Raw genomic sequence first — 54942 nt, 5'->3', positions numbered from 1 at the left:
ACGTCTCCTACCTGGCCAATGCCGGCAAGCTGGGGGATCGCCTGATCGTGGCGGTCAACACCGACGAGTCGGTGCGCCGCCTCAAGGGGCCGGGTCGTCCGGTCAATCCGACCGAGCGCCGGATGGCCGTGCTGGCCGCGTTGGGCGCCGTGGACTGGGTAGTGCCCTTCTCCGAGGATACCCCGCAGCGACTGATCGCCGAGGTGCTGCCGGACCTGCTGGTCAAGGGCGGCGACTACAAGCCGGAAGAGATTGCCGGCTACGCCGAAGTGACTGCCAACGGCGGCGAGGTGCGGGTCCTCAACTTCGAGGATGGCTGCTCCACCACCGACATCATCAAGACCATCCGCGAACGCGGATAAGCGAAAACCCGGCCTTGGCCGGGTTTTTTTATGCTCTGCGGCGGGAGCTCGACGGCGATTCGAACTCGCCACTCCCTGCAGGCTACAGATGAAAAAGGCGACTCTGGGGTCGCCTTTTTGCTGCCATCAATCGGCTCAGGATTTGCTCTTGGCCTGGCTGGCGGGCATCAGCCCTTGGTTCACGTCTTCCAGATCCTTTTGTTCCAGCGTGCCGGCGGCCTGCTTGAGGGAGAGGATGCTCAGGATGTAGTTGTAGCGGGCCTCGGAGAGCTTCTGCTTGGCCTGGTACAGCTTGCGGGTGGAGTCCAGCACATCGACTATGGTGCGGGTGCCGACCTCGTAGCCCGCTTCGGTCGCCTTCAGGGCGCTGTCGGCGGAGATGACGGACTGGCCGTAGGCGCGGACCGAGCCGATGCTGGCGTTCACGTTGTTGTAGGAGGAGCGCACCGTGCTCTGCACGTTGCGGAAGCTGCGCTCCAGCTGCTCGCTGGCGGCCACGTAGTTGAACTGGGACTGCTTGACCTGGGAGGTGGTCGCCCCGCCGGTGTAGAGCGGCAGCTTGAAGTTCAGACCTATGTTGGCCTGATTGGCGTTGCTCTCCGGGTTGCGGATCTCGTCCTTGTAGTCGCTGTAGGTGCTGGAGAGGCCGGCGCCCAGATCCAGGGTCGGCTCATGACCGGTCTTGGCCAGATCGATCTGCTCCTTGGCGATATCCTTGCCGATGCGGGCGCTGTGCAGTTGCAGGTTCTTGTCCAGCGCCAGCTCCAGCCACTTGTCGGAGTTGAACGGAGTCTTCTGCGGGCTGAAGCGATCTGTGTTGAGCACGTCCAGTTGACGGTGATCGATACCGGTCAGCTCGCGCAGGCTCTCGTAGCTGTTGTCCAGGGTGTTCTCGGCGTTGATCTCGTCCGCCAGCGCCTGGTCGCGCTCGGCCTCGGCCTCGTGCACGTCGGTGATGGCGGTCAGGCCCACTTCGAAGCGCTGCTGGGTCTGTTCCAGCTGACGTTCCACCGCGGCCTTGTTGGCGCGCACGAATTCCAGGGTATCCATCGCCTTGAGCACGTTGAAATAGGCCTGGGCGGTACGCAGCATCAGGTTCTGGATCTCGAGGTTGTAGGCCACGTCGGACTGGGTGGCGCTCTTCTCGGTCAGGCTCAGGTTGACCCAGTTGCTGCGGCGGTAGATGGATTGATCCAGCGACAGGGAACCGGTGGCGTTGCTGTTGGTCTGGGTGTCACCCTTGTTCTGCAGGTAGTTCAGCCCGGCACCCAGGTTGATCTGCGGCAAGAGGGCGGCGCGGGACTCGTTGATCTTCTCGAAGGCCTGGTCGCGTTTGGCTTTGGATTCCAGCAGCTGGGTATCCTTGATCTGGGCCTGTTGGTAGATATCGAGCAGGTTTTCGGCATGGGCGCCGGCGCTGACGCCCAACAACACCATGGCTGACAAGAGTGTTCTTTTCATAGATCGTTTTAACCTTATGTATTAACCCAAAGCTGTCGCTGGATGAAGGAGGGTATTGTCATTGAGCAAGCTTGATTTCAGCTTAATCACTCTACTATAAGCAAAATTTTATGCTAACTGTCTCTTTTCCAGCGACAGGAACGTCAAGGACGAGGGTGAGTTTTCTCCCCCTCGCGCCTAGCCAAATGCCCTGTGGCTGCTAAAATCCATCCCTCTTCTCCGACGGGATCGAGTGAATGAATGTTCATTCATGTTCCCGGATTTTATGGTCTAACCGAGCCAAGTCAAGCTGGTGGGAGTCTCGTATGTCGCAGCAAGCCTTGCCCCAAACCCGTCACTACTCTGCCGATGACGTAAAAATCATCGATAAATCATCGGGATATAACGGCTTCTTCAAGGTGAACATCTATCGTCTGCAGCACAAGTTGTTTGCGGGAGGCTGGAACGAGCCCATCGTCCGCGAGCTGTTCGAGCGCGGCCATGCCGCCGCCCTGTTGCCTTACGACCCGGTGCGAGACCAGATCGTGCTGGTGGAGCAGTTTCGCATCGGCGCCATTGAGACCAGTGCCACCCCCTGGCTGCTGGAACTAGTGGCCGGCATCATAGATGAAGGGGAGACCGCCGAGGCCGTGGTGCGGCGCGAAGCGGTGGAAGAGGCGGGCATCGAGGTCGGCCGCTGCGAGCACGCCATCAGCTATCTGGTGAGCCCGGGCGGCAGCACCGAACGGATCGAGGTCTACGTGGGCGAAGTAGATGCCAGCCAGGCCGAGGGGATCCACGGTCTGGCGGAAGAGGGGGAAGACATCCGGGTTCACGTGGTGAGCCGCGAGCAGGCCTATGCCTGGCTCAAAGAGGGGCGCATCGACAACGCCGCTTCCGTCATCGCCCTGCAGTGGCTGGCCCTCAACCACGGCGAGCTGCGCGCCCGCTGGCTGGCGGAGCGCTGAGGTGGCGCTCGTTCATACCCAGGCCAAGCGCTATGTGCCTGATTTGATGTCCTTGCAGCGTACCTGCGAGGTGAACTACATGACCCTGATGAAGCTGCTGCCCCCGGGCGGCACTGTGGGGGCGGAACGCCGTTATCAGGTAGGCAACGGCCTGCAGTTCCAGCTCACGGTGAGCGAGGAGAGCCGCTTCACCAGCCAGGTGATCCTGGCCCAGCACAACCCGGAATTGCCGAGTTATTTGCAGGCCCGGATAGAGATTCGTTTGTACCATGATGTGCGGATGGCGGAAGTGTGTGCGGCGCAACAGATTTCAAGGTTGCAACCACGTTATGATTATCCCAATAAAAATATGCACCAGCGGGATGAAAAGGAGCAGGTAAACCTGTTTCTGGCCGATTGGCTAAAATTTTGTCTCAGACATGGTACCAGCCTGATAAACATCCTCTAGTTGAACTCATAAAAAGAAGCGTGATTTTGGAAACAGAGCTACCCCAGGCGCAGGACGGCAGTGTGCGCCTGTTGCAAATTACCGACACCCACCTCTTCGCGAGTGCCGAGGGGCGGCTATTGGCCGTGCGCACTGCCGAGAGCCTGGCTGCCGTGCTGGAACGGGTGCAGGCCAATGACCATCCGTTCGATCTGATCCTCGCCACCGGGGATCTCTCCCAGGATCACAGTCCGGAGTCCTACCAGCGCTTCGCCTCCATGGTGGCGCCGCTGGCGCGCCCCATCTACTGGCTGCCCGGCAACCACGACGATGGCCCTCTGATGACCGAATACCTGCACGCGGCCGGCATCAGCGAGGCCAAGCAGCTGGTAGGCGAGCACTGGCAGGTGATCCTGCTGGATACCCAGGTGCGCGGCAAACCTCACGGGGTGCTGGGGGATCACCAGCTGGCGGCGCTGGATCAGGCGCTGCGCCAGCATCCCGAGCGTCATGCCCTGATCGCCCTGCACCATCAGGCGGTGCCGGTGGGCTGTGCCTGGCTCGATCAGCACAATCTCAAGAATGCCGACGACCTGTTTGCCGTGCTGGCCCGCCACCCGCAGCAGAAGACCATACTGTTCGGCCACGTCCACCAGGAGTTTGACGAGGTGCACCGCGGGGTGCGGCTGATCGCCAGCCCCTCCACCTGCATCCAGTTCAAACCGCTCTCTGATGGCTTCGCGCTGGACGAGTCCGGCCCGGGCTGGCGCTACCTCACCCTCTACCCGGATGGCCGCATCGCCAGCCAGGTGTGGCGCCTGCCGGTGGGGCAGTTCGTGCCCGACCCCGATGCCACCGGCTATTGAGGAGTCGCGATGAAGCCCGTACTCCTCTACCTGCACGGTTTCAACTCCTCGCCCGGTTCTGCCAAGGCGCAGCAAATGGCGGCCTGGGTGGCCGAGCACAGACCCGATATCGAGGTGGTGATCCCGGCCCAGCCCAACACCCCGGCGGCGGCCTGGGCGGCCATCGAGCAGACCATTGCCGATCTGCAGAGCCGTTATGGCAACGCATTCAAACTTGGCGCCGTGGGCAGCTCCCTCGGCGGCTTTATGGCGACCCGGGTCAGCGAGCGATATGGCTGCCACGCCGCCCTGATCAACCCGGCGGTGCGCCCGCACGAGCTGCTCTGCGACTACCTCGGCCCCCAGACCAATCCCTACACGGGGGAGCAGTATCTACTGCTGCCTGAACACATGGATGAGCTGCGGGCGCTGGCGGTAGCGGTGAGGACCCCCGAGCGGCTCTGGGTACTGCAACAGCAGGAAGACGAGGTGCTCGACTACCGCAAGGCGCTGGACGAATACCGTTTTGCCCGCCTCTCGCTGGAGTGCGGTGGCGACCACGCCTTCGTGGCATTCGAGCGCTACCCCGCCCAGATCGTCCGTTTCCTCGGGCTTTAATAATGCAACCACCGTTGGCCGCCTTTCTGGAACAGGTGCTGGCCACGGCGCAGGCGGGCCTCACTTACTCCAAGGATCCCTTCGATATCGGCCGCTTCGAGGCGCTGCGCGCCGCCACGGTGGCGCTCATCGCCAGCCAGAGCGAGCTGGCACCTGAAGCCATCGACGACTGGATCGCCCTCGACAGCGGTTATCCTACCCCCAAGCTCGATGTGCGGGCCTTCATTCAGAACGATGCGGGCCATATCCTGCTGGTGCAGGAGCGCAGCGATGGCTGCTGGACGCTGCCGGGGGGTTGGTGCGACATCGGTGACTCGCCGGCGGGGGCCGTGGTGCGCGAAGTGGTGGAGGAGACCGGCCTGGCGTGTCGGGCCGTGCAGCTGCTGGCGCTGTTCGACAAGCTCAAACACCCCCATCCACCTCAGCTGCCCCACGCTCACAAGGCGTTCTTCCTGTGCGAGGTGACCGGCGGCCAGCTGCTGGACGAAACCGATGAAACCAAAGGGGCGGGGTTCTTTCCCATCGACGACTTGCCCCCGCTCTCTCGCCATCGGGTTGTGGAATCCCAGCTGCGCACCCTGTACGACCATCTTTCACAGGGGCGGCGGGATACCCTGTTTGATTGATTGGCTCGGAACCTGAACCCGTCTGCAAGGAGGCAGCATGATCAAGCGCATCGGCAATACCCCCATTCAAGAGAAACACAAGGCCAGCTGCCATTGCGGCGCCGTGGTGCTGGAGTTGACCCTGCCGGACGGCGTGGTGGATCCACGCCGCTGCGACTGCTCGCTCTGCCGGCGGCGGGGAGCCATCGTCGCCTCGGTGCCGCTCTCCGGCATCCGCATCCTGCAGGGGGAGGAAGTGCTTAGCTGCTACCAGTTCAATACCCGCACCGCCAAACACTACTTCTGCAGCGTCTGCGGCATTTACACCCACCATCAGCGCCGCTCCAATCCGGCCCAGTATGGTTACAACCTCGCCTGCCTTGAAGGGGTCAATCCATTCGAGCTGGGCGAGGTGCCGCTGCTCGACGGCATCAACCATCCGGCGGATCGGCTGGTCTGACCGGCAGGGTCTCATCTGCTTCTGTAGCACCCTGCGGGGCTGTGATAGTCTTGCCAGACCCGCCGCAGGGCGGGTCGTGAGTCTGCATTATCTCGCTTGCCAACAGGGAGCCCGCTTGTGACAACTTCAGCTCTGCCGGATCTGATCCTGGGGGCCTCTCTCTACTTTCCACCCCTGTTCAAGGCGGTCCTGCTCGGTCTGCTGGGCTGGCTGCCGGTGCACCACCTGCTGCGTGACTGGCTCTACGGCGGGGATGTCTGGCATCCCCTGCTGATGGATCTCTCCCTGTTTATCCTCGCCGTCAGCGGCGCCCTATGGATATTGCTACATGGCTAAATCACCCCTCGCGACCCTCAAATACTTCTCCACCCTGCTGGTCTGCGCGCTGGCGCTGGCGGCGGGCTGGTGGCTGTGGAACTACTACATGCAGGGGCCCTGGACCCGAGATGGCAAGGTGCGGGCCGAGCTGGTCAGCATCACCCCCGAGGTGTCGGGCAAGATCGTCAGGATAGCGGTGAAAGACAATCAGCTGGTCAAGGCGGGGGAGGAGATCTTTACCCTGGATCCCGAGCCCTACCGGATCGCGCTGGACAACGCCCAGGCGGCGCTGGCCAAGGCCAAATCGGATCTCGACAAGGCGGAGCACGAGGCGAGCCGGCGCAGCGGCCTGTCGCGCAGCGTCATCTCCGCCGAGGCGGTGGATGAGGCCCGCCTCAACGCCCAGGCGATGAAGGCGGCCTACCAGGTGGCTCAGGCCAATCTGGAGCAGGCCAGATGGTCGCTGGCCAAGACCCGGGTGCATGCCGCGAGCGACGGTTACATCACCAACCTGCAGACCCGGGTCGGCAACTATGCCAGCGCCGGCGTGCCACTGGTGGCGTTGGTGGACATCCACTCCTTCTACGTGCAGGGCTACTTCGAGGAGACCAAGCTCAGACACATAGCGCCGGGCAAACCGGCCGAGGTGGTGCTCTACAGCGGGGAGCAGCGGCTGCGTGGCGAGGTGGAGAGCATAGGGCGCGCCATCCACGATCAGAGCGTGGAGGGGGCCGACAACCTGCTGCTGGACGTCAAGCCTAATGTGCCCTGGGTGCGGCTGGCCCAGCGGGTGCCGGTGCGGATCAAGCTGCTGGAGGTGCCGCCCGGGCTGACGCTGATTGCAGGCACCACCTGCACCATCACCATAGGGGAGTAAGGTGGTCGCCTCGCTCTGGCGCCAGACCCCCTGGGGCAAGGCCAATGGCGGCCAGTGGCGCTACGCCCTGCGCAACAGCCTGGCCATGTGCCTGTCGCTCTGGCTGGCCTTCGTGCTGGAGCTGGACTCCCCCTACTGGGCGATGACCTCAGCCGCCGTGGTGAGTTTTCCCACCGTGGGCGGGGTCATCAGCAAGAGTCTGGGGCGGGTGGTGGGCAGCCTCATCGGTGCCATGGCGGCGGTGGTGATCACCGGCCTTGGCATCAGCGATCCCTGGCTGTTCAGCTTTCTTATCGCGCTCTGGCTGGCGCTGTGCACCTATATCTCCAACCACCATCAGAACAACGTCTCCTACGCCTTTGCGCTGGCGGGCTACACCGCCGCCATCATCGCCTTCTCCTGCGTCAACGTGACCGATCCACAGCACATCTTCGACATCGCCCAGGCCCGGGTGAGCGAGGTGATCGTCGGCATCCTCTGCGGCGGCCTGCTGATGATGATTCTGCCCAGCACCTCGGATGGCGACACCCTGCTGCAGTCGCTGCAAAAAACCCAGGCCCGCCTGCTGGAGCATGCCCAGCTGCTCTGGCTGGGGGAGACGAGCCCGGAGGTGCGCACCGCCCACGAGGGGCTGATCGGCCAGATCCTCACCATGAACGTGCTGCGCATCCAGGCGGTCTGGAGCCACCACCGGCTGCGCCGCCACAACAAGCTGCTCAACTTCCTGCTGCACCGCCAGCTGCGGCTCATCAGCCTCATCTCCAGCCAGCGCCGCATGTTGCACAACTGGCCGACGCAACCGGAGGAGTTGCAGGCGTTGCTGGAACGGTTGCTGGCCGAGCTGGGCCAGCCCGGCTGCGACAAGTACCGCATCGCCCGGCTGCTGGCCCCGCTGGCGCCGACGGTGGCCAGCGACTACCGGCTGCACACCTTCTGGCAGCGGCTGCGCCACTTCTGCTGGAGCTATCTGGAGTGCCAGCGCTGGCTGGATCGGCTGGCCCGTTACGACGATCAGGAGTGGCCGGCGCCGCCGCGCCACTCTTCGCTCACCAGCCACACCGACACGCTGGAGGCGGCCTACAACGGCGGGCGCACCTTCCTCTGCGTGCTGCTGGGCTGCGCCTTCTGGATCCACAGTCAGTGGGATGCGGGCAGTTCGGCGCTGACCCTGCTCTCCATCTGCTGCGTGCTCTACTCGGCCACCCCGGCGCCCGCCAAGGGGGCCAACACCATGCTCAAGGCGATCCTGCTGCTGAGCCTCATCTGCTTCGCGGTCAAGTTTGGCCTGATGATCCGCCTCGACGACTTCTGGCTCTTCTGCGCCCTGCTGCTGCCCGTGCTCATCACCATGCAGCTGTTCAAGCAACAACAGCCCAGGCAGGCGGTGCTGTGGGGCCAGCTCATCGTGCTGCTCGGCTCCTTTCTCGCCATCACCAATCCGCCGAGCTACGACTACCTGCAGTACATCAACGGCAGCCTGGGGCAGGCGCTGGGGGTGATGAGCGCTGGACTGGCGTTCCAGCTGCTGCGACCGAGCTCGGATCGGCGCAAGAGCCGCCGCCTCATCCGCTCCCTGCGCCGCCACTTCATGGATCAGCTGGCGCCGGCCCCGCGCCAGAGCGAGAGCCAGTTCGAATCGCTCATCTATCACTGCATCAGCCAGCTCAGCCAGAGCCAGGATCAGACCGCCCGCCTCTGGGTGCTGCGCTGGGGCGTGGTGCTGCTCAACTGCAGCCACATCGTCTGGCAGCTGCGCCAGTGGCGCGGCGAGGATCAGCCTCTCTATCTGGTGCGCGACAATTGCATCCGCTCTCTGCAGGGGATCCTCACCGAGCAGGGGGTGCAGCATGCTTCTCTGGATCGCACCCTGGCCGAGCTGCAGCGGATCAACGCGGCCCTGGCCAACCACAGGGAGCCGACGGCGCGGGAGCTGGCCGGCATGGTGTGGCGGCTGCACAGCTCCCTCTCCCAGTTGCAGCAGGCGCTGCCGGTGGCGGCCGAGGCGCGCTGAACGGGCCGGCGGGGCGACTTACCCCCTTCGGATCAAGCTTTGCCGCCGCCGGGTTTGTCCAATACCCTCCCAACGAGTAAGATTCTCCCCAAACGTCAATTCGCAAGGCCCTCCATGTCTACTCAATACAATGCGGATGCCATTGAGGTCCTCAATGGCCTTGAACCGGTGCGTCGCCGCCCCGGCATGTATACCGACACCACCCGGCCCAACCACCTCGGCCAGGAGGTCATCGACAACAGCGTCGATGAAGCGCTGGCAGGTCACGCCCGCAATCTGGAGGTGATCCTGCATGAAGACCAGTCCCTCGAAGTGATCGACGACGGCCGCGGTATGCCGGTCGATATCCACCCGGAAGAGGGGGTCAGCGGGGTTGAGCTGATCCTCTGCAAGCTGCACGCGGGCGGCAAGTTCTCCAACAAGAACTACCAGTTCTCCGGCGGTCTGCACGGGGTGGGTATTTCGGTCGTAAACGCCCTCTCCGATCGGGTCGAGGTGACGGTACGTCGCGACGGTCAGGTCTACGACATCGCCTTCGAGCGTGGCGAGAAGGTGCAGGAGCTGACCATCACCGGTACTTGCGGCCGTCGTAACACCGGCACCCGGGTGCGCTTCTGGCCGGAAGCCCACTACTTCGATTCGCCCCGTTTCTCGGTCTCCAAGCTGGAGCACCTGCTCAAGGCCAAGGCGGTACTCTGCCCGGGTCTGACCATCAAGTTCCTCGACAAGAACACCGGCATCAAGCTGGAGTGGTGCTATGAAGACGGCCTCAAGGATTACCTGATCGACGCGGTCAAGCAGTTCACCTGCCTGCCGGAGCAGCCCTTTGTCGGCGCCTTCAGCACCGAGCAGTCGGCGGTGGACTGGGCCCTGTGCTGGTTGCCGGAAGGGGGTGAATGCCTCGCCGAATCCTATGTGAACCTCATTCCCACTGCGCAGGGCGGTACTCACGTCAACGGTCTGCGTCAGGGCCTGCTCGACGCCATGCGCGAGTTCTGCGAGTTCCGCAACCTGTTGCCGCGCGGGGTCAAGCTCACTCCGGAAGATATCTGGGATCGCTGCGCCTACATCCTCTCCATCAAGATGCAGGATCCGCAGTTTGCCGGCCAGACCAAGGAGCGGCTCTCTTCCCGTCAGAGCTCGGCGTTTGTTTCCGGCGTGGTGAAGGATGCCTTCAGCCTTTACTTGAACAGCAACACCGAGCTGGCCGAACAGCTGGCCGAGCTCTGCATCTCCAGCGCCCAGCGCCGGATGCGCGCCGCCAAGACGGTGGTGCGCAAGAAGATAACCCAGGGCCCGGCACTGCCCGGCAAGCTGACCGACTGCGGCTGCGCCGATCCCATGCAGGGGGAGCTGTTCCTGGTGGAGGGTGACTCCGCAGGCGGCAGTGCCAAGCAGGCGCGGGATCGCGAGTTTCAGGCCATCATGCCGCTGCGCGGCAAGATCCTGAACACCTGGGAGGTGGAGGCCGGTCAGGTGCTCGCCTCGCAAGAAGTGCACGACATCTCGGTGGCCATCGGGCTCGACCCGGACTCCGACGACCTCTCCGGCCTGCGCTACGGCAAGGTGTGCATCCTGGCGGATGCGGATTCGGACGGTCTGCACATCGCCACCCTGCTCTGCGCCCTGTTCGTGAAACACTTCCGCGCGCTGGTCAATCAGGGTCACGTTTATGTGGCCATGCCGCCCCTCTACCGGATCGATATCGGCAAGGAGGTCTACTACGCCCTCGACGAGGACGAGAAGAACGGTGTGCTGCAGCGGGTCGAAGCCGAGAAGAAGAAGGGCAAGGTGATGGTGACCCGATTCAAGGGCCTGGGTGAGATGAACCCCAAGCAACTGCGGGAAACCACCATGGATCCCAACACCCGCCGTCTGGTGCAGCTCACCATGGGCGCGGAAGGGGACGAGGGGGATGAGACCCTGCAGCTGATGGACATGCTGCTGGCCAAGAAGCGGGCGAGCGATCGCCGCGAGTGGCTGGAAGAGAAGGGCAACCTCGCCATCATCTAAGCCGTCGGCCGGCTCTGTCGGGGCCGGCAAGCATTTAGCCGGAGTCGCCCTGTGGCGGCTCCCAAACCGAAAGAGATAATCACATGAGTGATGCTATCGAGCTCAGTCTGGACGGGGTAGAGCGCCAGCCAATGCGCACCTTTACCGAACAGGCTTACTTGAACTACTCCATGTACGTCATCATGGATCGGGCCCTGCCGCATATCGGCGACGGCCTCAAGCCCGTGCAGCGGCGCATCATCTACGCCATGAGCGAGCTGGGTCTGTCGGCCCTCTCCAAGCACAAGAAATCCGCCCGTACCGTGGGTGACGTGCTGGGCAAATATCACCCCCACGGCGACAGCGCCTGTTACGAAGCCATGGTGCTGATGGCCCAGCCCTTCTCCTACCGCTACCCGCTGGTGGACGGTCAGGGCAACTGGGGGGCGCCGGACGATCCCAAATCCTTCGCCGCCATGCGTTATACCGAGGCGCGCCTGTCGCGCTTCTCCGAGCTGCTGCTCTCCGAGCTCGGCCAGGGCACGGTGGAGTGGACGCCGAACTTCGACGGCACCATGAAAGAGCCGGTGGTGCTGCCCGCCCGCCTGCCGCACATCTTGCTCAACGGGGTGACCGGCATCGCGGTGGGCATGGCGACCGATATCCCGCCCCACAACGCGCGGGAAGTGGCCCACGCCTGCGTGGAACTGCTGGACAACCCCAATGCCGGTCTGGATGCCCTGATGGCCCATGTGCAGGGGCCGGACTACCCGACCAATGCCGAGATCATCACGCCGCGCGACGACATCCGTAAAATCTACGAGACCGGCAAGGGCTCCATCAAGCAGCGAGCGGTGTGGAGTGAGGAGGATGGCGACATCGTCATCACGGCGCTGCCCCATCAGGCCTCAGGCGCCAAGATCATGGAGCAGATCGCCGCCCAGATGGTGGCCAAAAAGCTGCCAATGGTCACCGATCTGCGCGATGAGTCGGACCACGAGAACCCGACCCGCCTGGTGATAGTGCCTCGCTCCAACCGGGTGGACGTGGAGGGGCTGATGGCCCACCTGTTCGCCACCACGGACTTGGAGAAGAACTACCGGGTCAACCTCAACATCCTGGGTCTGGACAACCGTCCCCAGGTGAAAGATCTCAAGACCATCCTCACCGAGTGGCTGAGTTTCCGCCGCGAGACGGTGCGCCGCCGCCTGCAATATCGTCTCGACAAGGTGCTGGCCCGCCTGCACATCCTCGAAGGCTTGCTCATCGCCTACCTCAACATCGACGAGGTGATCGAGATCATCCGCACCGAGGAGGAGCCGGGCCGGGTGATGATGGAGCGTTTCAACATCAGCGAGACCCAGGCCGAGGCGATCCTCGAGCTCAAACTGCGCCACCTGGCCAAGCTCGAAGAGTTCAAGCTGCGCGCCGAACAGAACGAACTGGCGGAAGAGCGCGACAAGCTGGAACTGATCCTGGGTTCCGAGCGCCGTCTCAGCACCCTGCTCAAAAAAGAGATCCTGGCGGATGCCGAGAAGTACGGCGACGATCGCCGCACCCCGCTGGTGGAGCGCGCCACCGCCGTCGCCCTGACCGAGAAGGAGCTCACCCCGAGCGAGCCGGTCACCGTGATCCTCTCCGACAAGGGCTGGGTGCGCGCCGCCAAGGGCCACGACGTGGACGTGGAGGGCCTCTCCTACAAGGCGGGGGACGGTTATCTGGCCCACGCCCATGGCCGCAGCAACCAGCAGGCGGTGTTCCTCTCCACCCTGGGGAGAACCTACTCGCTGGAGGCCCACACCTTGCCCTCCGCCCGCAGTCAGGGCGAGCCGCTCACCGGCCGCTTCGCGCTGGGGGCTGGTGAAGAGGTACGCCATCTGGTGATGGGTAACGAGGGCGAGCCATACCTCATTTGCTCCGACGCCGGTTACGGCTTCGTCTGCAAATATGACGACCTGATTGGCAAGAACAAGAACGGCAAGGCGCTGCTGACCGTGCCGGAAGGGGGCATCGTCATGGCGCCCCAGAAGATAGGCGCGCCGGACACCGATCTCTGCATGGCCATCTCCAACGAGGGGCGCATGCTGCTGTTCCCGCTCAATACATTGCCGGTGCTCGGCAAGGGCAAGGGCAACAAGCTTATCAGCATCCCCTCGGCACGGGTGAAGGCGCGGGAGGAGTTTGTGGTGATGGCCGCCGTCATTCCGCAGGGTCAGTCGGTCACCCTGTTTGCCGGCAAGCGCAAGCTGACCCTGAAACCTTCGGATCTCGACTACTACCGCGGCGAGCGCGGCCGCCGCGGTGCCAAACTGCCCCGCGGTTTGCAGCGGGTCGATCGCATCGAGATTGAACCCGTCGCCGGCGCCGAACCGGCAGCCGGGGAAAATCAGGAAGGGTGATTCATATAGAAGGGCGCGACAGCGCCCTTCATTTATAAATAGAGGTATTCATTTGTATTTTGGAAGGTATTCAATATCTAATACACAGATACTATTGTTTTTTTCCTCGTCAGTTATTTCTGTTGTCGATAATAAAGAGTGCTTCCTCGAGTAATCGTACATCCTACCTAATTTAGCATGTAATTCACATATGTCGTTAGCATGGCTTGAAAATGTATATTCTGTAATTAGGTTGTTTTTATCTTTCATGCTCTCAATTCTTGCGCGTGTTATCTGCGTGTCAGATAGTATTGATGCCATGAATTTTGCTTCAGTTTCATTCTCATGAATAATGCAGTTTTTAAATACTTCAAACACCCATTCTTTTGGTGAAATGGGTGTTTCATGATTTTCTTTGGTTGTTGATGTATCTATCGGGTGTTCTTCACTAAGAAAAATAAATTCATTTTTTAGGTATGTAGCTAATTCGGTACAGTAGGTGTGTAGCTCTGATAAGGCTAATGGAAGCAGAGATTTTGCAGCTATTAATTCTCTGTATTTCTTCGCATTCTCAGTATATTGAGCTGCGTATATGGCAAGTACAGCCGCCAAAAGAGCAATCATGCCTGAGTTGAAAGTCTGCCAGCGATCCCAGACTTTCTGTATTTCAATCCAAGAAAATTCAGTCATTATCAATGGGGCAGTAATCATTGCGTTCACCCACAATAAAATAAAGGCAAGTGATGACCATTTAATTAATTTTATTTTCGTTCTGTGTGTCACGTTAGGAACCCTGAAGTTTTAATTTTATTATTCTATTCAAGGTGGAGTAACTAGTCTAGTTATATAAAGCAACCTAAGAGCCGTAGGTCTGATTAGCGAAGCGTAATCAGACGATCGCGAAAACAGGTTGCCGTTATTCTGTTGATGCTCCAGCTGATCTCTTCTCTATGTCCATCGCCACCGGGATTGCAGTGCGGACGATTACGCTTCGCTAATCGACCCTACGCGCTCCTGCTTGATTTAACGCTCTACTGGTTGTCGATGGCTTGCCCCTCCTCATCCCCGACCCTTCTCCCGCAAGGGGAGAAGGGAGCCCAGACCGCAGCATTTTTGGAATGCGTGACATCTATGGCTACAGGTTGGCAGGCGCTGGTCCCTCTCCCTTTGGGAGAGGGTCAGGGTGAGGGGCGTAGGTTTGATTGATGAAGCATGCTCGAGCGATAAAATCTGGTTGGTTCACCATTTTGGTATCTCGAAAAGTCAGCCTGGTGAGACGTTACCGATTTTAGTTACTGATAACTCATGATGTTTTGCCGTATAAAATCAATAAATACGCGCATTTTAGCCGGTAGATATTGACGATTTGCATAAACAGCAAACAACTGCAATGGGGCTGCGGGTAACTCAAGTTCAATCTCAACCAGGCTGCCATCATCAATAAACGCTTGGCAAGAGACCTTGGCAAGAATGGCAAACCCGACCCCGGCGAGCGCGGCTTTTAGCGCCAGCTCACCACTATTGACCCGATAGTGTTCGTTGACCTGAACGGTGGAAAATTCAGCGTCGGGACGAGCGAACTGCCAAGGCATGCCTTTCAGGGCGCTCACCGTGGTGATGCAGGGGAGATCCTTTAGCTGGGCCGTGTGGTTGGGCAGCCCGCATCTCTGAATAAGAGCAGGGGAACCAACCACGGTACAGGGAATGGTGGTCAGATGGCTGGCGATATAATCGCTGTCATCCAGCTTTCCTCTGTGAATGATGACGGCTATATCCAGATCTTCCCTTAATGTCTCAAATCCTGACAGGTTGGTAATACAGCTGATCTTTATTTCGGGATGCTGGCAGGCAAAGTCCGCTATCGCAGTACCAAGCAGTCTGGGGCCGGCTTCATTGGGAATGCACAGGCGCAGTGGCCCTTTCAGCTGGATCTGCTGTGATGTCAATTCAGCTTCGGTTTGCTCCAGTGATTCCAGCAAGGGTTTTACTCGGGAATAGAGCAGCTGGCCCGCCTGGGTGAGTTTCATATGCCGAGTACTGCGTTCAATAAGCTGGAGTGACAGTCTCTCTTCCAGCTGAGCAATACTCCTGCTGATGTTTGAAGTCGGTATTTCAAGGGTCTTGGATGCACCGACAAAACTGCCCTGTTCAACCACGGAAATAAATATCCTTGATGAGGTAAAGTCCAGGCCGGTGCGCATCCATTGTCCCTGATATGATAACGGTTTGTGCCATTCTAAAGGATAAAAATAGAAGGTGGTAGTGGGTATGCTGTCTGCCTCCAAATATTGAGCGCGAACACTATGGCATCAGAAAAAAACAAATCAGGTAATAAACCTTATTCTAACGGTGCAGTGATGGATATGGGGTGCGTCTGGCTGGCCGCCTTTATCCAATTGGTGAGTGCACTGGACTTTATGATGATTATTCCGCTTGGGCCTGATTTATCTCGTGCGCTAGGTATCAGCCCAACCTATATAGGATATTTGGGGGGAGGGTATGCACTGGCCGCCGCATTATCATCCTTATTATGTGCCAGATATATAGACCGATTTGATAGAAAACAGGTGGCATTGCTCTCATTGCTGGGGGTCACCCTGTCCACCTGGGCATGCGCGCTGGCGTGGAATATGGAAAGCCTGTTCTTTACCCGTTTGCTGGCCGGCATATTTGCCGGTCCGGCAACATCGATAGCGATGGCGATCGTCGTGGATGCGACGCCAGTACCACAACGTGGTCGAGCGATGGCGATAGTGATGGGGGCTTTCTCGTTGTCAGCCATTGCCGGTGTCCCCCTGGGGCTGGAGCTGGCCATGTTGAAAGGGTGGAGCGCCCCTTTTTATGCCGTTGGCGGATTGGGCTTGTGCGCCAGCGTGCTGGTATTTATGCGGCTGCCGAATATGACTGCTCACCTGGGGCGAGAGCAGAAGGTCTTTTCAATCACGGGGATGTTGAAACGCGCTGTGGTGCGGCATGCATTCATGGCAATCGGGTTGGCCATTTTCAGTACCTTCCTGATTGTCCCGAACATGGCCACCTATTTCCAGTTCAACCTCGGTGTGCCGCGCGGCGATATGAGTCAGTACTATGTCATGGGCGGCGTGGTCAGCGTACTTGCGATGCAGTTGGGGGGTTATTGGATGGACCGGGTTGGCCCAATGCACGTCACCATGTGGCTGGGAGGATTGATTATCGCCATTGTCTGGGATGGTTTCCTGGGTTCCCCCTTGTTGCCGACCATTGTTGTTTTTACCTTGTTCATGGTGGTGACGTCGACGCGGACGATTACCGCTGCGGCAGTGACTAGCCAGGTTGCAGAGCCCGGGGAACGAGCAGGGTTCATGTCATTGCAGAATGTCTTCCAGCATATATTCAGCGGTTCGGCCGCCGTCGTCTCTTCGATGCTGTTGACCGATGTCGATGGTCACCTGGGCAATATGACTACCCTGGCCTGGCTGGTGATAGCGCTGACGCTGGTGCAGCCCGTCTTTCTCCATCGGCTGCTGAAACAGGTATGTATGGTGACCGATTAGCGCCATGTTTTATTTATAACGAAGTGGCAGGCCGCCGGTTTGATTGGCGAGGTATGAAGATTGCCAGTGAGTGCAATGCGCCGCGCTTGTTGCGCCTTTCGGCAATATAAGACGGCCATAAAAGGTGGCGGACTGGCCGCCACCTTTGAAGGTTGTTAACGCTGGCTCAGCAGCTCATAGACGACCGGATTATCGGCGCACTGCCCTGCGCCGCACTCCAGTACGGTAGAGATCAGGTTTGCCGCAATCAGCAAGACAAACAGCAGGGAGGCCATGCGTCCCCAGCGTGCCAGAGCCAGTTTTGGCAGGGGAATAGCGAGCCCGTCTCGCACCATCAATATCAGGGCGACGGCCAATAGGATCAGCAGGGAGCTGATCAGCGACCAGCTATAAAAGTGCAGCCCGAGAAAGGTGGAACCATAGCCGGGATCGCCGGGCAGAATATGCAGCAGCACCTGCCGGGCACCGATCATGGCGGTGGTCAGCGCGCCGACAATCACGACGCCGTAGTGGGCCCCTTTTGCGCCAAATTGCAGGTTGAACATAAAGCCGAAACCGGCGACCACAAGGCCGACCCGCTGCAATAAACACAAGGGGCAGGGCAGCTCGGCCAGATAGAGCTGGTAATAGAAGGCGACGATCAGGGTCAGGCTGATGCCGGCCAGCCCCAGCGTATCGAGCAGTTGTGGCAGGTCACTCTTCGCGGCTGTTGAGGAGGTCGAAAGGCTCATGGCGGGCTCCTAGAACGAGAGGGTGAGCGGGTCGGTCACATGGTGCATAAAGGAGAGCAGGGTCACCACCAGCAACAGGGCCCAGAGCAGATAGGAGGCACCGCGCTTGTTCATCAAGATGCTGATCCCCGTTATCAGTGCCAGCAAGAAGGGCAAAAACATATACATGTCATATCTCCTTATCGTGGTGAGCCGGGCTCACAAGGCCTTGAGTATATAGCGAGCGAACGGTTTCCAGATGGCGCCCACCCCCCTGTTCGCTAGACTTGAAGGGAGCAGCACAATGCCGGGAGGCCAATCATGGAAACAGAGAAAGCCATCGGGCTGATCGAGGCCCACGGAGTCTTTCACGGGGATCACTACAGCTTCAACAGCGGCGAGTTCGTGCAGTGGTGCCAGGAAGATGCCCACCAGACCCTCAGCCTGGAGCAGGCCAATCACGAGTTGGCGCCCTTCTGTATCCGGGTCGGTTTCGCCGAGCCAGTCCGGTCGTGGCGTTACTATCTCACCTGAACTACCTCACCTGAGATGTGAAGCAGAGGGCGGGACGAGCCACGCGATACGGTGAGTCAGTGAAAAAGGAGCCGACAAGGCTCCTTTCTTGTGATGGGCTGGGCGCCGGGCGAAGGCGGGGAGTAGCCCTAGTTGTCGAAGTTCCACGCAATGGGCAGCTCAAGATCGAAGATCAGCTGATCCCCGTCGAGGGTAAAAGCCACGCTGGTCTGGTGCTGGTCGTATTCGTCGATAAGCCGGCAGCTCTCGGCGAAGTTGGACTCGTAGTTGAGGCGCGCACTGCCGCTGGTGTTAGCCCCGTCGAGTTCCACCCCCAGTACCCGCAGCGGGTCTTTCTGACTGAGCTTGACCCGACTGTCACCCACATCCACCAGCCGCTCCAGCAGGGGGAAGAAATCCTGCTTGTGGGCCTCGATCGCCCGGGCGATGGCCTGCGCCAGCTCGTCCTGGTTGGCGAAGGGGCCAGCGAGTCGGTATTGGGTCTGGATCCTTTCCTGGGTCATAAACTGTTCCTCTTGGGGGTTGCCGGCGGGAGCTTCTCCCTTGGTCTGCGATGGGGCGCTCAGGCGGGAATGCGGCCATTGCGCACCAGGGCCCGGCGGATGTTCTTGCACAGCTTGCCGAAGCTGTAGAGCTCGTCGAAGGTGGGCGGGATGCCGCGATCGATCTGATATTGCCAGTAGCAGAGGTCCGTATCCACTAGCTCCATCAGCTTCTTGGGGCAACCGATGCAGGTGTTGTCAGGCCCGCACTTGAAGGTATCCGGTTGGTAGAGCGGAAATTCCGCCTTCACGGCGTCGATGATCTGTTGCATCGCGGTGATCCTGTCGGGCTTTCTGTTCACGGCCTTGCTCCCCGGCTCTGGTATGGGGGAGTGATTATATCCCTGTCAAAAATGGGGCCAATGACGCTTACGGGGTAGTTTTCTGCCGAGCTCGGTGTTCACGGCCAGGGCTTGTGCTGAAAATGGGACGCTGGATAGCACAACGCCCGGCAAGCCGGGCGTTGTGGGAGGAGAGGCAAGAGCCGTCCTGCAAGGGGGCATGGCCCCTTAGAAGTCGTGATAGAGCGGCCAGCCGAGCAATGGGTGCTTGAGCCCGGCGCGCATCTCCATGTTGTCTAGCTTCTCAGGGGAGGCGTCCTCTTTTTGCAGCTGCTGGTACTGGCGCACAAAGCCGAGGGTGTGCAGCAGGTTCGGCACAAAGCCCGGGCTCAGCTCCTGGCGCAGGGTGGCGGACATGTCGGCGGGCAGCGCGCTCAGCAGCAGGGTGAGCTGGGTCGCCAGATAGTCGGTGTCGTACCAGCCCTCGTCGAGCTCAATCTCCCGCGCCAGCTTGCGCTTGAGATCCTGCTTCACCTTGAGCGGGGCGGCGCCACTGCCCTTGCCGCAGAGGATGCGGTAGAGCAGCGCCTCGGCCAGCTTGTCCTCCATGGTGGGGTGGTCGCTCTCGCAGGCGAAGAAGTGCTGGTCGATGAGCTCCATCAGGCGGCTCTTGTTGTGCTCGGTCAGCGCCTTCTCGTATTCCTGCCACCCTTGCCACTCCTCCACATCGGGGGGGCTGGAGATCTTGTCCAGTAGGCGCGCATCCACGTCACCGTAGAGGCTGTTGCCAGCCTGCTTGGGGCTGACGGTGATAAGCATGGACCAGCCCTTCTGGAACGGCTTGATGGGGCCTTCCGGTGCCTGCAACAGGGCCAGCGCCTTGGCCGGATCCCGTTGGGATAGCTCCTGCAGACCGAGGCTCACCACGCCGATGACGTCGTGGGCGGCCTGCTCCAGCAGGTGCATCTTGTACTTGTTGTAGTACTTGTCGGCGAATTTGAGGCTCATCAGCACCGCCTTGCCCTTGATGGCGGCCAGCTGTTGTTCGGTCAAGTGTTCATTGTCGCGGCCAAAGCGCAGCACCTGGGTCAAAAAAGGGCCCTGGTTGGCATCGCGAATGACTAACTGCATGAATGGGCTCCTTAATCCAGAAAGCTGAACATGTCGTCGACGTCGCCGTACTCGTCTTCCTCGACCTTGTTCTTCTCTTTGGCCTGCATCACCAGCTCGGCGGCAAACTTGTTGATGATGCCGTCCCAGGTGGAGTGCTCGTTGCGCAGCAGCGACTTGATGGCTTTCTCCACCTCGGGGGCCAGCTCGCGAATGAGCATCAACAGGCTTCTCGGGTCATCCAGCGCGTAGTCGTGGACATCCTCGCTCTGCTGGCGCTCGCTGTAGCGCAGGGACTCTTCGAGATCTTCCTCTTCGGCGTGCAGCACGTCGCGATAGCCTTCGTCCTCTTCATAGCGATCGCCGCGATAGAACTCGATGAAGGGGATGGCGAGGTAGAAGAGACCGGCCGGATCCTCGGCCACGCACTCGAGGATCTCCCGCTGCTTGGCTTCGCTATCCTGGGTGCGGATCAGGTAGTTGAGGAAGTCGAAGGTGTGCTGTTGCAGCTCGTCGGCGTTGTTCTTGATCGCCTCTTCCCAGTAGAGCGGCTGCTGGCAGACGATGTCGCGGATCCGCTCCGGGGTCATCAGCTCGGAGATGATGGAGGGGAAGGAGATGTCGTGCTGGCCGTTGATCTGGGTCAGGGTAACGATATCAATATTTTCAATGACTTCCGCCAGCTGGTCGTCAGACATGGTCTTGGCGATCAGCTCGAACTTCTCGCTGGCCTGCTTCGGCTCGATGACGGCCAGCTCTTTGATCTCGATGGCGGTAATTTCTATCAGACTGTTGCTCATGCCTTGCCCCAATTAGAAACGGACTTCGTCGTACATATCCTGCTCGCCCTGGTCGTCGCCATAGCGGTCGCTGCCGCCGTGGTAGTCGGCGTCGGCATCTTCCCCGTCTTCCTCTTCTTCGTCGCGCAGCTCATAGTCGTCATCGGCACGGTGGCTGCCACGGGGCAGCGGGTTGTCGAGCAGGAACAGCACGGCGCAGGCTTCCATCAGCTGATCTTCGCTCTGGGCCCGCACCGCCTTGACCAGCGGCAGGGCGGCGTTGTTGAAGCCGACGCTCACCTTGAACTCGTCCCAGCTCGGCTGCTCGCCGCTGGTAAGCCACTTGTTCCACTGCCCCTTGGCCTTGGGGGGGAACTGCACCCGGCCATAGAGGGCCAGCGGCAGGTATTCGGGCATGAATTCCAGCATGCTCATGTCGGCCAGCAGCAGGGCCTTCATCTGGTCGGTGAACTGCTCGAGCCCCTTGGGGTCGTCCTGATCCCGGTAGGATTCGATATTCTCGCTGGCATCGCTTTGCAGGGCCTTGAGCCGTGCCTGGTCCCATTTTTTTTGCATAGTCGCTCTTCTTGCCTGGTGGCTCAGGGGTAGAACTGGTCCCACATCTCCTGCATGGCAGCAGCGGGATCGGTCACGATGACGTTGTTGAAATCCTTGATGAAGGCGGCCCGCTGTTTCGGATCGGACAGCACTTCATAAGCCTGTTTTACCTGGTGCAGCTTGAGGGCTGCCTGCTCTTTCTCTTCTTCGCTCGCCCCGTGCAGTTTGTCGGGGTGGTACTGGTTCGACAGCCGACGATAGGCTTTTTTGATGTCGTTTTCACTGGCGTTGGACTTGACGCCCAACACCCGGAAGTAGTTGTTCATGACGGATCCTGCCTCACTGGCATCGTGGAATTGACCCTGCGCTGGCCTGGCGGCGGGGATCTTGGCAAACCAGGCTCGGCAAAAACCCGACATTTTAACGCAAACAGGCGGCCATCGCCATGAATAGGAAGAAAAGTAACCAGGGGGAGGTGCGGTCGGTACACCTTGCGATCTGCCTTCCGGTAGGGGGTGGCACCGGGGCTACACTACAGGAGGCGCCGGGCGTTGCCCTGGCGATCTTCAGCAGGCCTCGGCCGGGCCGAGACCCTTACTAAGGAATGGACAGCCATGCTCAAATTTTATCTTCTGCCTATGGTACTGCTGGGCGGCCTTGCCATCGCCGCCGATGAGAGCATCGATGAGCCCTTGATGTTCATCAAGGGGGACATCACCAAGGCCCAGTTCATGGAAAGAGCCGAGCAGCGTTTCGCCCGGCAGGACACCGACAAGGATGGCACCCTGTCGGTGGCCGAGAGAGAGGCCGCCATGGCCAAGATGCACGAGGCGATGCAGCAGTCCGGCCAGGCCATGCCGGGCAAGATGGGAAACATGAGGGCTATGCAGGACACGACCAAGGCGCAGTTCATGGCACGCCATGAGGCCCTCTTCACCCGGATGGACAAGAACGGGGACGGGGTACTCGACGAGGCCGAGCGGGCCAGCGCCAGGGGACGGCTCGGTCAGGGCGCCATGGCGCCCACGAAATAGGTTTGTCAGCCTTCAGATGAAAAAGAGCCCGGTCGTGATACCGGGCTCTTTGCATACATTGCTGGGCGGACGGGATTACCAGCCAGCCCACAGCAGGCGGGCCTTGAGCCCGAGCCACGAGCTCCAGCCGGTGGTGCTGCTCACCAGCGTCCCATCCTTGATGACGAGGAAGGTGGGGGTGACCCCCACCTGCCAGCGGGCGGCCAGATCTCCCCGCTCATCGTTGTGGGTGGGAAAGGCGAGCCCCTTCTTCGCCATCCCGGCGCGCAACTGCTCATCGCTGCCGGAGCGCAGCGCCACCGTCAGCACGTTCTCTCCCTCCTGCCACAGGCTCTCCACGGTCGGTGTGGTGAAGCGGCACACCCCGCACCAGCTGGCCCAGTAGTAGACCAGCAGCGGCTTGCCGCGGCTCTGCTCGGCCAGGTTGGTGGTGGTGCCATCCTGCAGGGTGAAGGGGGCTTCCATGGCCCCCGCCGGCAGGCTGGGGCTGCGCCACAGATCCAGCAGGGTGGAGATGACCAGCACCATCAGCAGCAGCCAGAGCGCCTCCTTGCCCCAACGGCGCCAGCGGGGGGCATTTACGACTGCATCCTCCGCCATGGCTTAGCTCCGCTTGGCCAGCTCGGCCTTCACCAGCTGCTCCAGCTCGTCATAGGGGAGGGCGCCCGGCACCAGCTGGTTGCCGATGAGCGTCGCCGGAGTGCCCTGCACGCCAAGGAGGGTGCCGATGCGAAGGCTGTTGCGCAGCTCCTCGGTGGCCTTGGCATCGGGCTTGAGGGCTATGTTGCCGGTGGCCGCCAGCGCCTTGTTGATGTCCGCCTCGGTCAGCATCCCCTGCTTGCTCATCAGCTTGTCGTGCAGGGCGAGGAAGCGGGCCGGCTCCTGCTGCCATAGGGTCAGGCTGTACTGGGCCGCCTTGGCGGAGCTCTGCCCCTTGAACGGCAGCAGCTTGACCACCAGCCCCAGATCGTCGGGATAGGCCTCGAGCAGCTTGGTCAGGCGGGGATCGAACTGCTTGCAGTAGGGGCAGTTGTAGTCGGTGAACAGCACCAGGGTCAGCTTGGGATTCTTGGCCCCCAGGCGCGGGCTGGTGGCGCTGTTGAAGAGCACATCCTGATTGCCCTTGATGAAGTTGCCGAGCTGGGCCTCCTGGGCTGCGGCGTTCTGTTTCTCCCAGGATTCGGCCGCCTCGTCGAGGATCTTGGGGTTGGCGACCAGGGTCTCGCGAATGAGCTCCTTGATGCGCGCCTCCTGCTCCGGGGTGAAGGGGGCCGCCTGCAACAAGGGGGCACTCAGGGTGCCGGCAACCAGGGCGGTGCAGAGGGTCAGGGTGCGCAGTCTCAGGGTACGCAGGGTCATGGGATTCTCCTTAAAAATGGGTGACATCGGCCCGGACGAGGCCGGCCTGGTGCAACACGTCGAGCAAGTCGGCCTTGTCCAGCAGGGGGGAGAGGATCTCCCCCTCAGGCAGGCCGGGCCCGTAGATCTGGTTGAAGGGCACGGCGGCTGCGCCGCGCTGGCGCAGGAAGGCGGAGATGGCATCGCTCGGCCGGCTCCAGTCGCCACGCAGGGCCACTACGTCCGGAGCCGTCAGGGCGCTCTGCACCTCGTCACGCAGCAGCACGTTGTACTTGTTGGCCTTGCAGGTAACGCACCAGTCGGCGGTGACGTCGATGAAGACCCGCTTGCGCTGGGCCAGCGCATCGACGATGGCCTGTTCGGTGAGCGGCTGCCAGACCACCCGATCGACGCTGCCTGACCCCTGCGCCGTGAGGGAGCCACCCAGCAGCAGGGCGCCGCCGATAAGGGCCGAGAGGGAGAGGGCCAGCGTGAAACCGCGCATGCCATAGCGCCAGAGGATGCCGATCAGCAGCGTCAGCAGCATGGCGGCCATCAGCCAGCCGGTAGCCGTGCTGCCCAGATGGTTGCCGAGCAGGCTCGCCAGCCAGAGGCTGGAGCCCAGCATCATCAACCCGAGCAGGATGCGCAGTCGCCCCATCCAGCGGCCCGGTTTGGGCAGCCAGAGGGCGAGGCGCGGCAGGGCCGCCACCAGCAGCCAGGGCAGGCTCATGCCAAGGCCGAGTGCCGTGAAGATGAGCCAGAGCTGGCCGAGCGGCGCCGCCAGCGCAAAGGCCACCGCGGTGCCGAGGAAGGGGGCCGAGCAGGGGGTGGCCAACAGGGTGGCGAAGCTCCCCTGCAGGAAGTGGCCGCCGAGCCCCTTGCCGCCGCTGGTGGCGAGGCGAGTGCTGAGATTGCTGGGCAGGTGGATTTCGAACAGCCCCAGCAGGTTGGCGCAAAACAGCAGGGTCACCGCCACCATGAAGCCGATGAAACCGGCGCTCTGGAACTGGATCCCCCAGCCGACGGCGCCCTGAGTCGCGCGCAGCAGGCTGCTCATGGCCGCCAGCACCCAGAAGGAGGTGATTATGCCGGCGCTGGCGGCGAGGAACTGCTTGCGCACCTGTCGCTGTTCGCTCTCCTGCTGCTGCAGCACGGTACCCAGTTTCAGGGCCAGCACCGGCAGCACGCAGGGCATCAGGTTGAGGATGAGGCCGCCGAGCAGCGCCGCCCCCAGCAGCCAGATGAGAGGCTGGTCTGGGGCCGGCAGGGCGAGAGGCCCGGCGATGGTGGCGCGGGTCTGCCAGGCCTCATCGCCGTTGCCAAGCAGCAGGCCGAGGGATTGGCCGCGCAAGTCAGGGGCATCCCCCTGCCAGCCGTCGCTGACCGGGACCCGGGCGATCAGGGTGTTGCCGCTCACCTCGAGCGCCGGCTTGCCGAACTCGGCCCCCTCCAGCGCATCGATAAAGAGCGCAGGCGCCTGCCAGCCCTCTGCCCGCTCGGCGCGCAGCTGCAGCTGGTTTTGCTGGTAGCCGAGCTCGACCCGGGTATCGGCGGGCAGCGTTTGCGGCAAGGTACTCATGGCCTGGGCCCAGGCGAAGTCGAAACCGGCCGGCGTCTGCCCATCCGCCGCCAGGGTGAAGGGGTAGTCGGTCAGGATGCAGACGTTGCTGCAGGTGGAGAGGCGCAAGGTGCCCTTGAGCGGCTGCCCGGCGGGGGAGTCCAGGCTCAGGGGGAAGCGTACCTGTTGCTGATAGCCCTGGGTGCTGAGTCCGGCCACCTCGAAGGGGCGCGGCGTGGGCCAGTGCCACTGGAAGTTGCCGACCGGCTGCTCCCACAGGATCTGGGGCGCTATGCCCCCTTCACCCGGGCTGCGCCAGTAGGTTTTCCAGCCGGACTCGAGGGCCACCTCGAGCAGGATGCGGGTCTGGTCAGGGGCGCTGCGGTCGGCTTGCAGCCTGACCTTGGCGTGATCGTTCTGGGGGCTGGTGAGCCAGCCCGTATCGCTGGCCAATCCAGTGGATTGCCACAGCAGGCAGCCCAGCAGCAGGCTCGCCTTGAAGAGAGTTGACATAGATGTTGTCTCGCAAAAAATGAATGACAGCAGGCTGAAAAAGCGCGGCTGAACTCATTCCCGCCAGACACAGAGGGTGAGGTGAAGTCGTCGTTCGGGGGGCGAAACAGCTCGGGGCGGCGGCAGTGGCGGCGTGTAGCGCCAGAGCGGGGCCAGCAGCGCGATGAGCAGGGCCACCGCAAAGAACAGCTGCTCAAGGCAGAGCAGGGTGGTGGCACTCAGCCACTTGCCGTTGAGCTGGCAGCTGTTGGGCTGCACACTGGTGGGCTTGGCCTTGTCGGCTTGGTCGTCGGCCGTGACGAAGGAGGGCAGAGCCTGACAGCTGAGAGCGTGATCGAGCAGGGCCAGCCGGGCCAGCGGCTGGGCAGCGCAATTGAGCACCAGCAGGCAGACCAGCAGCAGAAGTCGTTTCGCCACGCGTTGTTGGTGAATCATGCTCGCCCCGTTCATCAAGATGGCCACATCCTAACGGCCAATGCCGGGTGGGGCAAGCCGCCGTCCGTTTTATGGCTCAGGGGCGAGTGGTGGTCGGTTCTGTCTGGCGAACGCTTGTTCGCTAAAAGGGGGACCAGTATACTGCGCCGAGTCAAAATCCGAGGTGTTCGATGCTCAAAATTGCCCGTGTGCTGCTGCTTGGTCTGCTGCTCATCTTCTGGTTCCTGTTCGGTCTGCTGCTGTGCCTGGTGCGTCCGCGCCATCCCAACAACGTCTATGTCTTTGCCCGCATGTATCACGCCGTCTGTCCGCTCATCGGCCTCAAGGTCCGGGTGACGGTGGCCGACGAGGTGAAGTCGGTGGGACCGGCCGTCTACGTCTGCAACCACCAGAGCAACTACGACATCTTCACCGTGACCGGCGCGGTGCAGCCCGGCGTGGTGGCGGTGGGCAAGAAGAGCCTGCTGTGGCTGCCCTTCTTCGGCCTCATCTTCTGGCTCTCCGGCAACGTGCTGATCGACCGCTCCAACCGCTCCCGTGCCATCGGCACCATAGGCCAGGTGGTGGATCGCATCAAGGCGCGTGGCACCTCCATCTGGATGTTCCCGGAGGGAACCCGTTCCAAGGGGCGCGGACTGCTGCCATTCAAGGCGGGTGCCTTCCATACCGCGGTGCAGGCAGAGGTGCCAGTGGTGCCCATCGTCTGCTCCAGCTACTTCGGCCAGATCGATCTCAACCGCTGGGACAACGGCGAGGTGCTGCTGGAAGTGATGGCCCCTGTCTGCAGCAAGGAGCACGGCGCCGCCGGCATCCGCGAGCTGTCCGAAATCTGCCGCACCCGGATGGAGGCCAAGCTGGTCGAACTGGACAGCAAACTCGGCCATACCCGCGCCGCCTGAGCCTGTCACTGATTGCATGAGGGAGCCGTTGGCTCCCTTTTTTATTGGTGAAAATCACCACCAGATCGGTATTTTTCGCCACCAAGACGGTGTTGAAAATATCTGATAAAACCTCATCTATATGTAAGTAAAGGAAAAATCATTTTGGCACGGCTCTTGTAATGTTATGGGAAGAGATTGTCATCCCATCAACAAGGAGCCAGACCATGAGCGTATTTAGCCGCCTGACCGACGTGATCAATGCCAACCTGCACAGCCTGCTCGACAAGAGCGAAGAGCCGGAGAAGATGCTGCGGCTGATGATTGAGGAGATGGAGCAGGTCCAGGTCGAGATGAGAACCCAGGCCGCCCGCGTCATCGCCAAACAGAAGCAGCTGGAGCGCCATCAGCAGGCGTTGCAACACCAGATCCTGGAGTGGTCGGCCAAGGCCGAGCTCGCCATCCAGAAGGGGCGCGAGGATCTGGCCCGAGCCGCGCTCACCGAGAAGCTGGCCGAGGTCAAAAAGTGTGAACAACTGGAGCAGGACAAGGCGCGGGTCGCCGAGGTGCTGGCCCAGCTCACCGCTGATAGCGAGCGGCTGGCCGCCAAGCTGACCGAGGCGCGGGAGAAGCAGAAGATGCTGACCCTGCGCGAGCAGACCGCCCACAGCCGGCTGCGAGCCCGTGCCCAGGTGGACAACCAGCGCATGCACGAGCTGATGGCCCGTTTTGACGGCTTTCAGGGCCGGGTCGATCAGCTGGAAGCTCAGCTGGAGGCGGCAACCCTGGGGCAGAACCCCTCGCTGGAGGCCCAGTTCCGCGAGCTGGAGCTGAACGACGAGATTGAACGTGAGCTGGCCCGCCTCAAGGGGCAAAAGGTGGAGGCATAACCATGACGCCCTGGCCGAAGGATCTTGCCCATCGCAAGCTGACCGGAGTCTGTGCCGGCATTGCCAATGGGCTGGGGCTCTCCAGGGTGACGGTGCGGGTCGCGGCCTTGATGGCGTTGATCCTGATGCCGCCCCTGGCCCTGGCCATCTATCTGCTGGCGGTGCTGATCATGCCGCCCCGTCGTGAATTGAAGCGTTGGCTGGATTGACCCCGGGTCATCTGGCCGCATCAACCCAGTGAGGAGCACAACATGCTGGAATTTATCGTCTTGATGCTGGTCTTGGTCGGCATGGCGCTGGCCGGATTCACCGTGCTGGCCATGTTGCTGGTGAGCGGCGTCTTCGTGCTGTTTGGCGCGTTGGCCGGCATGTTTGCCCTCATCATCAAGCTGGCGCCCTGGTTGCTGGTGCTGCTGGTGGTGTGCTGGTTCATCAGCAGTCGGCGCAAGCAAGCCAATACCTATCGTTGACACTCCCTGTTATCGGATCCTTCCTTGGTCGCTGCATGCAGCGGCCTTTTTTGCGTTTGCTGGCTCATTAGCGGTCGGCGCAAGCAGGTTAATGCCTACCGTTGACACGCCCTGTTATCGGCTCCTTCCCTGGTCGCTGCATGCAGCGGCCTTTTTTGTGGCCGGGCGGCGGCCAGCCATGATTCGCTGCAGGCGAGCCAGTGCTCCGGCTGGGTGATCAGCTGCTCCTTGAAGGCCTTGCTCTGCTGCTTGAGCCGGTATTCGAGGCGCAGCGCCGTGCCTTTCTCACCGACGGCCTGCTGCCACGCCAGGGTCAGTGGCCCCTTGCCGCGCAGGGCGCGGGCTCCCTTGCCACTCTGGTGCTGGCGCAGGCGGCGAGCCGGATCCGTGCTGATCCCGGTATAGAGCAGGCCGCTGGCGGTGCGCACCATGTAGATGAACCAGTGGCGGGTGGGCGGGCTGGCAGCCGGTTCGGCGCCGCTAGGGGATTTTCTCATTCGATCTCTCTGTGCCACACTCAAGAGCAGCCCAAGGAGGTGCGATGCGAGCATGGTGGTGGTTGTGGTGTCTGCTGTCGATATCGGCTCATGGCGAGACGCTGCGTCTCTACGACTATCATCAGCACCCCCCCTTCATGACCGGGGAGCAGAGCGGTCTGAGCCGGGATCTGGTCAAGTATCTCAATGAAAAGCTTGGCGGAGAACCCAAGCTGGAACTTTGGCTGGTGAATCGGGCCAGACTGGCGCTGGAGATGTCGGATCCCGGCTTCGACGGTCTGGTGGCCTGGGTCAATCCCGCCTGGGTGGGGGATCCCCAGCGCGAACGCTACCTCTGGACCTTTCCCATCATGCGCGATACCAACGAGCTCATCTCAAGTGCCGACAGACCGGTCACCTATCGCGGGCCCGATTCGCTCAAAGGGATGACCTTCGGCGGCATCGAGGGGTACCACTATCAGGGGATCGACGAGGCGTCGGCCAGAGGCGATCTGGTGCGGGTGGATGCCAAGAAGGTCAAGACCAACTTCAGCCTGCTGGTGCGCGGCCGCATCGACGTGACCCTGGTGCCGGGCTCGGCGCTCACCTTCTTTACTCACGACCCCGCCTTCGAGGGCAAGCTGTTCGTCTCGCCCTTCGCCCAGTCCAGCTATACCCGCCACATACTGTTGCCCAAATCCCGCAGCGATCTGCATGACAGGCTGAACGACATCGCCGAGCAGATGGACCGGGATCCCAAGTGGCACGCCATCCTGGAGTCCTACCGCGGCAGACCCTGAGCGTCGGCGTTGCGGCGCAGATGGCGCCCGAGCCTGTGCAGCGGCAGCAGGCTCACCAGCAGGCCGGCCCAGACGAAGGCAAATCCCACCGATTTCACCGGATCCGGCGTCTCGCCAAACCAGAAGATGGCGAGCAGGAAGGCGAGGCTGGGCTCGATATATTGCAGCAGGCCCACCGTGCTCATGCGGGTGCGCATCATGCCGTAGCAGAACAGCCCCACTGGCAGCAGGGTGGCGGGGGCACTGCCCATCAGCAGCAGTCGCTCGGTCCAGTCACCGGCCACGAACTGGCTGGCGCCGCTCACCGCCAGAGCGCCGATGATCAGCAGGGCGACGGGCAGCTGCACCAGCGCCTCGAGGTAGAGGCTGACGCCGGCGTCATAGTGCACCTTCTTCTTGAGCAGGCCATAGAGGGCGAAGTTGGCCCCCATGACCAGGGAGAACCAGGGCAGCTGGCCGTAAGAAAAGAGCATGTAGGCCAGCCCCACCAGGGCCAGCGCCACCGCTAGGTGTTTTTGCGGGGTGAGCTTCTCTTTGAGGAACAACACGGCGAAGACGATGTTGAACAGCGGCGTCATGAAGAAGGCGAGGCTGGTGGCCAGCACCTGGCCGGTGGTGAGGCACCAGGTGAACATGCACCAGCTGATGGACATGACGGGGCCGGCCAGCAGGATGAGGCCGAGCTGGCGCGGTTCGCTGCGCAGCCGCGCCCAGGGCACTTGGTAGCCGACTAGGAGGAACAGGATCCCCAGCAGCACCGCCGACCAGAGTACCCGGTGGGAGAGCAGCTCCCACATGTTGACCGCGGGCATGAACTGGTAATAGAGGGGCAGCATGCCCCACAGCACGAATGAGAGGGCCGCGCTGCCGGTGCCCATCCAGTTCTTCATCTCGCTCCGTTTATTAAATTAAACAAGTGTGACTGCATAATAAGTATCTGCTGAATCTTTCACAAGCAGGATCCGGGGGAAAACTCTGCTACTATCGGGCCCATGAACCGACTCGACAGTTTGTTTGCACAGATCCGTGCCTGCCGCCTGTGCGAGGCGCACTTGCCGCTCGGGCCTAGACCGGTGATCCGTGGCAGCGAGCGCGCCCGCCTGCTGATCATCGGCCAGGCGCCCGGCACCCGGGTGCATGCCAGCGGCATCCCCTGGGACGATCCCTCCGGCGATCGCCTGCGCCAGTGGCTCGGAGTGGACAAGGCCACCTTCTACGATGAATCCCGCATCGCCATCATGCCGATGGGGCTCTGCTACCCCGGCAAGGGCAAGTCGGGGGATCTGCCGCCACGCCCCGAATGCGCCCCCACCTGGCACGACAAGGTATTGATGCTGCTGCCCAACATCGAGCTGACCCTGCTAATCGGCCAGTATGCGCAAGGCCACTACCTGCGGGATGCGGCGAAAGGGTCGCTGACCGAGACGGTGCGCAGCTGGGCGAACTACGGTCCGGCCTGGTTGCCACTGCCACACCCGTCCCCGCGCAACACCTTCTGGCTCAAGAAGAACCCCTGGTTCGAGCAGGATGTGATCCCCCATCTGCAACAAAGGGTCGCCCCGCTGCTGGGGTGACCCTGGTTGGCTAGAGTGCCGGTTCGACCTGCGGTTTGGGCTTGCTGCGGGCCATGGCGATGAGCGGCAGTATGATGCACAGGCACCCCAGCAGCAGCGGCAGGCCCGGCTGCTCATCGAACAGCCATACCCCGATGGCGACCGCCATCAGCAGGCCGGTGTACTCAGCTGAGGCGATCTTGCTCGCCTCCGCCTTGCGATAGGCCACCACGCACAACCCCGCATAGACCATGATCAGCGCCGAAGAGCCGAAGGCGGGCCACCACATCTGCCACTGCCAGTCGCCCCCTTCCCACCAGGCCAGCGCCAGGATAAAGGGCATGCTCAGCACGTTGGTAAAGAACAGGGTCTGGGCGATGGGCTGCTGGAGCGGGATCCGCTTGATCAGCAGATTGTTGAGCGCCATGGAGAGCGCCACCCCGAGCGCCGCGAGCGCCGCCCAGTTCACCTCGGTGGGGCGCAGCACGATCAGCACCCCGACAAAGCCGATGAAGGCGGTCAGCACCTTCTGGCGCGAGATGGCTTCCCCCGCCAGCCACACCGCCAGCGGCACCATCATCAGGGGCGCCGCATAGAAGAGGGCGTTGGCGGTGGCCAGCGGCAGCCGGGTGAGGGCGATCACCATCAGGCAGACGCCGATGGCCCAGATATGGGCGCGCAGCAGGTGCCACTTGAGCGCCACCGGCGGGTTGCGACGCCATGACCAGAGCAGCCAGGGGGTTAGCAGGAGGGCGGCGGAGAGTTGGCGGAAGAAGACGAACTGGAACACCGGCTGATCCGGCTCCAGCACCTTGACCAGCGCGTCGGAAAAGACCGCCACCATATTGCCCAGCACCAGATAAAGGATGCCGATCCCCACTGCGTTCATGCTACCTCCTGCGTCAGATGAGGGAAGGGTAGCCCGCGCTTCGTTATCCAGTAAAATGATAAAAAATCACCATGCATGAGAATTTTGGATAATGAAGCTGCCTCCCCTGCGCGCCGTTCAATACTTCGAAGTGGTTGCCCGCCTGCTCAGCTTTTCCCGCGCGGCCCTTGAGCTGAATGTCAGCCAGAGCGCGGTCAGCCATCAGATCCGCCTGCTGGAGGATTTTCTGGGGGAACGGCTGCTGCTGCGTCAGGGGCGGCTGCTGTCGCTGACGGCGCAGGGCGAGGTCTATTTCGAGGGGATCTCCGCCGGGCTCGGCCAGATTGCCCAGAGCAGCGAGCAACTGCGTGGCGGCGGCGAGATGCGGCTGCGGCTCGCGGTCTACAGCTCGTTTGCGGTGAAGTGGCTGATCCCGCGCCTGGCTGGGCTGCGCCAGCTCTATCCCGAGCTGGATCTCAGCCTGGAGATGGTGGCGGAGGATCCCGAACTCTCCGATCGGGTGGCGGACTGCTTCATCACCGTTTCGCCCCACGGTCGGGGCTATTGTCACGATCTCATCTACCAGGAGCGGCTCTTCCCGGTCTGCAGCCGCCGCTTGCTGCAACAGGTGGAGGGGGAGTGGCCGGACGCCATCTGGCAACTGCCGCTGCTGTCGGTGCAGTCCATCTACAAGGCGCGGGGAGAGGATTGGCAGCGTTGGGCCAAGGCCGGGGGATTGGTGATCCCGGCGGAGGCACGGATGCACCACTTCAGCCATGTGTTGCTGGCGATGGAGGCTGCGGCCTGGGATCAGGGGGTGGCATTCGTGAACGACTACATGCTGCGACCGGATGATCCCCAGCTGGTGGCCTTGCCGGTACACCAGCTGGAGACGGGGGATGCTTTCTACTTCACCTGCAAGCGCTCGCGGGCCCATGAGCCCGCCATCAGCCGGCTGCGCCAATGGCTGATGATGGAGACACGCCAGAGCATGCCTCTCTAGGCTCAGGCTTTCTTGAACTGGCTCAGCACAAACAGGCTGGTGGCGCAGACCACGACAGACGGGCCTGCCGGCGTGTCCTGATACCAGGAGAGCAACAGCCCGCCGAGTACGGCAAGGCAGCCGATGAGGGCGGCGAAGCCGGCCATCTGCTCCGGCGTGCGGCTGAAGCGGCGGGCGGTTGCCGCAGGGATGATCAACAAGGAGGTGATGATCAGCGCCCCGACGAACTTCATCGCCACCGCGATCACCAATCCGATCAGCAGCATCAGCACGCAGCGCAGCACATCGACCCTCACCCCTTCCACCCGGGCCAGCTCCTCCGAGATGGTCATGGAGAGCAGGGGATCCCACAGCCGCCACAGGGTGAGCAGCACCAGGGCGCCGCCGCCGTAGATCCAGATCAAGTCCATCGGCTGCACCGAGAGCAGGTCACCGAACAGGTAGGCCATCAGATCCACCCGCACGTTGTCCATGAAGCTCAAGGTGACCAGACCGAGCGACAGGGCGCTGTGGGCCAGGATGCCGAGCAGGGTATCGGTGGCCACCTGCTGGTTGCGGCTCATGATCACCAGCAGCATGGCCATGGCGAGACAGCAGACCACCACCGCCAGGGTGAGATCCACCTGCAGCAGGATGCCGAGCGCGATGCCGAACAGGCAGGCGTGGGAGAGGGTGTCGCCAAAATAGGCCATCTTGCGCCACACCACGAAACTGCCGAGGGGGCCGGCCAGCAGGGCGATGCCGAGGCCGGCCGCGAGGGCGTATAACAGAAAGCTGTCCACTTGATGATCCTGTCGGGTACGTTATTGATTGCGGGAGGGCAGGCGAATGACGGGGGCCTGCGGTTCATGATGATGGTGTTCGCCGTCGCAGTGATGATGGTGGGTGTAGACCGCCAGCACCTCCTGCTCCGGTCGGCCGAACAGACGGGCAAACTCGGGGTGGCGGGCCACGCTCTCCGGTTCGCCGTGACAGCAGACGTGGCGATTGAGGCAGATCACCTCGTGGGTGCTGGCCATCACCAGATGCAGGTCGTGGGAGACCATCAGCACGGCGCAGTTGAACTCGGCGGCCAGCTGGCTGATGAGGGCGTAGAGCTCGATCTGGCCGTTGATGTCCACCCCTTGCACCGGTTCGTCCAGCACCAGCAGCTCGGGCTTGACCAGCAGGGCACGGGCCAGCAGCACCCGCTGCATTTCGCCGCCGGAGAGCTTCTGCATCCGGTTGTCCAGTAGATCTTCCGCTCCGACCCGGCCCAGTGCCTCCTCGATGGAGAGGCGGCCATTCTTTCCAAGCTGCAGAAAGCGACGCACCGTCAGCGGCAGGGTGGGATCGAGATAGAGGCGCTGGGGAACATAGCCGACCCGCAGGTCGCGGCTGCGGGTGATTTGGCCTGAATCCGGCGTGAGCAGACCCAGCACCAGCTTGCTCAGGGTGCTCTTGCCCGCCCCGTTGGGGCCGACCAGGGTAGTGATTTTGCCTTTGTTCAGGGTAAAGGAGACCTTGTCGAGCACGAGTCGTCCATCAAATGAAAGACAGACCTCTTTCAGCTCCACCAGTTGGGTCATGACAGCTCCGGGGTTTACAGCCTGTGAGAGTTATAATATAACAATAACGTTGGTTTGTTATATTATCACACACACACTTCCTGACGAGATCTCTATGCGAATTCTTGCCCTGATCACTGCCCTGCTGGCGGTGAGTCTGCCTGTCCGCGCCCTCGAGGTGCTGACCACCATCAAGCCGCTGGGTTTCATCGCGGCCGCCATCACCGACGGCGTGAGCGAGCCCAAGGTGCTGCTGCCGACCGGCGCTTCGCCCCACGATTTCTCACTGCGCCCCTCCGATATTCGCAGCATCAACGAGGCCGATCTGGTGGTGTGGGTCGGCCCCGAGCTGGAAGGTTTCATGGCCAAGCCGCTGGCCAAACATCCCCATGTGCTGACCCTGACCCGGGTGGAAGGGATGCCGCTGTTTGATTACAGCAAGCAGGCCGGTCATGAAGAGCACGCCGACGAGGCGCATGAAGGCCATGACCACGACGGTCATGAGGGGCACCACCACGAGGGCGTCGACCCCCACATCTGGCTGGGTCCGACCCAGGCGCTGGTCATCGCCAATGCCCTGAGCGAAACCCTGAGCGCTCAGGATCCGGCCAACGCCGAGCGTTATCGCGCCAACCTGTTGGCGTTCAAGGCCAAGGTGGAGGCCAAGGACAAGGTGATTGCCGAGCAGATGAAGGCGGTGAATCAGAAGGGCTACTTCGTGTTTCATGAAGCCTATGGCTACTGGGAGCGCCACTACGGCATGAGCTCCAAGGGCCACTTCACCGTGAGCCCGGAGCGACGCCCCGGCGCCAAGACCCTGGTGGAGATCCGCAAGGCGCTGGAAGAGAAAAAAGCGAGCTGCATCTATGCCGAGCCGCAGTTCTCGCCGGCGGTTATTGAGTCGGTCGCCCGCAATACCGGCGCCAAGGTGCTGTTGCTGGACGAAGTCGGTGAACAGGTGCCACTCGGTCCGGATGGCTATCCCCGCTTCATGCAGCAGCTGGCCGACGCCTTCGCCGAGTGCCGTTGACCGCGTCGCAGCACCCGCGTGCTCGCCACTGGGGCAGCCAGGGGCAACTATACTGACCTCCAGCATCTGACAGGGAGTGTCTGGTATGAAATGGCTGCTCGTTCCCACCTGCACGTTGGCGCTCTGCTGTGCCAGCGTGCAGGCTTCCCGCCTCTCCGAATACATGGCCAGCCCTGCACTGCAGGCAAAATTGCAGGAGGTCTATGGCGGTCGAGCCCTCCAGCGGGCGGAGGCCTTCTCGCGCCTGCTGACGCCAAGGGCCGGCACCACGGATCAGCAGAAGATCGAGCTGGTCAACAACTACTTCAACAACCTGACCTACAGCGATGATCCCAGATTGTGGGGAGAAACGGATTACTGGGCCAACCCGCTGGAGTTTATCGGTGCCCGTGGTGGCGACTGCGAGGATTACAGCATCTCCAAGTACTACACATTGATGGAGCTTGGGGTGGACGAGAAGAAGCTGCGACTGGCTTACGTCAAGGCAGTCAAGTACAACCAGTTCCACATGGTTACGCTCTACTTCGCGACCCCCAAGTCGGATCCGATGGTGCTCGACAACATCAACAACCGGATCCTGCCCGGCAGCAAGCGGACCGATCTTATCCCCGTCTACAGTTTTGATGCCAAGAGCATCTGGATCATGAAGTCGCGCCGGGAAGGGACCCTGGCAGGCAGTGCCGACAGGCTGGCGCAGTGGACCTCGATGAAGACCCGCTTCTCCAGCGAGCAGTTGCGCTCCCCCCGCCGTCAGCTATAGCTTGCCCGCCGCTTTCAACTCCTCGAAATATTTTGCCGCGCCCGGATGCTGTTCGATGCTCAGCACCGGGCCGGTTTTATTGCGCGACTGGTGAAACAGGTTGGCGTAACCGTAGGTTTGCTCATTGAACTTGGTTTGCTGGGCCAGCATGGCCCGGGTCAGGCGGTAAACGTCGGCCTGTGGCGTGCTGGCGGTGGTTACCAGGGTGGCGGCGATGGCAAAGGTCGGCGTCGCCTTGAGGTTGCCCGGATAGATACGCGCAGGGATCTGGCTGCGTTGGTAATACTTGACCCCCTTGAGCAGCTGATCCCGGGTTGCCCCCTCGATCGGCAGGAAACGCACGGGGCAGCGTTTGGCTGTATCCAGCACGATGCGGTTGGGGTGACCCATCACCAGGCCATAGGCGTCGATCTGTTTGCTGCACAGGGACTCGGCCAGATTGGCCACGCTCTTGAGATCGAGATCCTGCTCCTTGGCGCCCAGCACGTTGAACAGGGCGAGCGCCGTCTGGCGGGTACCGGAACTCTTGAGTCCCATGTCGATGGGGGCCAGCTTGAGTTGCTCCAGGCTGGTGATGTCGCCGTCGGCCCTCACCACTATGGTAAAGGGCTCGGCGTGAGTGGCGAAGATGGCCCTGAGCTCTGGTTGCGGCTGACTGGCATATGGACCCAGGCCGTTACTGGCCTGGTAGAGCCAGTCCGACTGCACCAGCGCATAGCTTGTTTCGCCGCTTTTCAGTTGGCGCAGATTTTCGATGGAGCCCGAGGTCGCCTGCGGCTTGCACTGCAGTCCGGCATCGCTCTTGTTGGCCAGCCGGCAGAACTCTTTGGCGATCTGGTGATAGATCCCCTGTTCACCGCCGGTGGCTATGGTGGTGGGGTTGGCCAGCAGCGGCAGTGGCCACAGCAGGGCGAGCAACAATCCGGTCCTGTTCATCATGCCTCCTTGCCGGCGTAGCCATCGATGCCCCAGTTGCGCAGGGTGTCGATATCCTGAATGTCGCCGGCCTCCGCCAGCAGGGTGTAGCCCGCACTGTGCAGGCACTGGGCCACCAGGTTCCAATAGAGCGGAGCCTGGGTCGGTTGGCAGCTGATGAAAACGGGATTGATGGGGTCGAGCTGATTGAAGGTTTCGTTGGTCATCGGGATGGCGCTGAAGGCCATCTCCACCCCTTGTTCCTGCAAGGCGGCCAGCCGCTCCTGGGCAAGGGGTGGTACATGTTCCTGATCCCAGCGCCAATCGAGGGTCTTGCCTCTGCCCTTGGCCAGCAGAGGTGCAAATTGAGCCCAGTCGGGGTGGCCGAGCAGGCTGAGCGGCAGTTGCAATCCCTCGACTGCATGGTGCAGCCAGAGATCGAGCAGGTGCCGGATCTCGTCCGGTGAACTGTTCAGTGACGGGGTGACTTCCGGAATGAGGCGGCTGTAGAGACGAATGCTGCCCTGGGTCGAGAAGAAGTGTTGTTGCAACAGCCCCTCTCCTGCGCAGGTCAGGGTCTGCAGCGGCTCATTGACCATGGGGAGCTGTTTGCCGAGCTGGCTTATCTTGAGCCGTTGCTGCAGCAGATCCCGTTTGCGTTCCGACACCAGCTGGTTGACCGAGCCGGCCAGCTCCTTGAGATCCTGCAACCAGGGAGCGTCCAGGGTGCCACTGAACTGGCGCTTGCGGATCTTCACCAATTGCAGATTGATCTGCTCGAGCGGGCGCAGCAGCCGTTTGCAGACCCAGGAGATCACCAGGGTGAACACCAGCAGACCTGCCAGCAGGGCCGTGCCGGTACGGCTGATCGCATTCCACAGATGCTGGTAGGCATAGCCCGTGTGCCCTTCCAGGGTGAGGGTGCCCAGCATGCGCCAGCCATCGGTCAGCTCCTGCTCAATTTTTACCGGCGGCATGTCGATAACAGAGGGGAGCCAGGTCGGCACGTTCTGTTGCGCGGTGTGGAAGACCTTCTGAAACAGCACCTGACCATCCGGATCCAGCAGGGTGACCGCGCTGACGAAGCCGCCATCGAACATGGCGTTGACTATGGTCTCGGCCAGTACCTTGTCATCGTTGAGCAGGGTGCCTTGCAGCACCAGCCCGAGGGCGGTGATGGCGGTTTCCAGGTTGGCGGACATCTGATCGAGGATGGATTGCCGCACCGTGGTGACTTCCAGCATGAACAGCAGGACGGCGCCAATCAGGAACAAAATCAGGATGATTCGATTTAACAGTTTCGCTAACGACATATCCACTCCATGGAAAAGTTATCGCAACATGTTGAAACCTGGGGTCGGAGGTGGGCTGACCCGGCTCTTAAAAATAGGAAAAAATGGTTAAAAAAGACGATCATTTCTGCCCATGAAGGAATGTTATGCATAAAATGTGAGGTTCATGCAGATTGCTATGAACTAATTGTGAGTATTTAGGTCAAACAATCAGTTTTATACGGTTTCATAACAAACAGACTGACCACTAACACCCTTGGATCTAATGACAGGATAGCGGATGAAACGTCTCCGTCCCTTGGTAGCGCAGGCCGCCAATTGGGAACCCCCGGTTCCCCGCAAACACTTTTACGCCATGCTACTGCTGACGGCCATGACGCTGTCGGCGGTAGCCATATTGCCAGCCCCGGGTGACATCCTGGAGCGGCCGCTGCGACTGGAGTTGCCGATCGCCACCAATGGCACCGCAACCAACGAAGACAATACGGACTTCAACGACATCCCGGATCACGAGCTGGTAGAAGCCGCGACACCGGAAGATGACATCCCGGCCGACGCCACCCCCCAGTGGCAGGATTACCGGGTTCGCAATGGCGAGAATCTGACCACCATCTTCAACAACCTGGGTCTCTCCACCACCACCCTTTACAAGGTGCTGGATGCCGACACCAAGAACAATCTGGCACGGCTCAAGCCGGGCCAGACCATCGAGCTGCTGATCGATCAGGACAACATACTGCAGCAGATGAAGATCCGCCTGAACATCAAGCAGACCCTGGTGCTGGAGCGTACCGACGACACCTACAGTGCCAACATGCTCAATGAAGAGGTGGAGTGGCAGAAGAAGAGCTATGACGGCGTCATCAATGGCAGCTTCTACGTGAGTGCCCGCAATGCGGGGATCCCGGCCAACCATATCCAGAAGATTGCCAACCTGTTCCAGTGGCGGCTCAACTTCGCCAAGGATCTGAAAAAGGGCGACAAGTTCAAGGTGCTGGTGCGCCAGGAGACGGTCGAAGGCAAGAGCACAGGCAACACCCAGCTGCTCGGGGTGGAAGTGTTCAGTCAGGGTCAGAACGTCTCCGCCTGGCTGTCCGAAGATGGCAACTACTACGATGGGCAGGGCAACAGCCTGGAGCGCGGTTTCCGCCGTTACCCGACCCACAGCCGCTACCGGGTCAGCTCCAGCTTCAACCCGAATCGCCGTCACCCGATCACCGGCCAGGTGCGGCCTCACGAGGGCACCGACTTTGCCCTGCCGGTCGGTACCCCCGTGATGGCAACCGGTGACGGTGTGGTACTGAAGGCGACCAGCCACCCGCTGGCCGGCACCTATGTGGTGATCAAGCACGGTCGTACCCTGATGACCCGTTACCTGCACCTGAGCAAGCTGCTGGTCAAGCCGGGCCAGAAGGTGAAGATGGGCGACAAGATTGCCCTCTCCGGCAACACGGGTCGCTCCACCGGCGCTCACCTGCACTACGAGGTGCGGATCAACAATCGTCCGGTGGATGCCATGAAGGTCAAGCTGCCGATGGCGGAACCGCTCTCCGGCAAGGAGAAGCGTCAGTTCCTCGCCAAGGTGAAGAGCTATCGCAAGGAGATGGAGGCCGGTTGATGCCTCTCTCGCCGAAATAAAAAGGCCCCGCCACGCTGGCGGGGCCTTTTTATTGGCTGACGGCCATCAATAGCCCTTGTCGAAGTCGATCTTGCCGTCCAGCGGCTGGCCGTCGATGAAGCGGATGTAGTTGCGCACGAAGATCTGGGCCACGTCTTCGGGGAAGCTGTAGGCGCTGTTGTGCGGCGTGACGATGAGGTTGGGCTGGCCCCAGAGCGGGCTGTCGGCGGGCAGCGGCTCCTGCGCGAATACGTCCAGCACCGCCATTCCCAGCTTGCCGGTGCGCAGTGCCGTGAGCAGATCCCCTTCGTGGATGGCGTTGCCGCGCCCCACGTTGAACAAGATGGCCCCCGGCTTGCAGTGCTCGAAACGGGCGGCGGTGAAGAGATGATGGGTTTCGCGGGTGGCGGGCAGCACGCTGACGATGACGTCGGCCTGCGCCAGCATCTTGTTGAGGGCGGGCAGCTGATATACCTGGTCGAAACCGGCCCGTTCGCGGCCACTGCGGCTGATGCCGAGCACCTTCATGCCGAAGTGCTTGCCGGTGTGGGCGATGTGCTGACCTATGCTGCCGGTGCCCAGGATCAGCAGGGTGCGTCCCTTGAGACCGTGATAGGGGTGGCTCTGCCACAGCCGCTGCTTCTGCTGTTCCCGGTAGAGGGGGATCTGGCGCATCAGGCTGAGCAGATGACCGAACACGTACTCGCTCATCAGCGGACCAAAGATGCCGCGCACATTGGTGAGCTGGTAGTCACGGCGGCAGCTGGCATCCAGCAGCACGTCGACCCCGGCGTAGGTGGATTGCAGCCAGCTGAGTTTGCCGGCCTTGGCCAGCAGCGGTTTGGCGCGCGCCGGTTCGGCCATCAGGATGTGGGCCTCGCCGATCACTTTTTCGGCGTCGCTCTGGTTGTCGGCTCTCAAAATGCGCAAATGAGGGAGGTGAGCCGCCTTGAGCAGGCGCTCGTAGTGAGCATTGTCCTGGCTGAGCAAAAGAAGGGTACGTTGACTCATACTCTTGTTCCTTATCAGATTTGCGGCGCGGGAGAGAGGCCGCTCTGCCTTCATCTTACCCGAGTTGACCGGCCAACATAGCCGACCAGGCCGCTTTTTCGTTTTCGCGCGGCCCCTCGTGGGCTACAATCTGCCCCACATTTTGCAAAGGATCCGACTCCAGTGTTTGGTGACAAGTTTTATAAGCGACTGGCCGAGCTACAGCCTTGGCAACAGACGGTCTACACCCTGGCGCTGGCAGAGCGCATGTACCCCAACTATGCGCTGTTTTCCCAGGCCTCCGGTTTCGGGGATGCGAAGGCATTTCGTCACGCCCTGGATCAGATGTGGAACTACCTGACGGTGAAAGGATCCCGGGTCAATCTGGGGGCGATTCTGGAAGCGTTCGAAGTCTACATTCCGGAACCCAGCAAGTTCGAATCCTACGGCGCCTATCCGGCGCTGGATGCCTGTGTCGCCTTGGGCTGCGCCTACAACTCGGTGATCTGCCGGGTGGGGGAAGAGGCCAACGACGCCAGCCATGCGTCGGTCGGTACGGTCGCCGGTTTCATCGAGATGCTGGAAGAGCGTGACCTCACCGACGAGGAGCTCTACGAGCACGAATACATGGAGGCCGAGCTGGAGTTCCAGGTCGAGCTGCTCAAGCGGGTGGCCCACGAGCGTGACAGCGACCGCATCCTGGCCGTGCGTACCTTCGCCGCCCAGGGCGGTGTCTCCAATATCGGCATCAGCCTGGAAGAGTGATCCCGCTCGCCTAGGCCCATAAAAAAAGCTCCCGTTCGGGAGCTTTTTTTATGCCCGCTCTTCGGTGAGGGGCCGGACGCTCAGCACCGGGGCCGCGTCTATCTCGTCGGCATTCATCATGGTGGAGATACGCTGCAAAGAGGAGAGCAGCAGGGTTTGCTCCCAAGTCTCAAGTGCTTGAAAACGCTGAATGAAGCGCTCCTGCAGTGGGGTCGGCGCCTGGGCCAGCAGGGCTCGGCCTGCGTCAGTCAGTGTCGCATGCACCTTGCGCTTGTCGGTTTCGCTGCGGATGCGTTGCACCAGCTGGCGGCTCTCGAGGCGGTCCATGATGGTGGTGGCGGTGGCCTGGCTCATGTTGGTGTGATCCGCCAGCTGACGCATGGAGATCTGGCCCAGCTCGTCGATCCCCTTGAGCAGCAAGAGCTGGGGCGAAGTCAGGCCTGCCTCCTTGATCAAGCGCTTGGAGTGCATGTCGATGGCACGAATGATCTGGCGCAGGGCGACCAGCACTTCATCATGTTTTTCCATGGGGTATGAAATCGTCGAGGGGTGATTGGGAGGCGCAAAATTCTCCGCCTAATTCGTCACAAGGTCAATATGGTTTTTACTGTAATCTTTTCTGCTCTAATTATTTTGTGTTAGGGTAATGAGCTTTCCCCCTATTTTCCCCTGCTGTTTCGAGGAGCAAGATGATGAGTGACGAACTGGACATCAAAGCGCTGGTGGCCGACCTTCGAGTGGTCAGAGTCCGCTATGAACTGCCTGACACCTCGGCTTTCGTGCGTTACCAGCCCGCCTATGACGAAGATCCCAACAACCTCAAGGTGCATCACTACGACGGTGAGTTGCCGCTCTCCTGCAGTGAAACAGGTTCTTTCAACCTAAAGGAGTTGGTAAACGAATTGCGCTATGCCTATGTGCTGGTGCACCTCTTCCCGGACGAGAGCGCAATGAACTTCTACCTGACCGGCCTCGATACCGGGCTGGCCCAGCTGGAGTTCATCGGCGGCTCCTACGACTTCAACCGGCTCTGGATCACCAGCGGCATCTCCAACCTGGGCGTGCCCATGGCCATCTTCCTCGGCAAGCGCCACGCGGTGAACGGTCAGCCCTCCGTCAGCCTGGTGGACCACCGAGCGCAGACGGCCGGCAAGCTGGTCTACCGCGCCATCGGCGGCGCCGGTGATCACGTGGGTGAAGACTTTTTCAACAACGACTAAGGAGGCCAGATGAGAGCAAACAAAGGGCTGTTCAAAGGCCTCAACCCGACCATGGCCATGACGGCGCTCACCGTCATCACCCTGTTCCTGCTGTTCGGGATGTTCGTCCCCGAAACCGCCGCCACCTGGTTCGTGGGGGCCAAGGACAAGATCATCGCCGGGTTCAAGTGGTACTACATCCTGGTGGTCGCCCTGTTCCTGTTCTTCGCCATCTATCTGATGTTCAGCCGCTTCGGCAGCATCCGGCTGGGTGACGACGACCAGGTACCGGAATTCGGCTACTTCGCCTGGTTCGCCATGCTGTTCAGCGCCGGCATGGGGATAGGGCTGGTGTTCTGGAGCATCGCCGAGCCCATGTACCACCTGCAGGGCAACCCCTTCGTCACCGAAGGGATGACCCCGGAGGCGGCCCAGATCGCCATGCGTCTCACCTTCTTCCACTGGGGCCTGCACCCCTGGGCCATCTATGTGATCGTCGGCCTGTCGCTCGCCTTCTTCAGCTACCGGCGCAAGCTGCCGCTGGCCATCCGCTCCGTGCTCTATCCGCTGCTCGGCGATCGCATCTACGGTTTCTGGGGTCACGCCGCCGACGTGCTGGCGGTGTTTGGTACCGTGTTCGGGGTGGCGACCTCCCTTGGCCTGGGGGTCTCCCAGATGAATACCGGCCTCAACCAGATGTTCGGCATGGAAGTCTCGCAGGCGAACCAGCTCTGGCTCATCGGCGGCATCAGCCTGATCGCCACCCTGTCGGCGGTCTCCGGCGTCGGACGCGGGGTGAAGATCCTCTCCGAGCTCAATATCTGGTTGAGCGTGTTCGTGCTGGGCCTGTTCCTGGTGCTGGGGCCGACCACCTACATCCTCAACGCCTATGTGCAGAACATAGGTGACTACCTGCAGAACATCGTCAAGCTGAGCTTCTGGACCAACACCGAGGCCAACGGCACTTCGGCCTGGCAGTCGAGCTGGACCGCCTTCTACTGGGGCTGGTGGATCGCGTGGGCGCCCTTTGTCGGCATGTTCATCGCCCGCATCTCCAAGGGGCGTACCATCCGCGAGTTCGTGCTCGGTGTCTTGCTGGTGCCCTCCCTGCTCGGCATGTTCTGGCTCACCGTGTTCGGCGGCACCGCCATGAATCTGGAGCTGTTCGGCAGTGGCGGCGTGGTGGCCGCGGTCAATCAGGATGTCACCCTGGCGCTCTACAAGACGGTGGAGCTGCTGCACTGGGAGACCTTCGGCTGGATCGCCAAGGGGGTGCTGACCCTGCTCATCTGCACCTACTTCATCACCTCCAGCGACTCGGGCACCCTGGTCATTACGACCCTGCTCTCCATCGGGGATCAGGATCCCCCCGTGCTGCACCGCGCCGTCTGGGGGCTGGGTCAGGGGCTGGTGGCCGCCATTCTGCTGGTGTCAGGCGGCTTGGCCGCCCTGCAGGCCGCCAGCATCATAGCCGCGCTGCCCTTCTCGGTGATCATGCTGGCCATGTGCTACTCCCTGATGCTGGGCCTCAAGCAGGAGAGTCAGCACCAGTTCGAGTATCGCCAGAAGCTCAAGCGCCACGACGGCTCAACCCACATGAGCCTGATGGACAGGATAGGGCCGGCCTGACGACAGGCCGAACCATGAAAACGAAAAGGGGAACCTCACGGTTCCCCTTTTTATTGCTGTGTTGGTGACGGGTTACAGCATCTGCTTGAGGCGATAGAGCAGGTCAAGCGCCTGGCGCGGGGTCAGCTCGTCCGGGCGCACCGCTTCCAGCTCATCAACTACCGGATGGCTCTGGGGCGGCAGGGCGACCGGGGCAGGGCGTACTTCGCCGGCGGCCACCGGGGTGGCGCTCTCCAGCTCGTGCAGCTTGTGACGGGCCTGCTGGATCACCGATTTCGGCACCCCCGCCAGCGCCGCTACCTGCAGACCGTAGGATCGGCTGGCCGCTCCCTCCTGTACCGCGTGCATGAAGGCGATGGTGTCGCCGTGCTCCACCGCATCCAGATGGACGTTGGCCAGCCCGCTCATCAGCTCCGGCAGCCGGGTCAGCTCGAAGTAGTGGGTGGCAAACAGGGTGTAGGCGCCAATCTTGCTCGCCAGCTGTTCTGCGCAGGCCCACGCCAGGGAGAGGCCGTCGTAGGTGCTGGTGCCGCGGCCAATCTCGTCCATCAGTACCAGGCTGCGGGCGGTGGCGTTGTTGAGGATGTTGGCGGTCTCGGTCATCTCCACCATAAAGGTGGATCTTCCCGATGCCAGGTCATCCGACGCCCCGATGCGGGTGAAAATGCGGTCGATGGGGCCGATGCGGGCGCTGTCGGCCGGCACGAAGGCGCCGATATGGGCCAGCAGCACGATGAGCGCAGTCTGGCGCATGTAGGTGGATTTACCGCCCATGTTGGGGCCGGTGATGATCAGCATCCGCCGTTCCCGCTCCAGCCGGATGGGGTTGGCGATAAAGGGATCCGTCATCACCTGCTCCACCACCGGATGGCGGCCCGCCTCGATCAGAATCTGATCCTCCTCGATGAGGGTAGGGCAACGGTAGTCGAGGGTCTCGGCCCGCTCGGCCAGGTTGGCCAGCACGTCCAGCTCCGCCAGGGCGGCGGCGGATTCCTGCAGCTCGCCCAGGTGCGGCAGCAGGGCATCGAGCAGCTCCTCGTAGAGGCGTTTCTCCAGCGCCAGCGCCTGAGCCTGGGCGGTGAGTACCTTGTCCTCGTACTTCTTGAGCTCATCGATGATGTAGCGCTCGTTGTTTTTCAGCGTCTGGCGGCGGATGTAGTGGGCCGGCACCAGATGGCTGTTGGCGCGGCTCACCTCGATATAGAAGCCGTGCACCTTGTTGTAACCCACCTTGAGGGTGTTGATGCCGGTCAGCAGCCGCTCGCGCTCCTCGATGCGGGCCAGGCTGGCGGTGGCGCCGTTGGCCAGATCCCGCAGCTCGTCCAGATCGGTGTTGAACCCTTCGCGGATGACGCCGCCGTCGCGAATGAGTACGGGTGGCACCTCCATCACGGCGCGTTCCAGCAGGTCCAGCAGCTCGGGGAAGGTACTGGCCCGCTCGCGCAGCTGTTGCACCGCCTCGTGCTCGCTGCTGGCAAGCAGGCGCTGCAGTTCCGGCAACTGGGCGAAGGCCTGGCGCAGCCGGGTGAGGTCACGCGGACGGGCAGAGCGCAGGGCCAGGCGCGCCAGCACCCGCTCCACGTCACCGACCTGGCGCAGCAAACCGCCCAGCTCGTCGTAAAGGTTCTGCTCGATGAGCTCCTTGATGGTGCTCTGACGGCCTTTGAGGATCACCCGATCGCGGATCGGCTGGTGGATCCAGCGCTTGAGCAGCCGGCTCCCCATGGGGGTGGCGGTGCAGTCCAGCACGGCGGAGAGAGTGTTGTCATGGCCGCCGGCCAGATTCTGGGTCAGCTCCAGATTGCGGCGGGTGGCGGCATCCATGATGACCGCATGATCGGGCTGCTCGAGGCGCACGCTGCGAATGTGGGGCAGGGCGGTGCGCTGGGTGTCTTTCACGTACTGCATCAGGCAGCCGGCAGCGCACAGGGCGGTCTCGCTCTGCTCGACCCCAAAGCCCACCAGATCCTGGGTGCCGAACTGCTGGCACAAGAGCTTGCGGGCGGTACCGAGCTCGAATTCCCACTCCGGGCGGCGGCGCAGACCGCGGCGACCCTCGACGTGGTGCAGGAAGGCGAACGATTCGGGGTAGAGCAGCTCGGCCGGGTTGGTGCGCTGCAGCTCCGCCAGCAGGGTCTCTTCTTTCTCGAACTGGTTGATGAAGAAGCGGCCGGAGCCTATGTCCATGGTGCCGTAGCCGAAGCGGCGACCATCGTGGTAGACGGCGGCGATCAGGTTGTCCTGCCGCTCGCTGAGCAGCGCCTCGTCGGAGACGGTGCCCGGGGTGATGATGCGAATGACCTTGCGCTCCACCGGCCCCTTGCTGGTGGCGGGATCCCCTACCTGTTCACAGATGGCGGCCGATTCGCCCAGCTGTACCAGCTTGGCCAGATACCCCTCGATGGCGTGATAAGGCACCCCCGCCATGGGGATGGGGCTGCCGGCCGACTGGCCGCGCTTGGTCAGGGAGATATCGAGCAGCTGGGAGGCCTTGCGGGCATCGTCATAGAACAGCTCGTAGAAGTCGCCCATCCGGTAGAACAGCAGGATCTCCGGGTTCTCGGCCTTGAGGGTCAGATACTGCTGCATCATGGGCGTGTGGGCGCTGAGATTGGCGCCAGGCGCGGTGCCGGTAGCTTGGTGTTGTGCGGTCATGTGCGATTCCAGAAGGGGCCTCTGCGGGCCAGTGTCTGCGGTGATGAGCCTTGAACTTGATGGCGCCATTCTACACATAAGCAGCGCGACGGGGGAGGTCGGGTTCCGGGGTTGTCTCTGGCTGAGCGGGTCTGGGTGCTGCACATCGATGTCGGTGGGGGTCTGCCCGGCGGTTGCGGGCGGCAGTGGCGGGATCGCATAATGTGCCTCTTGCACGCATCAGAGGGAGTCACGATGAAACTGGACGCAGAGATAGAGCGCCTCGCCATCGAGCTGGGGCGAGCCCTTGGCCAGCGAGGCTGGCTGGCGGCCACCGCCGAATCCTGTACCGGCGGCGGGGTGGCCACGGCCATCACCGACATTGCGGGCAGCTCAGGCTGGTTCGATCGTGGCTTTGTCACCTACACCAACGAGGCCAAGCAGCAGATGCTGGGGGTGAGCGACGAAAGCCTGGAGCAGCACGGCGCGGTGAGCGAGGCGGTGGTGCTGGAGATGGCCCGCGGCGCGCTGGCCCACTCGTCGGCTTCCATCAGTGTCGCCATCAGTGGCATCGCCGGTCCCGGCGGCGCCACCGAGGGCAAACCGGTCGGCACCGTCTGGTTTGCCTGGGCAGATTGCAACGGCCGCCACCACTCCCTGCTGGCCCGTTTCGACGGGGATCGCCGGCAGGTGCGTCAGCAGGCGGTGAGACAGGCCTTGTCGGGTCTGTTGGCCCTGCTCAGATAAATTGGGCTTGATACTGTATGAATAGACAGTATACTTAGCCCAACTTCATTTTTACTCACGATTTCCAGCGGAGATTGGCATGGATCAGAACAAACAGAAGGCACTGGCGGCTGCGCTGGGTCAGATTGAAAAGCAGTTCGGCAAAGGTTCCATCATGCGTCTGGGCGACAGCAAGACCATGGATATCGAAGCCATCTCCACCGGCTCCCTCTCTCTGGACGTGGCGCTGGGGATCGGTGGTCTACCGTGCGGTCGTATCGTCGAGATCTACGGCCCGGAATCTTCCGGTAAAACCACGCTGACCCTGCAGGTGATCGCCGAAGCCCAGAAGAAGGGCAAGACCTGTGCCTTCGTCGATGCGGAGCACGCACTCGACCCCATCTATGCTGCCAAGCTGGGCGTCAACGTCGACGACCTGCTCATCTCACAGCCGGACACAGGTGAACAGGCGTTGGAGATCTGCGACATGCTGGTGCGCTCCAATGCAGTTGACGTCATCATCGTCGACTCCGTGGCGGCCCTGACCCCGAAAGCGGAAATCGAAGGTGAAATGGGTGACTCCCACGTCGGCCTGCAGGCTCGTCTGATGTCCCAGGCGCTGCGCAAGCTGACCGCCAACATCAAGAACGCCAACTGCCTGTGCATCTTCATCAACCAGATCCGGATGAAGATTGGCGTCATGTTCGGCAGCCCGGAGACCACTACCGGTGGTAACGCGCTCAAGTTCTACGCCTCCGTGCGTCTGGATATCCGTCGTACCGGCGCCATCAAGGAAGGTGACGAAGTGGTCGGTAACGAGACCCGCGTCAAGGTAGTGAAGAACAAGGTGGCTCCGCCCTTCAAGCAGGCCGAATTCCAGATCTTCTACGGTGCCGGCATCTCCAAAGAGGGCGAGCTGGTGGATCTGGGCGTCAAGCACAAGCTGATCGACAAGGCCGGTGCCTGGTACAGCTACAACGGCGAGAAGATCGGTCAGGGCAAGGCCAACGTGATGAAGCTCTTCTCCGAAAACAAGGCGCTGGCTGGCGAAGTGGAAGCCAAACTGCGCGAGCTGCTGCTCTCCGGCGCCGCGCCGGTGGAGGAGAAGCCCTCCGCTGCCGAGTACGACGAGTTTGAAGCCGAAAACGAACAAGAGTTCGAATAAGAACGAAAGGAAGGCCGGGTTGATACCCGGCCTTGTCATTTATGGTTGATGAATCCGTTACCGAACCGGTCGAGCCCGCCGAGCCGAGCTTTACAGAGCAGCTGGCGGCCGCCCGTGCCTACGCCATGCGCAGTCTGGCCCGTCGCGAGAGTGCCGAGTCGGAGCTGGCCAGACGCCTGCGCCAACAGGGCTATCAGGAAGAGGTGATCGAGGCGGTAGTCGACTACTGCCGCGGTTACAACTGGGTCAATGACGAGCGCTATGGTGCCATGGCTGTACGGGCTGGTGCCGCCAAGGGGCATGGCCCGCTCAAGATCCGTTTCGAGCTGCGCCGCAAGGGGTTGGACGATGGCCAGATCGATGCCGCCTTCGAGCAACCCGAGCTGGACTGGTTCGAACTCGCCTTTGCGCTGCTGGAACGACGGGCCAACCTAGCCGATCTGGCCGACTTCAAGCTGCGAATGAAGTGGCTCAAGTATCTGCTGGGGCGCGGCTTTAGCCAGGATCAGGCCCGTTACGCCATCTCTGCCCTGCAGGAGCGGGAAGAGTAGAACGGCGATGTTTGTGCTGGCTCTTGAGATGATTCGAGAGACGAGAGCCCCATCGTCGTACACCCGCTCTCTTCATTTCCGGTTTACCGGCGCCTGGTCGCCGGTTTCCACCTGCCGACCAGGCCATTATGACGCCTGTGCAAGATTTTCCCTGCCTGTTCATAGGCTTGTCAGCTCAGATTGATGAAAGCCGGGTTCTCCCCGTCTTGACCCTCTTTTCATGCCGCTTTTTCTCCTGTTGATGGTGAAAAAAGCCGCGGTTGGCTGCGGGGCGCATTTCCGGCCCGTTTATGTGCGCTTTTTCGCCCGTGGCGGCCCTGTCCGTTTTACTTTACCCCGCAGAAAACTTACATTAATGCGGTTAAAAGTCCGTATTCGAATCAAGCAGGATTTTCCATGTATATGTCCACGTCTGAGATACGCGCTGCGTTTCTCGAGTATTTCCGTTCCCAGGGGCACCAGGTTGTCTCCTCCAGCTCGCTGGTACCGCATAACGACCCGACCCTGTTGTTTACCAACGCGGGTATGAACCAGTTCAAGGACGTGTTCCTTGGCGCAGACAAGCGTGCCTACAATCGCGCGACGACCTCCCAGCGTTGCGTGCGTGCCGGTGGTAAGCACAACGATCTGGAAAACGTCGGCTATACCGCTCGTCATCACACCTTCTTCGAGATGCTGGGCAACTTCAGCTTCGGCGACTACTTCAAGCAGGATGCCATCAAGTTTGCATGGGGCTTCCTGACCGAGGTGCTGCAACTGCCGAAAGAGCGCCTGCTGGTGACCGTCTACGCGACTGACGATGAAGCCTTCGACATCTGGGAAAAAGAGGTCGGTGTGCCGGCCGATCGCATCGTGCGCATCGGTGACAACAAGGGCGCCCCGTACGCTTCCGATAACTTCTGGGCCATGGGCGATACCGGCCCGTGCGGTCCCTGCACCGAGATCTTCTACGATCACGGCGATCACATCTGGGGCGGCCGTCCTGGCTCACCGGAAGAGGATGGCGACCGTTTCATCGAGATCTGGAACGTGGTGTTCATGCAGTTCAACCGTCAGGCTGACGGCACCATGGAGCCTCTGCCGCGCCCGTCCGTGGATACCGGCATGGGTCTGGAGCGTATCTCCGCTATCATGCAGGGTGTGCACTCCAACTACGAAATCGACATCTTCCAGGCGCTGATCAAGAAAGCGGCCGAGATCGTCGGCACCACCGATCTGAGCAACCAGTCCCTGCGCGTCATCGCCGACCACATCCGCTCCTGCGCCTTCCTGGTGGCTGACGGCGTGATGCCCTCCAACGAAGGTCGTGGCTATGTGCTGCGCCGCATCATCCGCCGCGCCGTGCGTCACGGTCGCAAGCTGGGTGCCACCGATGTCTTCTTCTACAAACTGGCTGCCGAGCTGGCGGTGCAGATGAAGGATGTCGCTGCCGAGCTGATCGCCCAGCTGCCGCTGGTCGAGCGCGTGCTGCGCATCGAAGAGGAGCAGTTCGTCCGCACCCTGGACCGCGGTCTGCTGCTGCTGGAAGACGCTCTGGCCAATCTGGGCGATGCCAAGGTCATTCCGGGCGAAGTGGTGTTCAAGCTGTATGACACCTATGGCTTCCCGGCCGACCTGACTGCCGACGTGGTGCGCGAGCGCGAGATCGGCATCGACGAAGAGGGCTTCAAGGCCGAGATGGAGAAGCAGCGTGCTCGTGCCAAGGAAGCATCCAGCTTCGGCGTGAACTACAACGAGATGCTCAAGCTCGACTTCGAGACCCCCTTCACCGGTTACAAGACTCTGACCGAGCGCACCCGTGTGGTCGGCATCTACAAGGGCGTGGACGAGGTGAGCGGTCTCATCGCCGGTGACGAAGCTGTCATCGTGCTGGAGCAGACCCCCTTCTACGCCGAATCCGGCGGCCAGATCGGCGACAGCGGCACCCTGAAAGTGGATGACGGCATCTTTGCCGTGACCGATACCGTTAAAGCGGGCAAGGCGATCATCCACAAGGGCTACATGGAACTGGGCACCCTGGAGAAAGGGGCCGAGGTCGAGGCCGTGGTCGATGGCGACCGTCGTCAGGCCATCGCCCTGAACCACTCGGTGACTCACCTGCTGCACGCGGCCCTGCGTCAGGCGCTGGGCGAGCACGTGACCCAGAAAGGCTCTCTGGTGGGTGCCGAGCGCATGCGCTTTGACTTCTCCCACTTCGAGGGGATGACCATGGCGACCATTCGCCGGGTCGAGGAGCTGGTCAACAACCAGATCCGCGCCAACCACGAAATCATCACCCAGCTGATGGGCCTGGAAGAGGCCAAGTCGGCCGGCGCCATGGCGCTGTTCGGCGAAAAATACGAAGACGACGTGCGCGTGGTGCGCATGGGCGACTACTCCACCGAGCTGTGCGGCGGTACCCACGCCAAGCGCACCGGTGATATCGGCTTCTTCAAGATCATCGCCGAGAGCGGCATCGCCGCCGGCGTGCGCCGCATCGAAGCGGTGACCGGCAAGGCCGCCATCGACTTCATGCATCAGGTCGGTGAGCAGATCGAAGAGGCAGCCGCGCTGGTGAAGGGCGATCAGTTCAGCATCGCTGACAAGGTTCGCCAGGTGCTGGACAAGGCCAAGATGATGGAACGCGAGCTGGAGCAGCTCAAGGCCAAGCTGGCCGCCCAGGCCGGTAACGACCTGCTGGGTCAGGTCATCGAGATCAAGGGTCAGAAGGTGCTGGTTGCAGCGCTGGAAGGAGCCGATCCGAAATCCCTGCGCGGCATGCTGGACGAACTGAAGAACCAGATGAAGTCCGGTGTGGTGCTGCTGGCAACCAGCGGCGAGGGCAAGGTCAACCTGATCGCGGGCGTCACCAACGACCTGACCGGCAAGGTCAAGGCCGGTGAGCTGGTCAATCTGGTGGCCCAGCAGGTGGGTGGCAAGGGTGGTGGTCGTCCCGACATGGCCCAGGCGGGTGGTACCCAGCCTGAGGCAGTGCCGGCGGCCCTGCAATCCGTACACTCCTGGCTGGAAGAGCGCCTGTAAGCGGGCGAGGTGATCTGTGGCACTCTATGTACAGAAGTACGGCGGCACCTCGGTCGGCACGCTGGAGCGGATCGAGGCGGTAGCTGAGCGGGTCGAACAGACCCGCGCCCAGGGACATGACGTGGTGGTGGTGGTCTCCGCCATGTCGGGCGAAACCAACCGGTTGCTGGGCATGGCCCAGCAGCTGGATCCTGATGCCAACCGGCGCGAGATGGATGTGCTGGTCTCCACCGGTGAACAGGTCACCATAGCGCTGCTGGCCATCGCGTTGAACAAACGCGGTTGCCCCGCGGTCTCGATGACCGGTGATCAGGTTCGCATTCACACCGATTCCGCCTATGGCAAGGCGCGCATCACCCACATCGACACCGACCGGGTTCAGGCTGAACTGGGCGCGGGCAAGGTGGTGGTGATCGCGGGCTTCCAGGGTCGTGACGAGCACAATGCCATCACCACCCTGGGGCGCGGTGGCTCCGACACAACGGCGGTCGCCGTGGCGGCTGCCATCAAGGCCGATGAGTGCCAGATCTTTACCGATGTGGACGGGGTCTATACCACGGATCCGCGCATCGAACCCAAGGCGCGTCGTCTCGACACCATCACCTTCGAGGAGATGCTGGAGATGGCCAGCCTGGGCGCCAAGGTGCTGCAGATCCGTTCGGTGGAGTTCGCGGGCAAGTACCGCGTGCCGCTGCGGGTGCTGTCGAGCTTTGTCGAGGGAGAGGGAACGTTAATCACATATGGAGGTGAGAGGATGGAAGCTCCCCTGGTATCCGGGATAGCGTTCAATCGCAACGAAGCCAGCCTGACCATTCTGGGTGTGCCGGACCGGCCCACCGTGGCAGCGCAGATCCTGAATCCGATCAGCGACGCCAACATTGATGTCGACATGATAGTGCAGAACACGCTGGGCGATGGCACCGCCGATTTCACCTTCACGGTGAATCGCGATGACTATCGCCGGGCGCGCGCCCTGCTGGAGGAGACCGCCAGCGAGCTGGGGGCCGCCTGCGTGCAGGGCAACGGTGAGATCGCCAAGGTTTCCATCGTCGGAGTCGGGATGTGGAACCATCCTGGCGTCGCCCGCACCATGTTCAAGGTATTGGGCGAGGAGGGGATCAACATGCAGTTGATTTCCACCTCTGAAATCAAGATATCCGTGGTGATTGACGAGAAGTACCTGGAGCTGGCAGTGCGTGCCTTGCACTCCGCTTTTGGGCTGGATCAGGAGCCTCATGAGCAGCCCTTGGGAAACAATCCCTGATTGATTTAGTTTCAACCATTTACCATATCGGTATCTTTGTAAGATAATGTCGCATATCGATATAAATACAAAACAGGATACAGGAGCAAGCGAATGCTTATTTTGACTCGTCGTGTAGGGGAAACCCTGATGATTGGTGACGAAGTAACTGTCACCGTGCTGGGCGTGAAAGGCAACCAGGTTCGTATCGGCGTGAACGCACCGAAAGAAGTTTCCGTGCACCGCGAAGAGATCTATCAGCGCATCCAGGCCGAGAAAGTACCGGGTCAATCCGGCTTCTAAGCGGCATCAATGGCTGTGACAAGGCGACACCTCATGTGTCGCCTTTTGTTTTTTCGGAGCGCCGAAAATGGTGTCGCAGGGGGCGAAAGAGCGGGATAAGTGTCGATATTGCTTGAATATTCCACGCTTTGGCCAAATACCGAGCGAACGCACTTTTTTCTCCAAAAAAGTGTTTGACTAAAAATCCCTGTGAAGTATTATCAGCCCCGCAAACGGAGAGGTGGCCGAGAGGCTGAAGGCGCTCCCCTGCTAAGGGAGTATGCGGCTTATACCCGCATCGGGGGTTCGAATCCCCCCTTCTCCGCCATTTGCGCCCGTAGCTCAGCTGGATAGAGTACCTGGCTACGAACCAGGTGGTCAGAGGTTCGAATCCTCTCGGGCGCACCA

The 54942-nt window shown here is 61.6% G+C and carries 59 protein-coding genes and 2 tRNA genes (1 of these 61 only partly in view); 36 read left to right on the top strand and 25 right to left on the bottom strand.

Annotated elements, in window-relative coordinates; translation table 11 throughout:
* Positions 1 to 362, top strand: partial view of a bifunctional D-glycero-beta-D-manno-heptose-7-phosphate kinase/D-glycero-beta-D-manno-heptose 1-phosphate adenylyltransferase HldE gene (gene hldE / locus G5134_RS17135; RefSeq protein ID WP_421232091.1) — the end only. The gene continues 1066 nt to the left of window position 1, outside the view; 362 of the gene's 1428 nt are visible here — the last part of the coding sequence; its start codon lies beyond the left edge, outside the window; its stop codon occupies positions 360 to 362.
* A gap of 135 nt (positions 363 to 497) precedes the next feature.
* Here hldE and tolC read toward each other — a convergent pair whose 3' ends face one another.
* A complete protein-coding gene (gene tolC, locus G5134_RS17130; protein ID WP_026139169.1) occupies positions 498 to 1823 on the bottom strand; it encodes an outer membrane channel protein TolC in 1326 nt (441 codons plus the stop codon).
* Between the two features lie 305 nt (positions 1824 to 2128).
* On the opposite strand from tolC, the gene nudF reads away from it, so the two are divergent.
* From nudF to parC, 11 genes are all read left to right on the top strand, one after another.
* Positions 2129 to 2770: an ADP-ribose diphosphatase gene (gene nudF, locus G5134_RS17125; RefSeq protein WP_026139168.1), complete on the top strand. Its 642-nt coding sequence runs from the start codon at positions 2129 to 2131 to the stop codon at positions 2768 to 2770.
* A gap of 46 nt (positions 2771 to 2816) precedes the next feature.
* On the top strand, positions 2817 to 3218 hold the full coding sequence (locus G5134_RS17120; protein ID WP_236660533.1) for a DUF1249 domain-containing protein: 402 nt from the start codon (positions 2817 to 2819) through the stop codon (positions 3216 to 3218).
* A 26-nt stretch (positions 3219 to 3244) separates the two neighbouring features.
* A complete protein-coding gene (gene cpdA / locus G5134_RS17115) occupies positions 3245 to 4063 on the top strand; it encodes a 3',5'-cyclic-AMP phosphodiesterase (RefSeq protein WP_126880572.1) in 819 nt (272 codons plus the stop codon).
* Positions 4064 to 4072: 9 nt separating this feature from the next.
* Positions 4073 to 4660, top strand: a complete 588-nt coding sequence (locus G5134_RS17110; RefSeq protein WP_258118969.1) for a YqiA/YcfP family alpha/beta fold hydrolase — start codon at positions 4073 to 4075, stop codon at positions 4658 to 4660.
* Between the two features lie 2 nt (positions 4661 to 4662).
* Positions 4663 to 5286 (top strand): NUDIX hydrolase, encoded by a 624-nt coding sequence (locus tag G5134_RS17105; RefSeq protein WP_126880570.1) that lies wholly within the window; start codon positions 4663 to 4665, stop codon positions 5284 to 5286.
* A 37-nt stretch (positions 5287 to 5323) separates the two neighbouring features.
* Positions 5324 to 5725, top strand: coding sequence for a GFA family protein (locus G5134_RS17100; RefSeq protein WP_054543528.1), 402 nt, complete (start codon positions 5324 to 5326; stop codon positions 5723 to 5725).
* A gap of 117 nt (positions 5726 to 5842) precedes the next feature.
* Positions 5843 to 6061, top strand: a complete 219-nt coding sequence (locus G5134_RS17095; RefSeq protein WP_005305321.1) for a DUF1656 domain-containing protein — start codon at positions 5843 to 5845, stop codon at positions 6059 to 6061.
* Entirely contained in the window at positions 6054 to 6920 is an 867-nt protein-coding gene (locus G5134_RS17090) for an HlyD family secretion protein (protein ID WP_025201118.1), read from the top strand. Before G5134_RS17095 ends, G5134_RS17090 begins: the two co-directional genes overlap by 8 nt.
* Position 6921: 1 nt before the next feature.
* A complete protein-coding gene (locus G5134_RS17085; protein WP_065018747.1) occupies positions 6922 to 8931 on the top strand; it encodes an FUSC family protein in 2010 nt (669 codons plus the stop codon).
* Between the two features lie 114 nt (positions 8932 to 9045).
* On the top strand, positions 9046 to 10944 hold the full coding sequence (parE, locus tag G5134_RS17080; protein WP_065018748.1) for a DNA topoisomerase IV subunit B: 1899 nt from the start codon (positions 9046 to 9048) through the stop codon (positions 10942 to 10944).
* Between the two features lie 83 nt (positions 10945 to 11027).
* Positions 11028 to 13322 (top strand): DNA topoisomerase IV subunit A, encoded by a 2295-nt coding sequence (gene parC / locus G5134_RS17075; RefSeq protein ID WP_065018749.1) that lies wholly within the window; start codon positions 11028 to 11030, stop codon positions 13320 to 13322.
* Positions 13323 to 13370: 48 nt separating this feature from the next.
* Here the strand turns inward: parC and G5134_RS17070 are convergent, their stop codons facing one another.
* Both G5134_RS17070 and G5134_RS17065 read right to left on the bottom strand, forming a co-directional pair.
* Complete coding sequence (locus tag G5134_RS17070) at positions 13371 to 14084, bottom strand: hypothetical protein (protein ID WP_421232090.1); 714 nt, start codon at positions 14082 to 14084, stop codon at positions 13371 to 13373.
* Between the two features lie 509 nt (positions 14085 to 14593).
* Positions 14594 to 15502 (bottom strand): LysR family transcriptional regulator, encoded by a 909-nt coding sequence (locus G5134_RS17065; RefSeq protein ID WP_065018750.1) that lies wholly within the window; start codon positions 15500 to 15502, stop codon positions 14594 to 14596.
* An 87-nt stretch (positions 15503 to 15589) separates the two neighbouring features.
* On the opposite strand from G5134_RS17065, the gene G5134_RS17060 reads away from it, so the two are divergent.
* Entirely contained in the window at positions 15590 to 16834 is a 1245-nt protein-coding gene (locus G5134_RS17060) for an MFS transporter (protein ID WP_065018751.1), read from the top strand.
* Positions 16835 to 16989: 155 nt separating this feature from the next.
* Here G5134_RS17060 and G5134_RS17055 read toward each other — a convergent pair whose 3' ends face one another.
* Together G5134_RS17055 and G5134_RS17050 are read right to left on the bottom strand one after the other, a co-directional pair.
* Positions 16990 to 17565, bottom strand: a complete 576-nt coding sequence (locus G5134_RS17055) for a disulfide bond formation protein B (RefSeq protein ID WP_065018752.1) — start codon at positions 17563 to 17565, stop codon at positions 16990 to 16992.
* 9 nt (positions 17566 to 17574) lie between these two features.
* Entirely contained in the window at positions 17575 to 17733 is a 159-nt protein-coding gene (locus G5134_RS17050) for a DUF5993 family protein (RefSeq protein ID WP_010636050.1), read from the bottom strand.
* A gap of 132 nt (positions 17734 to 17865) precedes the next feature.
* Between G5134_RS17050 and G5134_RS17045 the strand changes: the two genes are divergently transcribed.
* A complete protein-coding gene (locus G5134_RS17045) occupies positions 17866 to 18078 on the top strand; it encodes a hypothetical protein (RefSeq protein WP_017765356.1) in 213 nt (70 codons plus the stop codon).
* Between the two features lie 128 nt (positions 18079 to 18206).
* Here the strand turns inward: G5134_RS17045 and G5134_RS17040 are convergent, their stop codons facing one another.
* From G5134_RS17040 to G5134_RS17015, 6 genes are all read right to left on the bottom strand, one after another.
* Positions 18207 to 18581 carry a hypothetical protein gene (locus G5134_RS17040; protein ID WP_065018753.1) on the bottom strand — a complete coding sequence of 125 codons (375 nt, stop codon included), beginning with the start codon at positions 18579 to 18581 and terminating at the stop codon, positions 18207 to 18209.
* 59 nt (positions 18582 to 18640) lie between these two features.
* Complete coding sequence (locus G5134_RS17035) at positions 18641 to 18892, bottom strand: hypothetical protein (protein ID WP_005305289.1); 252 nt, start codon at positions 18890 to 18892, stop codon at positions 18641 to 18643.
* Positions 18893 to 19129: 237 nt separating this feature from the next.
* Positions 19130 to 20032 (bottom strand): cold adaptation protein AtcC, encoded by a 903-nt coding sequence (gene atcC / locus G5134_RS17030; RefSeq protein WP_065018754.1) that lies wholly within the window; start codon positions 20030 to 20032, stop codon positions 19130 to 19132.
* Between the two features lie 11 nt (positions 20033 to 20043).
* Positions 20044 to 20811, bottom strand: coding sequence for a cold adaptation protein AtcB (gene atcB, locus G5134_RS17025; protein ID WP_065018815.1), 768 nt, complete (start codon positions 20809 to 20811; stop codon positions 20044 to 20046).
* A 12-nt stretch (positions 20812 to 20823) separates the two neighbouring features.
* Positions 20824 to 21366, bottom strand: coding sequence for a cold adaptation protein AtcA (atcA, locus tag G5134_RS17020; protein WP_065018755.1), 543 nt, complete (start codon positions 21364 to 21366; stop codon positions 20824 to 20826).
* Between the two features lie 23 nt (positions 21367 to 21389).
* The gene (locus tag G5134_RS17015; RefSeq protein ID WP_005305278.1) at positions 21390 to 21674 is read right to left on the bottom strand and encodes a DnaJ domain-containing protein; all 285 of its coding nucleotides are present in this window, start codon (positions 21672 to 21674) and stop codon (positions 21390 to 21392) included.
* A gap of 288 nt (positions 21675 to 21962) precedes the next feature.
* Between G5134_RS17015 and G5134_RS17010 the strand changes: the two genes are divergently transcribed.
* Complete coding sequence (locus G5134_RS17010; protein ID WP_065018756.1) at positions 21963 to 22382, top strand: calcium-binding protein; 420 nt, start codon at positions 21963 to 21965, stop codon at positions 22380 to 22382.
* A gap of 75 nt (positions 22383 to 22457) precedes the next feature.
* Here G5134_RS17010 and G5134_RS17005 read toward each other — a convergent pair whose 3' ends face one another.
* The 4 genes from G5134_RS17005 to G5134_RS16990 are packed head-to-tail and all read right to left on the bottom strand — an operon-like array spanning position 22458 to position 26229.
* Entirely contained in the window at positions 22458 to 22982 is a 525-nt protein-coding gene (locus tag G5134_RS17005) for a thioredoxin domain-containing protein (protein ID WP_065018757.1), read from the bottom strand.
* Positions 22983 to 22985: 3 nt separating this feature from the next.
* Positions 22986 to 23741, bottom strand: a complete 756-nt coding sequence (locus G5134_RS17000) for a DsbA family protein (RefSeq protein WP_065018758.1) — start codon at positions 23739 to 23741, stop codon at positions 22986 to 22988.
* Positions 23742 to 23751: 10 nt separating this feature from the next.
* Complete coding sequence (locus G5134_RS16995) at positions 23752 to 25794, bottom strand: protein-disulfide reductase DsbD family protein (RefSeq protein WP_065018759.1); 2043 nt, start codon at positions 25792 to 25794, stop codon at positions 23752 to 23754.
* Between the two features lie 54 nt (positions 25795 to 25848).
* Positions 25849 to 26229, bottom strand: a complete 381-nt coding sequence (locus tag G5134_RS16990) for a hypothetical protein (RefSeq protein ID WP_065018816.1) — start codon at positions 26227 to 26229, stop codon at positions 25849 to 25851.
* Between the two features lie 170 nt (positions 26230 to 26399).
* Between G5134_RS16990 and G5134_RS16985 the strand changes: the two genes are divergently transcribed.
* The 4 genes from G5134_RS16985 (at position 26400) to pspG (ending at position 28467) form a co-directional block, all read left to right on the top strand.
* Complete coding sequence (locus tag G5134_RS16985; RefSeq protein ID WP_065018760.1) at positions 26400 to 27128, top strand: 1-acylglycerol-3-phosphate O-acyltransferase; 729 nt, start codon at positions 26400 to 26402, stop codon at positions 27126 to 27128.
* A 206-nt stretch (positions 27129 to 27334) separates the two neighbouring features.
* Positions 27335 to 27997, top strand: a complete 663-nt coding sequence (gene pspA, locus G5134_RS16980) for a phage shock protein PspA (protein ID WP_065018761.1) — start codon at positions 27335 to 27337, stop codon at positions 27995 to 27997.
* Between the two features lie 2 nt (positions 27998 to 27999).
* A complete protein-coding gene (locus tag G5134_RS16975) occupies positions 28000 to 28206 on the top strand; it encodes a PspC domain-containing protein (protein WP_005305247.1) in 207 nt (68 codons plus the stop codon).
* 42 nt (positions 28207 to 28248) lie between these two features.
* Positions 28249 to 28467 carry an envelope stress response protein PspG gene (pspG, locus tag G5134_RS16970; RefSeq protein ID WP_010636066.1) on the top strand — a complete coding sequence of 73 codons (219 nt, stop codon included), beginning with the start codon at positions 28249 to 28251 and terminating at the stop codon, positions 28465 to 28467.
* 95 nt (positions 28468 to 28562) lie between these two features.
* On the opposite strand, the gene G5134_RS16965 is transcribed toward pspG, so the two are convergent.
* Positions 28563 to 28964, bottom strand: a complete 402-nt coding sequence (locus G5134_RS16965; RefSeq protein ID WP_065018762.1) for a GIY-YIG nuclease family protein — start codon at positions 28962 to 28964, stop codon at positions 28563 to 28565.
* A 44-nt stretch (positions 28965 to 29008) separates the two neighbouring features.
* Between G5134_RS16965 and G5134_RS16960 the strand changes: the two genes are divergently transcribed.
* Positions 29009 to 29743: a substrate-binding periplasmic protein gene (locus G5134_RS16960; RefSeq protein WP_005305238.1), complete on the top strand. Its 735-nt coding sequence runs from the start codon at positions 29009 to 29011 to the stop codon at positions 29741 to 29743.
* Here the strand turns inward: G5134_RS16960 and rarD are convergent.
* Complete coding sequence (rarD, locus tag G5134_RS16955; RefSeq protein ID WP_065018763.1) at positions 29725 to 30633, bottom strand: EamA family transporter RarD; 909 nt, start codon at positions 30631 to 30633, stop codon at positions 29725 to 29727. The two genes, G5134_RS16960 and rarD, sit on opposite strands and share 19 nt — an antisense overlap.
* Before the next feature lie 102 nt (positions 30634 to 30735).
* Here rarD and G5134_RS16950 point away from each other — a divergent pair, with 102 nt between their 5' ends.
* A complete protein-coding gene (locus G5134_RS16950) occupies positions 30736 to 31317 on the top strand; it encodes a uracil-DNA glycosylase family protein (protein WP_065018764.1) in 582 nt (193 codons plus the stop codon).
* A gap of 10 nt (positions 31318 to 31327) precedes the next feature.
* On the opposite strand, the gene G5134_RS16945 is transcribed toward G5134_RS16950, so the two are convergent.
* Positions 31328 to 32185, bottom strand: coding sequence for a DMT family transporter (locus G5134_RS16945; RefSeq protein WP_065018765.1), 858 nt, complete (start codon positions 32183 to 32185; stop codon positions 31328 to 31330).
* A gap of 91 nt (positions 32186 to 32276) precedes the next feature.
* Between G5134_RS16945 and G5134_RS16940 the strand changes: the two genes are divergently transcribed.
* The gene (locus tag G5134_RS16940; protein WP_010636071.1) at positions 32277 to 33167 is read left to right on the top strand and encodes a LysR substrate-binding domain-containing protein; all 891 of its coding nucleotides are present in this window, start codon (positions 32277 to 32279) and stop codon (positions 33165 to 33167) included.
* 2 nt (positions 33168 to 33169) lie between these two features.
* Here G5134_RS16940 and znuB read toward each other — a convergent pair whose 3' ends face one another.
* Positions 33170 to 33949, bottom strand: coding sequence for a zinc ABC transporter permease subunit ZnuB (gene znuB / locus G5134_RS16935; RefSeq protein WP_010636072.1), 780 nt, complete (start codon positions 33947 to 33949; stop codon positions 33170 to 33172).
* A gap of 21 nt (positions 33950 to 33970) precedes the next feature.
* Positions 33971 to 34735 (bottom strand): zinc ABC transporter ATP-binding protein ZnuC, encoded by a 765-nt coding sequence (znuC, locus tag G5134_RS16930; protein WP_017788147.1) that lies wholly within the window; start codon positions 34733 to 34735, stop codon positions 33971 to 33973.
* Between the two features lie 94 nt (positions 34736 to 34829).
* On the opposite strand from znuC, the gene znuA reads away from it, so the two are divergent.
* Positions 34830 to 35744 (top strand): zinc ABC transporter substrate-binding protein ZnuA, encoded by a 915-nt coding sequence (gene znuA / locus G5134_RS16925; RefSeq protein WP_017785549.1) that lies wholly within the window; start codon positions 34830 to 34832, stop codon positions 35742 to 35744.
* An 85-nt stretch (positions 35745 to 35829) separates the two neighbouring features.
* Positions 35830 to 36504 (top strand): transglutaminase-like cysteine peptidase, encoded by a 675-nt coding sequence (locus tag G5134_RS16920; RefSeq protein WP_017788145.1) that lies wholly within the window; start codon positions 35830 to 35832, stop codon positions 36502 to 36504.
* On the opposite strand, the gene G5134_RS16915 is transcribed toward G5134_RS16920, so the two are convergent.
* Both G5134_RS16915 and G5134_RS16910 read right to left on the bottom strand, forming a co-directional pair.
* On the bottom strand, positions 36499 to 37440 hold the full coding sequence (locus G5134_RS16915) for a TAXI family TRAP transporter solute-binding subunit (RefSeq protein WP_017778337.1): 942 nt from the start codon (positions 37438 to 37440) through the stop codon (positions 36499 to 36501). The genes G5134_RS16920 and G5134_RS16915 overlap by 6 nt on opposite strands.
* Positions 37440 to 38732 (bottom strand): LapD/MoxY N-terminal periplasmic domain-containing protein, encoded by a 1293-nt coding sequence (locus tag G5134_RS16910; RefSeq protein WP_005305206.1) that lies wholly within the window; start codon positions 38730 to 38732, stop codon positions 37440 to 37442. The genes G5134_RS16915 and G5134_RS16910 overlap by 1 nt, the downstream gene beginning before the upstream one ends.
* 259 nt (positions 38733 to 38991) lie before the next feature.
* On the opposite strand from G5134_RS16910, the gene mepM reads away from it, so the two are divergent.
* A complete protein-coding gene (mepM, locus tag G5134_RS16905; RefSeq protein ID WP_005305203.1) occupies positions 38992 to 40329 on the top strand; it encodes a murein DD-endopeptidase MepM in 1338 nt (445 codons plus the stop codon).
* 66 nt (positions 40330 to 40395) lie between these two features.
* Here the strand turns inward: mepM and G5134_RS16900 are convergent, their stop codons facing one another.
* Positions 40396 to 41340 carry a D-2-hydroxyacid dehydrogenase gene (locus G5134_RS16900; RefSeq protein ID WP_010636078.1) on the bottom strand — a complete coding sequence of 315 codons (945 nt, stop codon included), beginning with the start codon at positions 41338 to 41340 and terminating at the stop codon, positions 40396 to 40398.
* Positions 41341 to 41502: 162 nt separating this feature from the next.
* Between G5134_RS16900 and G5134_RS16895 the strand changes: the two genes are divergently transcribed.
* Positions 41503 to 42084, top strand: a complete 582-nt coding sequence (locus G5134_RS16895; RefSeq protein WP_065018767.1) for a YjaG family protein — start codon at positions 41503 to 41505, stop codon at positions 42082 to 42084.
* A 48-nt stretch (positions 42085 to 42132) separates the two neighbouring features.
* Here G5134_RS16895 and G5134_RS16890 read toward each other — a convergent pair whose 3' ends face one another.
* Complete coding sequence (locus G5134_RS16890) at positions 42133 to 42612, bottom strand: MarR family winged helix-turn-helix transcriptional regulator (protein ID WP_005305194.1); 480 nt, start codon at positions 42610 to 42612, stop codon at positions 42133 to 42135.
* A gap of 164 nt (positions 42613 to 42776) precedes the next feature.
* Here G5134_RS16890 and G5134_RS16885 point away from each other — a divergent pair, with 164 nt between their 5' ends.
* Together G5134_RS16885 and G5134_RS16880 are read left to right on the top strand one after the other, a co-directional pair.
* Positions 42777 to 43304, top strand: coding sequence for a hypothetical protein (locus tag G5134_RS16885; RefSeq protein ID WP_017765335.1), 528 nt, complete (start codon positions 42777 to 42779; stop codon positions 43302 to 43304).
* Between the two features lie 9 nt (positions 43305 to 43313).
* Positions 43314 to 44912: a BCCT family transporter gene (locus tag G5134_RS16880; RefSeq protein ID WP_010636079.1), complete on the top strand. Its 1599-nt coding sequence runs from the start codon at positions 43314 to 43316 to the stop codon at positions 44910 to 44912.
* A 72-nt stretch (positions 44913 to 44984) separates the two neighbouring features.
* Here the strand turns inward: G5134_RS16880 and mutS are convergent, their stop codons facing one another.
* The gene (mutS, locus tag G5134_RS16875) at positions 44985 to 47567 is read right to left on the bottom strand and encodes a DNA mismatch repair protein MutS (protein ID WP_319907007.1); all 2583 of its coding nucleotides are present in this window, start codon (positions 47565 to 47567) and stop codon (positions 44985 to 44987) included.
* Between the two features lie 234 nt (positions 47568 to 47801).
* On the opposite strand from mutS, the gene pncC reads away from it, so the two are divergent.
* The 8 genes from pncC to G5134_RS16835 all read left to right on the top strand — a co-directional run bounded on the left by pncC (position 47802) and on the right by G5134_RS16835 (position 54942).
* Complete coding sequence (gene pncC / locus G5134_RS16870) at positions 47802 to 48293, top strand: nicotinamide-nucleotide amidase (protein WP_065018769.1); 492 nt, start codon at positions 47802 to 47804, stop codon at positions 48291 to 48293.
* A 79-nt stretch (positions 48294 to 48372) separates the two neighbouring features.
* A complete protein-coding gene (gene recA / locus G5134_RS16865) occupies positions 48373 to 49437 on the top strand; it encodes a recombinase RecA (RefSeq protein ID WP_010636082.1) in 1065 nt (354 codons plus the stop codon).
* A 41-nt stretch (positions 49438 to 49478) separates the two neighbouring features.
* On the top strand, positions 49479 to 49988 hold the full coding sequence (locus tag G5134_RS16860; RefSeq protein WP_065018770.1) for a regulatory protein RecX: 510 nt from the start codon (positions 49479 to 49481) through the stop codon (positions 49986 to 49988).
* 396 nt (positions 49989 to 50384) lie between these two features.
* Positions 50385 to 53009: an alanine--tRNA ligase gene (gene alaS, locus G5134_RS16855; RefSeq protein WP_017765330.1), complete on the top strand. Its 2625-nt coding sequence runs from the start codon at positions 50385 to 50387 to the stop codon at positions 53007 to 53009.
* Positions 53010 to 53025: 16 nt separating this feature from the next.
* Positions 53026 to 54273: an aspartate kinase gene (locus tag G5134_RS16850; protein WP_005305167.1), complete on the top strand. Its 1248-nt coding sequence runs from the start codon at positions 53026 to 53028 to the stop codon at positions 54271 to 54273.
* Positions 54274 to 54366: 93 nt separating this feature from the next.
* Entirely contained in the window at positions 54367 to 54555 is a 189-nt protein-coding gene (gene csrA / locus G5134_RS16845; protein ID WP_005305164.1) for a carbon storage regulator CsrA, read from the top strand.
* A gap of 214 nt (positions 54556 to 54769) precedes the next feature.
* A tRNA-Ser gene (locus G5134_RS16840) sits at positions 54770 to 54862 on the top strand.
* 3 nt (positions 54863 to 54865) lie between these two features.
* Positions 54866 to 54942: transfer RNA gene (locus tag G5134_RS16835), tRNA-Arg, on the top strand.

Origin of the sequence: Aeromonas sp. 600276 (assembly GCF_049175815.1) — a bacterium.
Taxonomy (GTDB): Bacteria; Pseudomonadota; Gammaproteobacteria; order Enterobacterales; family Aeromonadaceae; genus Aeromonas; species Aeromonas dhakensis.
Note: the sequence above shows the minus strand (reverse complement) of the source record. Positions and strands in the feature narration are given on the sequence as shown.

Bases quoted from the DNA above. Each gene is read 5' to 3' on its own strand.
- atcA (WP_065018755.1), bottom strand. From the start codon at position 21,366: ATGCAAAAAAAATGGGACCAGGCACGGCTCAAGGCCCTGCAAAGCGAT.
- G5134_RS17055 (WP_065018752.1), bottom strand. From the start codon at position 17,565: ATGAGCCTTTCGACCTCCTCAACAGCCGCGAAGAGTGACCTGCCACAA.
- G5134_RS17040 (WP_065018753.1), bottom strand. From the start codon at position 18,581: ATGACCCAGGAAAGGATCCAGACCCAATACCGACTCGCTGGCCCCTTC.
- G5134_RS17000 (WP_065018758.1), bottom strand. From the start codon at position 23,741: ATGACCCTGCGTACCCTGAGACTGCGCACCCTGACCCTCTGCACCGCC.
- G5134_RS16995 (WP_065018759.1), bottom strand. From the start codon at position 25,794: ATGTCAACTCTCTTCAAGGCGAGCCTGCTGCTGGGCTGCCTGCTGTGG.
- znuC (WP_017788147.1), bottom strand. From the start codon at position 34,735: ATGACCCAACTGGTGGAGCTGAAAGAGGTCTGTCTTTCATTTGATGGA.
- G5134_RS16985 (WP_065018760.1), top strand. From the start codon at position 26,400: ATGCTCAAAATTGCCCGTGTGCTGCTGCTTGGTCTGCTGCTCATCTTC.
- G5134_RS17065 (WP_065018750.1), bottom strand. From the start codon at position 15,502: ATGCGCACCGGCCTGGACTTTACCTCATCAAGGATATTTATTTCCGTG.
- G5134_RS17010 (WP_065018756.1), top strand. From the start codon at position 21,963: ATGCTCAAATTTTATCTTCTGCCTATGGTACTGCTGGGCGGCCTTGCC.
- tolC (WP_026139169.1), bottom strand. From the start codon at position 1,823: ATGAAAAGAACACTCTTGTCAGCCATGGTGTTGTTGGGCGTCAGCGCC.
- parC (WP_065018749.1), top strand. From the start codon at position 11,028: ATGAGTGATGCTATCGAGCTCAGTCTGGACGGGGTAGAGCGCCAGCCA.
- alaS (WP_017765330.1), top strand. From the start codon at position 50,385: ATGTATATGTCCACGTCTGAGATACGCGCTGCGTTTCTCGAGTATTTC.
- G5134_RS16945 (WP_065018765.1), bottom strand. From the start codon at position 32,185: ATGAACGCAGTGGGGATCGGCATCCTTTATCTGGTGCTGGGCAATATG.
- G5134_RS16990 (WP_065018816.1), bottom strand. From the start codon at position 26,229: ATGATTCACCAACAACGCGTGGCGAAACGACTTCTGCTGCTGGTCTGC.
- G5134_RS16900 (WP_010636078.1), bottom strand. From the start codon at position 41,340: ATGAGTCAACGTACCCTTCTTTTGCTCAGCCAGGACAATGCTCACTAC.
- parE (WP_065018748.1), top strand. From the start codon at position 9,046: ATGTCTACTCAATACAATGCGGATGCCATTGAGGTCCTCAATGGCCTT.
- G5134_RS16910 (WP_005305206.1), bottom strand. From the start codon at position 38,732: ATGTCGTTAGCGAAACTGTTAAATCGAATCATCCTGATTTTGTTCCTG.
- G5134_RS16950 (WP_065018764.1), top strand. From the start codon at position 30,736: ATGAACCGACTCGACAGTTTGTTTGCACAGATCCGTGCCTGCCGCCTG.
- pspG (WP_010636066.1), top strand. From the start codon at position 28,249: ATGCTGGAATTTATCGTCTTGATGCTGGTCTTGGTCGGCATGGCGCTG.
- G5134_RS16960 (WP_005305238.1), top strand. From the start codon at position 29,009: ATGCGAGCATGGTGGTGGTTGTGGTGTCTGCTGTCGATATCGGCTCAT.
- G5134_RS16940 (WP_010636071.1), top strand. From the start codon at position 32,277: ATGAAGCTGCCTCCCCTGCGCGCCGTTCAATACTTCGAAGTGGTTGCC.
- G5134_RS17090 (WP_025201118.1), top strand. From the start codon at position 6,054: ATGGCTAAATCACCCCTCGCGACCCTCAAATACTTCTCCACCCTGCTG.
- G5134_RS17105 (WP_126880570.1), top strand. From the start codon at position 4,663: ATGCAACCACCGTTGGCCGCCTTTCTGGAACAGGTGCTGGCCACGGCG.
- G5134_RS17110 (WP_258118969.1), top strand. From the start codon at position 4,073: ATGAAGCCCGTACTCCTCTACCTGCACGGTTTCAACTCCTCGCCCGGT.
- G5134_RS17050 (WP_010636050.1), bottom strand. From the start codon at position 17,733: ATGTATATGTTTTTGCCCTTCTTGCTGGCACTGATAACGGGGATCAGC.
- pspA (WP_065018761.1), top strand. From the start codon at position 27,335: ATGAGCGTATTTAGCCGCCTGACCGACGTGATCAATGCCAACCTGCAC.
- pncC (WP_065018769.1), top strand. From the start codon at position 47,802: ATGAAACTGGACGCAGAGATAGAGCGCCTCGCCATCGAGCTGGGGCGA.
- nudF (WP_026139168.1), top strand. From the start codon at position 2,129: ATGTCGCAGCAAGCCTTGCCCCAAACCCGTCACTACTCTGCCGATGAC.
- csrA (WP_005305164.1), top strand. From the start codon at position 54,367: ATGCTTATTTTGACTCGTCGTGTAGGGGAAACCCTGATGATTGGTGAC.
- G5134_RS16915 (WP_017778337.1), bottom strand. From the start codon at position 37,440: ATGAACAGGACCGGATTGTTGCTCGCCCTGCTGTGGCCACTGCCGCTG.
- G5134_RS17100 (WP_054543528.1), top strand. From the start codon at position 5,324: ATGATCAAGCGCATCGGCAATACCCCCATTCAAGAGAAACACAAGGCC.
- G5134_RS16965 (WP_065018762.1), bottom strand. From the start codon at position 28,964: ATGAGAAAATCCCCTAGCGGCGCCGAACCGGCTGCCAGCCCGCCCACC.
- G5134_RS17015 (WP_005305278.1), bottom strand. From the start codon at position 21,674: ATGAACAACTACTTCCGGGTGTTGGGCGTCAAGTCCAACGCCAGTGAA.
- recA (WP_010636082.1), top strand. From the start codon at position 48,373: ATGGATCAGAACAAACAGAAGGCACTGGCGGCTGCGCTGGGTCAGATT.
- G5134_RS17005 (WP_065018757.1), bottom strand. From the start codon at position 22,982: ATGGCGGAGGATGCAGTCGTAAATGCCCCCCGCTGGCGCCGTTGGGGC.
- znuA (WP_017785549.1), top strand. From the start codon at position 34,830: ATGCGAATTCTTGCCCTGATCACTGCCCTGCTGGCGGTGAGTCTGCCT.
- mepM (WP_005305203.1), top strand. From the start codon at position 38,992: ATGAAACGTCTCCGTCCCTTGGTAGCGCAGGCCGCCAATTGGGAACCC.
- G5134_RS16860 (WP_065018770.1), top strand. From the start codon at position 49,479: ATGGTTGATGAATCCGTTACCGAACCGGTCGAGCCCGCCGAGCCGAGC.
- mutS (WP_319907007.1), bottom strand. From the start codon at position 47,567: ATGACCGCACAACACCAAGCTACCGGCACCGCGCCTGGCGCCAATCTC.
- rarD (WP_065018763.1), bottom strand. From the start codon at position 30,633: ATGAAGAACTGGATGGGCACCGGCAGCGCGGCCCTCTCATTCGTGCTG.
- G5134_RS16890 (WP_005305194.1), bottom strand. From the start codon at position 42,612: ATGGAAAAACATGATGAAGTGCTGGTCGCCCTGCGCCAGATCATTCGT.
- G5134_RS16975 (WP_005305247.1), top strand. From the start codon at position 28,000: ATGACGCCCTGGCCGAAGGATCTTGCCCATCGCAAGCTGACCGGAGTC.
- G5134_RS16885 (WP_017765335.1), top strand. From the start codon at position 42,777: ATGAGTGACGAACTGGACATCAAAGCGCTGGTGGCCGACCTTCGAGTG.
- G5134_RS17045 (WP_017765356.1), top strand. From the start codon at position 17,866: ATGGAAACAGAGAAAGCCATCGGGCTGATCGAGGCCCACGGAGTCTTT.
- G5134_RS16880 (WP_010636079.1), top strand. From the start codon at position 43,314: ATGAGAGCAAACAAAGGGCTGTTCAAAGGCCTCAACCCGACCATGGCC.
- atcC (WP_065018754.1), bottom strand. From the start codon at position 20,032: ATGCAGTTAGTCATTCGCGATGCCAACCAGGGCCCTTTTTTGACCCAG.
- G5134_RS16920 (WP_017788145.1), top strand. From the start codon at position 35,830: ATGAAATGGCTGCTCGTTCCCACCTGCACGTTGGCGCTCTGCTGTGCC.
- atcB (WP_065018815.1), bottom strand. From the start codon at position 20,811: ATGAGCAACAGTCTGATAGAAATTACCGCCATCGAGATCAAAGAGCTG.
- G5134_RS17120 (WP_236660533.1), top strand. From the start codon at position 2,817: ATGTCCTTGCAGCGTACCTGCGAGGTGAACTACATGACCCTGATGAAG.
- G5134_RS17035 (WP_005305289.1), bottom strand. From the start codon at position 18,892: ATGCAACAGATCATCGACGCCGTGAAGGCGGAATTTCCGCTCTACCAA.